Origin of the sequence: Mycobacterium sp. UM_WGJ, from assembly GCF_000455125.1 — a bacterium.
GTDB lineage: Bacteria > Actinomycetota > Actinomycetes > Mycobacteriales > Mycobacteriaceae > Mycobacterium.
On the sequence record NZ_AUWR01000088.1, the window covers coordinates 1 to 42140 of the forward strand.

40 protein-coding genes are annotated in these 42140 nt (G+C 66.7%); 24 read left to right on the top strand and 16 right to left on the bottom strand.

Translation table 11 applies throughout. The features are described 5' to 3' along the window. The 5 genes from N416_RS21975 to lmeA form a co-directional block, all read right to left on the bottom strand. Positions 1-240 (bottom strand): rhodanese-like domain-containing protein (locus N416_RS21975; protein WP_036458772.1); only part of this gene is annotated, 240 nt, incomplete at its 3' end. 44 nt (positions 241-284) lie between these two features. After that, positions 285-749: a DUF4395 domain-containing protein gene (locus N416_RS0120130; RefSeq protein WP_024443895.1), complete on the bottom strand. Its 465-nt coding sequence runs from the start codon at positions 747-749 to the stop codon at positions 285-287. A gap of 93 nt (positions 750-842) precedes the next feature. After that, positions 843-932 carry an Ms5788A family Cys-rich leader peptide gene (locus N416_RS24370; protein WP_369797625.1) on the bottom strand — a complete coding sequence of 30 codons (90 nt, stop codon included), beginning with the start codon at positions 930-932 and terminating at the stop codon, positions 843-845. Between the two features lie 29 nt (positions 933-961). Beyond that, positions 962-1396, bottom strand: a complete 435-nt coding sequence (locus N416_RS0120135; RefSeq protein WP_024443896.1) for a co-chaperone YbbN — start codon at positions 1394-1396, stop codon at positions 962-964. Further along, on the bottom strand, positions 1393-2184 hold the full coding sequence (gene lmeA, locus N416_RS0120140) for a mannan chain length control protein LmeA (protein WP_024443897.1): 792 nt from the start codon (positions 2182-2184) through the stop codon (positions 1393-1395). The genes N416_RS0120135 and lmeA overlap by 4 nt, the downstream gene beginning before the upstream one ends. A 61-nt stretch (positions 2185-2245) precedes the next feature. Between lmeA and N416_RS0120145 the strand changes: the two genes are divergently transcribed. The 8 genes from N416_RS0120145 to N416_RS0120180 all read left to right on the top strand — a co-directional run bounded on the left by N416_RS0120145 (position 2246) and on the right by N416_RS0120180 (position 11212). Beyond that, positions 2246-3016 (top strand): response regulator transcription factor, encoded by a 771-nt coding sequence (locus tag N416_RS0120145; RefSeq protein WP_024443898.1) that lies wholly within the window; start codon positions 2246-2248, stop codon positions 3014-3016. Beyond that, on the top strand, positions 3013-3921 hold the full coding sequence (gene mshD / locus N416_RS0120150) for a mycothiol synthase (protein WP_024443899.1): 909 nt from the start codon (positions 3013-3015) through the stop codon (positions 3919-3921). The genes N416_RS0120145 and mshD overlap by 4 nt, the downstream gene beginning before the upstream one ends. 112 nt (positions 3922-4033) lie before the next feature. Further along, complete coding sequence (pstS, locus tag N416_RS0120155; RefSeq protein ID WP_024443900.1) at positions 4034-5152, top strand: phosphate ABC transporter substrate-binding protein PstS; 1119 nt, start codon at positions 4034-4036, stop codon at positions 5150-5152. 47 nt (positions 5153-5199) lie between these two features. Further along, on the top strand, positions 5200-6180 hold the full coding sequence (gene pstC / locus N416_RS0120160; protein WP_369797626.1) for a phosphate ABC transporter permease subunit PstC: 981 nt from the start codon (positions 5200-5202) through the stop codon (positions 6178-6180). Further along, entirely contained in the window at positions 6177-7091 is a 915-nt protein-coding gene (gene pstA / locus N416_RS0120165; protein WP_024443902.1) for a phosphate ABC transporter permease PstA, read from the top strand. The genes pstC (N416_RS0120160) and pstA (N416_RS0120165) overlap by 4 nt, the downstream gene beginning before the upstream one ends. 52 nt (positions 7092-7143) lie before the next feature. Beyond that, on the top strand, positions 7144-7920 hold the full coding sequence (gene pstB, locus N416_RS0120170; RefSeq protein WP_024443903.1) for a phosphate ABC transporter ATP-binding protein PstB: 777 nt from the start codon (positions 7144-7146) through the stop codon (positions 7918-7920). A gap of 57 nt (positions 7921-7977) precedes the next feature. Further along, positions 7978-9084: a phosphate ABC transporter substrate-binding protein PstS gene (pstS, locus tag N416_RS0120175; RefSeq protein WP_024443904.1), complete on the top strand. Its 1107-nt coding sequence runs from the start codon at positions 7978-7980 to the stop codon at positions 9082-9084. Between the two features lie 109 nt (positions 9085-9193). After that, positions 9194-11212, top strand: a complete 2019-nt coding sequence (locus N416_RS0120180; protein WP_024443905.1) for a serine/threonine-protein kinase PknD — start codon at positions 9194-9196, stop codon at positions 11210-11212. 134 nt (positions 11213-11346) lie between these two features. On the opposite strand, the gene pstA (N416_RS0120185) is transcribed toward N416_RS0120180, so the two are convergent. From pstA (N416_RS0120185) to pstS (N416_RS0120195), 3 genes are read right to left on the bottom strand one after another with little or no spacing between them, the layout of a single operon-like run. Beyond that, on the bottom strand, positions 11347-12258 hold the full coding sequence (gene pstA, locus N416_RS0120185; RefSeq protein WP_024443906.1) for a phosphate ABC transporter permease PstA: 912 nt from the start codon (positions 12256-12258) through the stop codon (positions 11347-11349). Then, the gene (gene pstC / locus N416_RS0120190) at positions 12255-13217 is read right to left on the bottom strand and encodes a phosphate ABC transporter permease subunit PstC (protein ID WP_024443907.1); all 963 of its coding nucleotides are present in this window, start codon (positions 13215-13217) and stop codon (positions 12255-12257) included. The genes pstA (N416_RS0120185) and pstC (N416_RS0120190) overlap by 4 nt, the downstream gene beginning before the upstream one ends. Then, positions 13214-14329, bottom strand: a complete 1116-nt coding sequence (pstS, locus tag N416_RS0120195) for a phosphate ABC transporter substrate-binding protein PstS (protein WP_024443908.1) — start codon at positions 14327-14329, stop codon at positions 13214-13216. The genes pstC (N416_RS0120190) and pstS (N416_RS0120195) overlap by 4 nt, the downstream gene beginning before the upstream one ends. 247 nt (positions 14330-14576) lie before the next feature. Between pstS (N416_RS0120195) and hrpA the strand changes: the two genes are divergently transcribed. After that, positions 14577-18503 (top strand): ATP-dependent RNA helicase HrpA, encoded by a 3927-nt coding sequence (hrpA, locus tag N416_RS0120200; RefSeq protein WP_024443909.1) that lies wholly within the window; start codon positions 14577-14579, stop codon positions 18501-18503. On the opposite strand, the gene phoU is transcribed toward hrpA, so the two are convergent. The 5 genes from phoU to N416_RS0120225 all read right to left on the bottom strand — a co-directional run bounded on the left by phoU (position 18492) and on the right by N416_RS0120225 (position 24503). Then, a complete protein-coding gene (gene phoU, locus N416_RS0120205; RefSeq protein WP_024443910.1) occupies positions 18492-19160 on the bottom strand; it encodes a phosphate signaling complex protein PhoU in 669 nt (222 codons plus the stop codon). The genes hrpA and phoU overlap by 12 nt on opposite strands. A 54-nt stretch (positions 19161-19214) precedes the next feature. Continuing rightward, positions 19215-21455, bottom strand: a complete 2241-nt coding sequence (locus N416_RS0120210; RefSeq protein WP_024443911.1) for an LCP family protein — start codon at positions 21453-21455, stop codon at positions 19215-19217. A 183-nt stretch (positions 21456-21638) separates the two neighbouring features. Then, complete coding sequence (gene dusB, locus N416_RS0120215) at positions 21639-22793, bottom strand: tRNA dihydrouridine synthase DusB (RefSeq protein ID WP_255341895.1); 1155 nt, start codon at positions 22791-22793, stop codon at positions 21639-21641. Between the two features lie 14 nt (positions 22794-22807). Then, the gene (locus tag N416_RS0120220; protein ID WP_024443913.1) at positions 22808-23809 is read right to left on the bottom strand and encodes an acyl-ACP desaturase; all 1002 of its coding nucleotides are present in this window, start codon (positions 23807-23809) and stop codon (positions 22808-22810) included. A gap of 109 nt (positions 23810-23918) precedes the next feature. Next, entirely contained in the window at positions 23919-24503 is a 585-nt protein-coding gene (locus tag N416_RS0120225) for a TetR/AcrR family transcriptional regulator (protein WP_024443914.1), read from the bottom strand. 332 nt (positions 24504-24835) lie between these two features. Between N416_RS0120225 and N416_RS0120230 the strand changes: the two genes are divergently transcribed. The 5 genes from N416_RS0120230 (at position 24836) to N416_RS0120250 (ending at position 31433) form a co-directional block, all read left to right on the top strand. After that, the gene (locus tag N416_RS0120230; protein ID WP_024443915.1) at positions 24836-25717 is read left to right on the top strand and encodes an SDR family NAD(P)-dependent oxidoreductase; all 882 of its coding nucleotides are present in this window, start codon (positions 24836-24838) and stop codon (positions 25715-25717) included. Next, positions 25717-27099 (top strand): SRPBCC family protein, encoded by a 1383-nt coding sequence (locus tag N416_RS0120235; protein ID WP_024443916.1) that lies wholly within the window; start codon positions 25717-25719, stop codon positions 27097-27099. The genes N416_RS0120230 and N416_RS0120235 overlap by 1 nt, the downstream gene beginning before the upstream one ends. Further along, entirely contained in the window at positions 27096-28940 is a 1845-nt protein-coding gene (locus N416_RS0120240; protein ID WP_024443917.1) for an NAD(P)/FAD-dependent oxidoreductase, read from the top strand. The genes N416_RS0120235 and N416_RS0120240 overlap by 4 nt, the downstream gene beginning before the upstream one ends. A 106-nt stretch (positions 28941-29046) precedes the next feature. Continuing rightward, a complete protein-coding gene (locus tag N416_RS0120245; RefSeq protein WP_024443918.1) occupies positions 29047-30000 on the top strand; it encodes an SDR family NAD(P)-dependent oxidoreductase in 954 nt (317 codons plus the stop codon). Continuing rightward, complete coding sequence (locus tag N416_RS0120250) at positions 30000-31433, top strand: aldehyde dehydrogenase family protein (RefSeq protein ID WP_024443919.1); 1434 nt, start codon at positions 30000-30002, stop codon at positions 31431-31433. Before N416_RS0120245 ends, N416_RS0120250 begins: the two co-directional genes overlap by 1 nt. 13 nt (positions 31434-31446) lie before the next feature. Here N416_RS0120250 and N416_RS0120255 read toward each other — a convergent pair whose 3' ends face one another. Beyond that, positions 31447-32460 carry a ferredoxin--NADP reductase gene (locus N416_RS0120255; protein ID WP_024443920.1) on the bottom strand — a complete coding sequence of 338 codons (1014 nt, stop codon included), beginning with the start codon at positions 32458-32460 and terminating at the stop codon, positions 31447-31449. A 71-nt stretch (positions 32461-32531) separates the two neighbouring features. On the opposite strand from N416_RS0120255, the gene N416_RS21980 reads away from it, so the two are divergent. The 10 genes from N416_RS21980 to N416_RS0120305 all read left to right on the top strand — a co-directional run bounded on the left by N416_RS21980 (position 32532) and on the right by N416_RS0120305 (position 40765). Further along, complete coding sequence (locus tag N416_RS21980) at positions 32532-33974, top strand: class I adenylate-forming enzyme family protein (protein WP_036458777.1); 1443 nt, start codon at positions 32532-32534, stop codon at positions 33972-33974. Next, positions 33959-34864 carry an acyl-CoA dehydrogenase family protein gene (locus N416_RS0120265; RefSeq protein ID WP_024443921.1) on the top strand — a complete coding sequence of 302 codons (906 nt, stop codon included), beginning with the start codon at positions 33959-33961 and terminating at the stop codon, positions 34862-34864. Before N416_RS21980 ends, N416_RS0120265 begins: the two co-directional genes overlap by 16 nt. Beyond that, on the top strand, positions 34851-35936 hold the full coding sequence (locus tag N416_RS0120270; protein WP_024443922.1) for an acyl-CoA dehydrogenase family protein: 1086 nt from the start codon (positions 34851-34853) through the stop codon (positions 35934-35936). Before N416_RS0120265 ends, N416_RS0120270 begins: the two co-directional genes overlap by 14 nt. 19 nt (positions 35937-35955) lie before the next feature. Then, positions 35956-36723, top strand: coding sequence for an enoyl-CoA hydratase/isomerase family protein (locus N416_RS0120275; protein ID WP_024443923.1), 768 nt, complete (start codon positions 35956-35958; stop codon positions 36721-36723). 8 nt (positions 36724-36731) lie between these two features. Beyond that, a complete protein-coding gene (gene meaB, locus N416_RS21985; RefSeq protein ID WP_036458779.1) occupies positions 36732-37601 on the top strand; it encodes a methylmalonyl Co-A mutase-associated GTPase MeaB in 870 nt (289 codons plus the stop codon). 21 nt (positions 37602-37622) lie between these two features. Next, positions 37623-38216, top strand: a complete 594-nt coding sequence (locus N416_RS21990; RefSeq protein ID WP_036458782.1) for a TetR/AcrR family transcriptional regulator — start codon at positions 37623-37625, stop codon at positions 38214-38216. A 119-nt stretch (positions 38217-38335) separates the two neighbouring features. After that, positions 38336-39079 carry a hypothetical protein gene (locus N416_RS0120290; protein WP_024443924.1) on the top strand — a complete coding sequence of 248 codons (744 nt, stop codon included), beginning with the start codon at positions 38336-38338 and terminating at the stop codon, positions 39077-39079. Then, positions 39076-39834: a hypothetical protein gene (locus N416_RS0120295; RefSeq protein ID WP_024443925.1), complete on the top strand. Its 759-nt coding sequence runs from the start codon at positions 39076-39078 to the stop codon at positions 39832-39834. The genes N416_RS0120290 and N416_RS0120295 overlap by 4 nt, the downstream gene beginning before the upstream one ends. A gap of 22 nt (positions 39835-39856) precedes the next feature. Beyond that, positions 39857-40459, top strand: a complete 603-nt coding sequence (locus N416_RS0120300) for a cytochrome c oxidase subunit 3 (protein ID WP_081654645.1) — start codon at positions 39857-39859, stop codon at positions 40457-40459. Between the two features lie 6 nt (positions 40460-40465). Beyond that, positions 40466-40765 (top strand): cytochrome C oxidase subunit IV family protein, encoded by a 300-nt coding sequence (locus tag N416_RS0120305; protein ID WP_024443927.1) that lies wholly within the window; start codon positions 40466-40468, stop codon positions 40763-40765. On the opposite strand, the gene N416_RS0120310 is transcribed toward N416_RS0120305, so the two are convergent. Together N416_RS0120310 and N416_RS0120315 are read right to left on the bottom strand one after the other, a co-directional pair. Continuing rightward, positions 40753-41829, bottom strand: coding sequence for a dihydrodipicolinate reductase (locus N416_RS0120310; protein ID WP_024443928.1), 1077 nt, complete (start codon positions 41827-41829; stop codon positions 40753-40755). The genes N416_RS0120305 and N416_RS0120310 overlap by 13 nt on opposite strands. 20 nt (positions 41830-41849) lie before the next feature. Beyond that, positions 41850-42140: aldehyde dehydrogenase family protein (locus N416_RS0120315; protein ID WP_024443929.1), on the bottom strand; the 291-nt coding region annotated here is incomplete at its 5' end.

A 42140-nucleotide genomic window follows, 5' to 3' on the forward strand; every position in this document is an offset into this window, starting at 1 on the left:
CACGGTGTCGTCGTTGGCGATACCGCGCTCGGAGAGCAGCTTGGAAAACGCGGACTCGTCGATGACGTCGCGCCGTACCGGGTCCTGCAAGTCCTTGCGCCAGTCCAGCCGGATCGCGCCCGGGATGTGGTTGATGTCATAGACGCTGGTGTCTTCGTCGACTTCGACGAACACGGTGTTGGGCGCGTCGAGATTGCTCTCAGCCCAGTCGGTGGAGACCAGGACGTCAGAGCGTGCCATGGTGGGAATCCTTTCTGGCTATTCCAGGGGAGATGCTGTGGTGGTTACGCCGTATCCGGCCGCAGCCGTACGACGAGTGGGTAGAGCTGGCAGCCCAGACAGATCCCGAAGGCGGCATTGAGAAAAGCGGCCGCCAGCGCAAACGCGGTGGCGATCAGGCCGAGCCCCGGCGCGAACGCGAACCCGGCGACCCCGACCACGGCAAACACCAGGCCGACGAGCTGGGCGAAGCGCAACGGCGCCGTCGGCTCACGCTCGGTGACCGGCCCCAGCCGCGGCGCCACCAGCCGGGCGAACAGCAGGCCGTAAGGGTGGCGGCGGGGGCCCGAGATGGCGCCGATCGCGAAGACGACGGCTTGGGCGGCCAGCAGGCCGGCCGCGACCGCCGGGCGAAATTCGGCGATCAGCAAGACGGCCACCAGTACGGCGGTGGTGATCCAGGCGGCGAACCGGGGACCCCGGACGTCTACCTGTTGTATCTGGGCGGTGTCGGTGTCGATGTCCCGCATGAAATGCTCCCTGCTGCTGTCGTGGCGAGTGGCTGGTGGAGACATGCCACGGCTTTCCCGGGCGGCTCCGCTAGCGACGCGAAAACGCGCGTCTCAGCGGCAACGACAACAACAGCAGCCCGCGGTGCGGCACAGGTCGACTGCGCGGCGCTTGGTGAGCACAAGCTCAAGGCGGGCGAACACGGCATACAGCCTACCCAACCCAGGGGCGGTCAAGCCAACAGAGGTTCCAGCGCAGAACGCAGGTCCGCGGTCGTCGGGACGCCCGCGGCGCGGTACCGTCGGCGTCCCTCGCCGTCGAAAATCACAGTGGTCGGCAGTGACAGCACCGAAAACCTGCGCGCGGCTTCGGGATTGGCGTCGATGTCGATCTCGTGATGGGCCACCTTCGCCGGGCCCCCGAGGTCATCACAGACTTTCTCCACCACCCGGCGCACGCCGGCGCACGGTCCGCACCACGGCGCCGAGAAATGCACCACCGCGGGGCGTCCCGGTTCCAGCCCCAAGAAGGCGGCCTCGGAAGCGGCGGCGTCGTCGCCTTGAGTCCCGGAGTCGGGCAGCTGGCGCAACACCCCGGCCCGCCGGTTCAGCCACCATCCGGTCGCGGCGGCGAACACCAGGGCGGCGACGATCGCGACGATGCTCATCTTGGGCGGAACTCCGGCAGGGTGACCGTCATTCCGTCGGCGATGCCCTCGATGATCACATCGGAGCCGCGCGCACCCTGACTGGTCGGTACCAACCCGAACGGCAGCCGCTGCTGCGGCAAACTGCCGCGGAACGCGGTGAGCACTGCGGCGCGCTGCTCATCCGGCACACTCTGGTCGGCGGTGTCCGGGCCGGTGAGGATGCCGGTCGGGGTGATCACCAACGTGCTGTGATCTTCCCCACCGATGGACAGGTCCACGGCCACGCTCACCCGCTTGCCGAATCCCTCCGGCGTGCCGGTGAAGACCAGCCCGTGGCTGCTCGAGATTCCGGACTCCGTGGTGCCGCCGGTGTTGTCGTTGGTCTCGGCCGGCGGCGCCTCCACCATCAGGTCGCGGATGCCCAGGTAGCGGCCCAAATGCACAGAGCCGATGATAATTCGGCTCTCCAGTCTGGCCACCGGGATCGGGGCGTCCGGCCGAAACCGCCAGGTGGCCTGGGTCAGGTCGACCGAGTGCATCGTGGCCTCCAGCATCGACTTGCCGATAATCGGCTGCTCGACGGCCGGGGCCTTTATCTCCACCTCGGTGTAGTGATCGCGGCGCGCCTGCGGCAGAAACGGGAAACCCAGGATCGCCACGAACGGGTCTGCGCGCAGGGCCGTGGCCTGCCGTACTGCCCGTGACAACTGGTACTCGGCGTAGACGCTCGCGCCGAAATCGACCCCGGCGGTCACCAAGACCAGTGCCGCGATCGCGGCCGACATACCGATAAGCACCCTGCGCACTAGGTCATTCTGGCAGGTCGCACGCTATCGTTAGATCACCTGGGACGCTGGAGGGCCTCTATTGGAGCTACTGCTGTTGACCGCTGACCTGCACCCCGACGGGGTGTTGCCGTCGCTGTCGCTGCTTGCACACACTGTGCGGACCGCCGCGCCCGAGGTTTCTGCGCTGCTTGAGGCCGGTTCGGCCGAGGTGGTTGTGGTCGACGCGCGCACCGATCTGGCCGCGGCACGCGGGCTGTGCCGGCTGCTGAGCGCCACCGCGGGATCGGTCCCGGTGGTCGCGATCGTGACCGAGGGCGGACTGGTGGCGGTCAACGCCGAGTGGGGTATCGACGAGATCCTGCTTCCGGGTACCGGACCAGCCGAGACCGACGCCCGGTTGCGGCTGCTGACCGGGCGCCGCGGCGCGCCTGCCGCCGAGCAGGCCTCCGGTCAGACCAAGCTCGGCGAGCTGGTGATCGACGAGGGCACCTACACCGCGAGGCTGCGGGGCCGTCCGCTGGACCTGACCTATAAAGAGTTCGAGCTGCTCAAGTACCTCACTCAACACGTCGGCCGGGTCTTCACCCGGGCGCAGTTGTTGCAGGAGGTCTGGGGCTACGACTTCTTCGGCGGTACGCGCACGGTCGACGTGCACGTTCGGCGGTTGCGCGCCAAGCTCGGGCCGGAATACGAGTCGCTGATCGGCACGGTCCGCAACGTCGGCTACAAAGCGGTTCGGCCGGTGCGGGGCCACTCCTCGACCGCCTCCGACGAAGAGGACGACAACGACATGGTCGAGGACCTCGATGGCGCCGACGGCGGTGCGCCCGAGCCGCTGACCAGTCAGTGACCGCCCCGCAATGGCATGTCGCACTGACCGATGACCAGCAGCGGCAGATTCGCGAGCTGATCACCGCTGCCGGCCGTCAGGACGGCGTCGCGCCGGTGGGGGAGCAGGTACTGCGGGAGCTCACCGCTTCCCGCACCGAACATCTGGTCGCCGGTGACGGCGCAACGGTGCTGGGCTATCTGAATCTGACCGCGGGCTCGCAGGACGCCGCGCCGATGGCGGAACTGGTGGTGGCGCCGCACGCCCGGCGGCGCGGTATCGGGGCGGCGATGGTCCGCGCCGCGCTGGCCCACCGTGATGGCGGCAGCCGGTTCTGGGCGCACGGCACTCTGCCCGCCGCCCGAGCCACCGCCGAGGCGCTAGGACTGACCGCGGTGCGTGAACTGCTGCAGATGCGCCGGTCGCTGCGGGGCGTGCCGGAGCCGAAGGTTCCTTCCGGGGTGACGATTCGCACCTATGCGGGCCCCGACGACGACGCCGAACTGCTGCGGGTCAACAACGCCGCGTTCTCCTGGCACCCCGAGCAGGGCGGCTGGACGGCGGGGGACCTGGCCCAGCGCCGCGCCGAGGCATGGTTCGATCCGGCCGGACTGTTTTTGGCGTTCGACGGACCGGTGCTGCTGGGGTTTCACTGGACCAAGATCCACTCCGGCAAACCGGGCGCCGAACGTGCCGGGGAGGTCTACGTGGTGGGCGTCGATCCGGCCGCCCAGGGCCGCGGTCTGGGCCGGGTGCTGACCGAAATCGGCCTGGTCTACCTGGCGGACCGGCTGGCCGACGTCGAGGAGCCGATCGTGCTGCTCTACGTCGAGGCGGACAACACCGCGGCGTTGCGCACCTACGAGCAGCTGGGCTTTGTCGTGCACAGTGTCGATACCGCTTACGCCGCGGTGGACCAGTTCTGAGGCGGCTCCGGAATCTATTCACCGCCCGTTCATCTGGCAGGTGGTTGCCATCCATAAGTGCCGCATACGTTCCCGGAGAGATTGGAACGCCGAAGCGAGAAAGCGAGAACTGATGAAACGCACAAAGGCGGGTCTTGCGCTGGTAGCGGCCGCAATGACCGGTCTGGCGCTCAGTGGCTGCGGCAGCGACGACAACGCCGCAAGTCCGGCGGGAACCGGCACCACCTCCGGCAAAGCCGACTCCGCCGAGTGCGCCGGTAAGGACACGCTGACCGCTGAGGGATCGACTGCTCAGCAGAACGCGATCGCTGTGTTCAACCAGGTGTGGGGCAAACAGTGCTCGGGCAAGAACCTGTCGTACAACCCGACCGGGTCGGGCGCGGGCCGCGAGCAGTTCATCGCCGGGCACGTCGACTTCGCCGGGTCGGACTCGCCGCTGAGCGAGGCGCAGGTCGCCGAGGCGGCCGACCGCTGCGGCCAGAACCCGGCATGGCACCTGCCGCTGGTGTTCGGACCGGTCAGCATCGCCTACCACCTCGACGGGGTGGAGAACCTGGTCCTCAACGGCGACGTGCTGGCCCGGATCTTCAGCGGCGCCATCACCAGCTGGAACGACCCCGCGTTGGTGGCCCTCAACCCGGGCGAGGAACTGCCGGCGATCGCCATCACGCCGATCTACCGCTCGGACTCGTCGGGCACCACCGACAACTTCCAGAAGTACCTCAGCGCGGCAGCGCCGCATACCTGGACCAAGGGCGAGGGCAGCGAATTCCAGGGCGGCGTCGGCGAGGGCGCGCAGAAGTCGGCCGGCGTCGTGCAGGCGGTCCAGAGCACGCCCGGTGCCGTCGGCTATGTCGAGAAGGGCTTCGCCGACCAGGCCAACCTGCGGTCGGCGATGATCGACTCGGGCTCTGGAGTGGTCGCCGCAACCGATGAATCGGCTGGTGTCGCGATTCAGTCCGCTGGGTTCGTGTCCGAGGACAGCAACGACATGCGGCTGGACCTCAGGTCGCTTTACGGCACCAAGCAGGCCGCGGCCTACCCGCTAGTCTTGGTTACCTATGAGATCGTCTGCTCCAAGGGCTACGACCCCGACACGTCGGCGGCCGTGAAGTCCTTCCTGAGGACGGCCTCCACCAGCGGCCAGGACGAATTGTCGTCCGCTGGTTACGTCCGGCTGCCGGACCAGTTGAAACGGCGCTTGAGTGCCGCCATCGACGCGATCCAGTAGCCGCCGTGCGCAAGCGATGAGGGGGTGTAGGCATCGCTGACTCGTCTGTGTCCGCGCCTGCATCGACGCCGTCGGTGACCCCGACGGCGTTGCGGTCCACCGGAAGCCGACTGCAAGATCGGCTGTTCCGCCTGGTCGCAGAAGGCTCCGGGGTGCTGATCATCGTCTTGATCAGCGCCGTCGGAGGCTTCCTGCTGCTGCGGGCGATACCCGCGCTGCAGCGCAACCGGGAGAACTTCTTCACCTACGGCGGCAGTTGGGTCACCACCAACACCTCCGCCATGCACTTCGGCATCGCGGAGATGCTGCAGGTGACGGTGTTCGTCTCGGTGTTCGCCCTGTTGCTGGCCATGCCGGTTGCTCTGGGCGTCGCGGTCTATCTCGCCGAATACGCACCGCGACGGCTCGTCGGGATCCTGGGCTACCTGGTCGAACTGCTGGCCGCCGTGCCGTCGATCATCTACGGAGCCTGGGGCCTGTACGTGCTGGCCCCACAGTTGCGCGGCGTCGCGCTATGGCTCAACGAGCATCTCTCCGGATTCTTCCTGTTCGCCGACGGCAACGCCTCGGTGGCGGGCGGGGGCACCATCTTCACCGGCGGAATCGTGCTGGCGGTGATGATCCTGCCGATCATCACCGCGGTCACCCGCGAGGTGCTGGCTCAGACGCCCCGCGGTCAGGTCGAGGCCGCCCTGGCGCTGGGGGCGACCCGCTGGGAGGTGGTCAAGATGGTGATGCTGCCGTTCGGCCGCTCTGGCTACATCAGTGCCGCGATGCTGGGCTTGGGCCGAGCGCTCGGTGAGACGGTCGCGTTGCTGATCATCCTGCGCTCCACACAGAAGGCGTTCAACTGGTCGCTGTTCGACGGCGGTTCCACCTTCGCCACCAAGATCGCCGCCACCGCATCGGAATTCAACGATCAGTACAAGGCGGGCGCCTACATCGCAGCCGGCCTGGTGCTGTTCGTGCTGACACTTATCGTCAACGCGATGGCGCGCGTCGCGATCACCCAGAAGGTTCATTCATGACCGCGTTGCTGGACCGGCCCGTCAAGCTGCGCACTTTCGCGGGGGTGGGCCTGCGCCGACGGGTGGCCGATTCGATTGCGACGGTGCTGGTCACCGCCGCGATGGCCTTGGCGTTGGTGCCCTTGGTATGGGTGATGTACTCGGTGTTCGACTTCGGTTTCGGTGCCGTCAGCACCAGTACCTGGTGGACCCATTCGCAGGCCGGCATGACGGCGTTCGTGGCCGGCGGCGGTGCCTACCATGCGATCATCGGGACCCTGCTGCAAGGACTGCTGTGCGCGGCCATCTCGATCCCGATTGGGATCTTCGTCGCGATCTATCTGGTCGAATACGGTGCCGGTACCCGACTGGGCAAGCTCGCGACCTTCATGGTCGACATCCTCACCGGGGTGCCGTCGATCGTTGCAGCGCTGTTCGTCTACGCGTTGTGGGTGGCCACCTTGGGATTTCACCGGTCCGGCTTCGCGGTGTCGCTGTCGTTGGTGCTGCTGATGGTGCCGGTGATCGTGCGAGCCACCGAGGAGATGCTGCGGATCATTCCGATGGACCTGCGCGAGGCCAGCTACGCGCTGGGCGCCCCGAAGTGGAAGACCATCACCAGCATCGTGATTCCGACCGCGCTGTCGGGCATCGTCACCGGAATTCTGTTGGCGCTGGCCCGGGTGATGGGCGAGACCGCGCCGCTGTTGATCCTGGTGGGCTATTCGCAGGCGATCAACTTCGATATGTTCCACGGCTTCATGGGGTCGCTGCCGGGCATGATGTATGACCAGACGTCGGCCGGTGCGGGCGCGAGCGCGGTTCCCACAGATCGGCTCTGGGGCGCTGCGCTGACTCTCATCCTGCTGATCGCGATACTCAACGTCGCGGCCAGGTTCGGGGCGCGCATCTTCGCTCCCAAGAAGTTCTAGATCTGTCTGGACAACCAGCGCGTAGCGGTGGGCGAACAAGGAGAGCTGCACGGTGGCTAAAAGGTTGGATCTCACCGACCTCAACATCTATTACGGGTCGTTTCACGCGGTGGCCGACGTGTCGCTGTCGGTTGCGCCGCGAAGTGTCACCGCGTTCATCGGTCCGTCCGGATGTGGCAAGTCGACCGTGCTGCGCACCCTCAACCGGATGCACGAGACCACGCCGGGGGCCCGGATCGAGGGCTCGGTGCTGCTCGACGGCGAGAACATCTACCGTCCCGGAATCGACCCGGTGGGCGTTCGTCAAGCCGTCGGAATGGTATTTCAGCGCCCGAATCCCTTCCCCACCATGTCCATTCGCGACAACGTCGTGGCCGGCCTCAAACTGCAGGGAATCCGCAACCGCCGCATGCTCGACGAAACCGCGGAGTTCTCCTTGCGTGGGGCGAACTTGTGGAACGAGGTCAAAGACCGGCTGGACAAGCCGGGCGGCGGGCTCTCCGGTGGGCAACAGCAGCGGTTGTGCATCGCGCGGGCCATCGCGGTGCAACCCGATGTGCTGTTGATGGATGAGCCTTGCTCGGCGCTGGATCCGATCTCGACGATGGCCATCGAAGAGCTGATCTCCCAGCTCAAGCAGGACTACACCATCGTCATCGTCACCCACAACATGCAGCAGGCGGCGCGGGTGAGTGATCAGACGGCGTTCTTCAACCTGGAGGCCGTCGGGAAGCCCGGCCGGTTGGTCGAGATCGACGGCACCGAGAAGATCTTCTCTAATCCGAGACTTAAGGAAACCGAGGACTACATCTCGGGTCGCTTTGGCTGACTTATTACCGGATTCGGCTACCGTGTGGTTGCCACGCCGACTGCCGAAGGAGCGCCGTTGAGGATCAACCGATTCGGTATCGTCTCGAGCCTACTGGCGGCCGTACTGCTGACGGTCGTGGCTTGCGGTGGTGGCGGATCGTCATCGGTCTCGGGCGCGGGCTCGTCAGCGGTGCAGTGCGGCGGCAAGCAGAGGCTGACCGCGAGCGGGTCGACGGCCCAGGCGCACGCCATCGAACAGTTCGTTTACGCCTACATCCGGGCTTGCCCCGACTACACCCTGAACTACCGGGCCAACGGCTCTGGCACCGGCATCGCCGAATTCTCCAGTGGGCAAACGGAATTAGCCGGTTCCGACTCTCCTCTCGATCCGTCGAACGGTGAGCCGCAGCGGGTGGCCGCGCGGTGCGGCTCAACGCCTTGGCACCTGCCTACGGTCTTCGGTCCGATTGCCGTGACCTACAACATCGGCGGCGTCAATGAACTCGACCTCGATGGGCCCACGTTGGCCAAGATCTTCAACGGCACCATCACCAAGTGGGATGACCCCGCGGTGAAAGCTCTCAACAAGGACGCGGCATTGCCTGCCGAGCCCATCCACGTGGTGTACCGCAGCGACGACTCCGGAACCACCGACAACTTCCAGAAGTACCTCGACGTCGCCTCCGACGGCTCCTGGGGCCGCGGCGTGGGCAAGACCTTCAACGGAGGTACCGGGGTCGGAGCCGCCGGCAACGACGGCACCTCGGCGATGCTGCGCACCACCGAGGGGGCGATCACCTACAACGAGTGGTCCTACGCGGTGGGTCGCGAGCTCAACATGGCCCAGATCATCACGTCGGCGGGTCCGCAACCGGTGAACATCTCCGTCGACTCGGTGGATAAGACCATCGCCGGCGCCAAGTTCAGCGGTGCCGGCAACGACCTGGTGGTGGATACCTCGTCGTTCTACAAGCCGACTGTGGCGGGCGCCTACCCGATCGTGCTGGTGACCTACGAGATCGTCTGCTCCAAATACCCCGACCCCTCGACGGCGCAAGCGGTCAAGGCGTTTATGCAAGCGGCGATCGGCGACGGACAGCAGGATCTGGACCAGTACGGCTATATTCCGCTGCCGCCGGAATTCACGTCGAAATTGAAGACGGCGGTCGACGCTATTTCCTGATCGTCGAGGTCTGCGGCGATCCATTTTGACTGGTAACCTTTGGTTAATCTTCTGTTCACCGCAACAGTTGATCGCGTGATGCCAAACCTGACCGGGTGAATGGAGCGTCGTGAACAATAACGGACCGGCTTCCCAGGTGGGTTCCCAATTCGGTCCTTACCGGTTGCTTCGGCTGCTGGGGCGAGGTGGCATGGGTGAGGTCTATGAGGCCGAGGACACCCGCAAGCACCGATCGGTCGCACTGAAGCTGATCGCCCCCGTACTGTCGGGCAATCCGGCATTCCGAATCCGGATGCAACGCGAGGCCGACGCCGCGGGCCGGCTGACCGAGCCGCACGTGGTGCCCATCCACGACTACGGCGAGATCGACGGCCAGATGTTCGTCGAGATGCGGCTGATCGACGGCAACGACCTCGGCATGGAGTTGCAGCGCTCCGGCTCGCTGGCCCCGGCGCGCGCCGTGGCGGTGATCGAACAGGTGGCCGCCGCTCTGGATGCCGCGCACGCCAGCGGAATCACCCATCGCGACATCAAGCCGGCGAACATCCTGCTCACCCGCGATGATTTCGCCTACCTGGTCGATTTCGGCATCGCCCGGGCCGCGGCAGATCCCGGCCTGACCCAGACCGGGATGGCGCTGGGCACCTACAACTACATGGCGCCCGAGCGGTTCAGTGGGGGCGAGGTCGACTACCGTGCCGACATCTATTCGTTGGCCTGCGTGCTGAGCGAGTGTCTGAGCGGTCAGCCGCCGTACCGGAGCGAGACCATTGAACGACTGATCGCCTCCCATCTGATGGAGCCCGCCCCGCGGCCCAGCCAGCTGCGGCCGGGCCAGGTACCGATCGGATTGGACCAGGTGATCGCCAGGGGGATGGCGAAGAATCCGCGGGAGCGATACAGCAGCGCCGGCGACCTGGCCCGCGCCGCACATGATGCGCTCACCACCGCGGAGCAGCATCAGGCCGCGATGATCGTCCAGCAGGGCGGTGTGGCCACCCGAATGGCCAGCGCCGTCAGTGCCTCCACCAACGGCGGCGCGAGCTCTCCGGCCAACGGCAACCGCCAACAGCCGGCCGGCTACGCACACCGTGCCTATGAAGCGAACTCCTACGACCAGCCACACGAGCAGACTCAGATGCGGCCCGTCCCGAGCGGGTGGCGGGACCGGCCGGCGGCGCAGCCCCCGGCCGCCGCACCGGCGTTTGCCGCCGAGGCAAAGAACCGTGGGAATCGCCGATGGTTGGTGCCGGCCGCGGCCGCCGCGGCGCTGCTGTTAGCCGCCGGTGTGGGGGGCTACGCGGTCACCCACCGTTCGGAGACATCGCCCGGGACGACGGTGTCGGCGAACGGGCAGAGTGTGCTGCCCTTGGAGGGGCTGAGCTTCCGGCTCTCCCCGGGTGGATTGGCGCTGGACAGCAGCGGAAACGTCTACGTCACCAACCAGAGCATGTACGGCCGCGTGGTGAAGTTGGAACCGGGATCGAACACCCCGGTGATGCTGCCGTTCACCGGGCTCTACGAACCGCAGGGCGTAGCCGTCGATCGGGCCGGCGCGGTGTACGTCACCGACTTCAACAATCGGGTGGTGAAGCTGGACCCGGATTCCCACGTCCAGTCCGAGCTGCCCTTCACCGGGCTGAACTACCCGGAAGGCCTGGTGGTGGACAACGACGGCAGCGTCTATGTCGCCGACCGGGGTAACAATCGGGTGGTCAAGTTGCCGGCCGGGGCCGCCGCCCAGGTGGTGCTGCCGTTCGCCGGGCTGCACAATCCCGACGACGTGGCTGTCGACTCCTCCGGCAATGTCTACGTCACCGATACCGACAACGATCGGGTGGTGCGGCTCGCCGCGGGATCCAATACCCAGAGCGTGCTTCCGTTCACCGGTCTCGATGCCCCGTGGGGCGTCGCCGTCGACGGGGCCGGCAGCGTCTTCGTCACCAACCACGACAGCCACACGGTGGTGAAGCTGACCGCCGGGGCCAACACCCAGACGAAGCTGCCGTTCACCGGCCTGAACACCCCACTACAGGTCGTGGTCGGTGCGGACGGCACCCTCTACGTCGCCGACCGGGGTAACAACCGGGTGGTGAAACTGGTCGGCGGCACCGAACCGCGGGGCTGATGCGGCGGTTCCAGCGTCGGCTCTCCTTCGTCGAGCCTCGCTAAACCGCGGGGCTGATGCGGCGGTTCCAGCGTCGGCTCTCCTTCGTCGAGCCTCGCTAAACCGCCGGGTTGATGCGGCGGTTCCAGCGCCGGTCAGCGGTCGTGGACGGAGGTGAGCCGCGTCGCCACCGCTGCCACGATCGCGCTCACTGCGACCAGGATGATCAGCGTCAGCGCGGCACCCCAGACTCGGGCGGCCCCGGCGGCCTCCGGGTTCCCCAGCTCGGAGTAGATCAGCAGCGGCAGCGAAGACATGTTGTCGCGAAAGACGTCATAGTTGATCGAGCGGCTGTAGCCCACCAGCACCAGTACGGGGGCGGTCTCGCCGATGATCCGGGCGATCGACAAGAAGATCCCCGACAGGATGCCGGAGAGCGCGGTGGGAATGACGATGCGCAGGATCGTCTTCCATCGCGGCACCCCTAGGGCGTAGCTGGCCTCCCGCAGCTCGTCGGGGACCAGGCGCAGCATCTCCTCGGTGGAACGCACCACGATCGGCAACATCAGCAGTGCCAGCGCCAGCGACACCGCGAAGGCGCTCTGCTCGAAGTTGAGGGTGGCGATCCACAGGCTGAAGACGAACAGCGACGCCACGATCGAAGGCACTCCGGCAAGCACGTCGACCATGAAGGTGGTCAAACGCGCCCAGCGGCCGCCGCCGTACTCGATCAGGTAGATCGCCGTCATCAGCCCCAGCGGTACCGCCAGTACGGTGGCCATCCCGGCTTGCACCAAAGTGCCGTACAGCGCGTGGTACACCCCGCCGGCGAGCTCTTCGGGCAGTACGCCGCGCAGTGAGTGCGTCCACCAGCTGAGATTGGTGATCGCGTGCCAACCGCGAGACACCACGACCCAGAGCAGCCAGACCAATGGGACCGCCGCGACGGCGAACGAGGACACGAACGCCGCCGTGGCGAGCTTGTCCGTCAGCCGACGCCGAAGGCTGAGGTGATCGCGACGCGGCACCGATGGTTTGACCGGCGTGTCGAGCAGTTGGGCGGTCATCCGTTGACCTTGCCGCCGGCCACCGCGCGCGCGGCGGCATTGACGAAGAATGTGAGTGCGAACAATGCGAACCCCGCGGCGATGTAGGCGCCGGTCGGCAGTGGAGCGCTGAACTCCGATGCCGCCGACGCGATTTTGGAGGCGAACGTGTACCCGCCATCGAACAGCGACCAGTTCCCGGGCTTGGCCGCGGCCCGCAGGATGATCAGCATCGCGACCGTCTCGCCCAGCGCCCGTCCCAGGCCCAGCATCGCCGCGGCGATCACGCCGCTGCGGCCATAGGGCAGCACGGCCATGCGGACCACCTCCCACCGAGTGGCGCCCAGGGCTTGGGCGGCTTCGATGTGAGCGAATGGGGTCTGCCGGAATACCTCCCGCGAGACCGAGGTGATGATCGGCAGGATCATCACCGCCAGCACGATGCCCGCGGTGAAGATCGTGCCACCGCCGGCCAGCGACACGTTGCCCTTATGGAACAGGAACAGCCAGCCGAAGTGACTTCGGAGGAATCGCATCATCGGCACCAGCATCGGCGCCAGCACAAAGATCCCCCAGAGGCCGAAGATGATGGACGGCACCGCTGCCAGCAGGTCGATCACCACGGCAAACGGTCGGGTCAACCGCCGGGGTGCGTACTGGGTGAGGAAGATCGCGATGCCCACCGAGATCGGTACCGCCAATATCAACGCGAACACCGAACTCAACACCGTGACCATCAGCAGGTCCCGGATGCCGAACGACAGGTGATCGGGATCGTTGGTGCGGAAGTCCGGGCTGGTGAAGAAATTCGCCTCGTTGGCCAGCAACGACGGGACGGCGCGCACCAGCAGGAAGATCGCGATCAGCGCGATCGCCACCACCACCGTCGATCCGGCCGAGACCGCGGCCGCCCGGAACAGCCGCTCACCGCGCGGCGAGCGGCTGTTCGCCAAGGGCGTCGAGGGAAGCCCGGGGGTCACGAGATGGCGTCGACCGCGGACGCCAGGCGAGCCTTGAAAGGCTCGGGGATCGGCACATAGCCGTTGTCGGCCAGACCGCTCTGGCCCGCGCCGATGGTGGACTTCAGGAACAACCGCACCGCGGTACCGACGTCAGCCTCCGGGTACTTCGAGCACACTACCTCGTAGGTGGCGAGCACGATCGGGTAAGAGCCCGTCTGAGTCGGCTGGTAGAACGACGCCGTGTCGAGCACCAGGTCGTTACCTTGCCCCTTGATCGTGGCACCGGCGATGGTCTTACCGACCGACTCGGTGCTGATCGCGACCGGATCGGGCCCGGCGGAGGTGACGATCTGGGCAGTCGCCAGATTCTTGGCCTGGGCGAATGACCACTCGTTGTAGGTGATCGCCCCCTCGGTGGAGGCGATGGCTCCGGCCGTGCCGTCGTTGCCCTTGGCGCCTTCACCGACGCCACCATTGAACGACTTGCCGACGCCCTTGCCCCAGGCCCCGCCGGAGGCGGCATCCAGGTACTGCTGGAAGTTGTCGGTGGTCCCGGACTCGTCGCTGCGGAACACCACGTGGATCGGCTGGGCGGGCAGCGTGGCCGTCGGGTTGAGCGCCTTGATTGCTGCGTCATCCCAGCTGGTGATGGCTCCGTTGAAGATCTTCGCGGCGGTCGGGCCGTCGAGAATCAGCGTGTCGACGCCCGGGATGTTGTAGGTGATCGCGATGGGGCCGAACACCACCGGCAGGTTCCATGCCGGGGATTCGCAGCGCTGCTGCGCCTCGGCGTAGTCGTCGCCGCTCAGCGGAACGTCGGAGCCGGCGAAGTCGGTCTGGCCGCCCACGAACTCCCGGATACCGGCGCCCGATCCGTTGGCCGTGTAGTTGACGTTGTGGTCGGGACACTCGTCGATGAACGCCTTGACGAACCGGGCCATCGCGTTCTGCTGGGCGGTCGATCCGCTGGCTTTCAGCGTGTCCGTGCCGCCGCAGTTGCCGCCCGCGGCCGCCGAGCTCGAGGTCGTCTTCTCACCGGTGTCGGCGTTCTTATCGCTGCCGCACCCGGATAACACCAATGCGCCGGTCGCCACAATGCCCAGCGTCGTGCCAATTCCGTTCAGTTTCACTTTGCCCTTTCGCAGACAAATTAGGGTGATGATCACTGGCGCGCCATCACGGATCAACCCGGCCGGTAATTCGCAACATCGCGTGCTATCCGGGTCACTTCTCTATTTAATGCGGTGCACGAAGGTTACGGTAGGGTGAACAGCCATGATCTAACGGTGGAATTCTGGTGGAATTGGGATGACGCTGATAATGACTGGCTAAATGCCAGATGACAGGTGGGTCGCCCCGGCCCGTAAGCTTCGCGAAGTGGTGGAACCGTCCGTCGCGCAGTTGCGCACGCTCCTCGATGAGCTGACCCTGCGGGACGCGGTCTACTTCGGACGGCGCCTGAAGGACCTGCGGGGCGCAAAGCCCGAGCAGGTGCGAAAACTGGCCGAGCGGATGGGCGAGGCCCAAGCGCTGGTTGCCGCGCGCCGGGCCGCAGTGCCGGATGTCCGCTATCCCGACCTGCCGGTCAGCGCCCGCCGCGACGAGATCGCCGCGGCGATTCGGGATCACCAGGTCGTGGTGGTGGCCGGCGAGACCGGTTCCGGTAAAACCACTCAGCTGCCCAAGATATGCCTGGAGCTCGGTCGCGGAATTCGCGGCACCATCGGCCACACCCAGCCGCGGCGGCTGGCCGCCCGCACCGTTGCTCAGCGCATCGCCGACGAATTGGCCAGCCCGCTAGGCGATGTCGTCGGGTACGCGGTCCGGTTCACCGACCGGGTGTCCGATCGGACCCTGATCAAGCTGATGACCGACGGCATCCTGCTCGCCGAGCTCGAACGCGACCGGCGGTTGCTGCGCTACGACACGCTGATCATCGACGAGGCGCATGAACGCAGCCTCAACATCGACTTTCTGCTCGGCTATCTGCGGGAGTTGTTGCCGCGCCGGCCAGATCTGAAGGTGATCATCACCTCGGCCACCATCGAACCTCAGCGCTTCGCAGCGCACTTCGCCCACGGCGGTGGCCCTGCGCCGATCGTCGAGGTGTCCGGCCGCAGCTACCCGGTGGAAATCCGGTATCGCCCACTGGAGCTCCCGGTCAGCCCGGAGGTCGCAGACGATTCCACCGACCCCAACGACCCGGATCGAGAGATCATCCGGACCGAGACGCGCGACGAGATCGAGGCGATCGTCGACGCGGTGCACGAACTGTCCGCCGAACCGCCCGGCGACATTCTGGTGTTCCTGTCCGGCGAACGCGAGATCCGCGACACCGCCGAGGCTCTCGGCGGGCTGCCCAACACCGAGATTCTTCCGTTGTACGCGCGGCTGTCCACCGCAGAGCAGCAGAAGGTGTTCGCCCGGCCCCGATCGGGGCCGCAGAAGAACCGCATTGTGCTGGCCACCAACGTGGCTGAGACATCGCTGACGGTACCGGGCATCCGCTACGTGATCGATCCGGGCAACGCACGTATCTCCCGCTACAGTCGCCGGCTGAAGGTGCAGCGGCTCCCGATCGAACCCATCTCGCAGGCCTCCGCCGCCCAGCGCAGCGGCCGGTGCGGCCGCACGGCGCCCGGGATCTGCATCCGGCTCTACAGCGAAGTCGACTTCGACACGCGACCGCGCTACACCGACCCCGAGGTGTTGCGCACGAACCTGGCGGCTGTGTTGCTGCGGATGGCGTCGCTGCGGCTGGGTGCGGTGGAAGACTTCGGCTTCCTCGACCCTCCCGATTCGCGCAGCATCCGCGACGGGGTCGCGTTGCTGGTCGAACTCGGGGCGTTCACCGCGCAGGGGGCGATCACCGATGTGGGCCGTCGGCTGGCACGGCTGCCGGTGGACCCGCGCTTGGGCCGGATGATCCTGGCTGCTGAGACCGAGGGCTGTGTGCGCGAGATGCTGGTGCTCGCCGCCGCCCTGACCATCCCCGACCCCAGGGAGCGGCCGGTCGATCGGGAGGAGGCGGCCCGGGCCAAACATGCCCGGTTCGTCGACGACGATTCCGACTTCACCGCCTACCTCAACTTGTGGTCGTACCTATCAGAGCAGCGGAAGGCTTTGAGCGGCAGTGCGTTTCGCCGCATGTGCCGTAATGAGTTCCTGCACTACCTGCGGATTCGGGAATGGCAGGACCTGGTCGGTCAGCTGCGCAGCATCGCCGCCGATATCGGCATCCGTGAATCTGGTGAGCCCGCTCAACCGGCTGCTGTGCACGCTGCGTTGTTGGCCGGGTTGTTGTCGCATGTCGGGATGCGGCGCGAGGACGGCCGGGAGTTCGCCGGTGCACGCAACTCGAAATTCGTGTTGGCGCCCGGATCGGTGCTGGCCAAACGACCGCCGCGCTGGACGATGGTCGCTGAACTGGTGGAGACCAGCCGGCTGTTCGGGCGGACCGCCGCGCGCATCCAGCCGGAAACCGTCGAGCGGGTGGCGGGCGATCTGGTGCAGCGCAGCTACAGCGAGCCGCATTGGGATGCCAAGCGCGGCGAGGTGATGGCCTTCGAAAAGGTGACGCTCTACGGGTTGCCGCTGGTGGCGCGCCGCCGGGTGGGCTACGCCCGGGTGGAGCCCGTGGTGGCCCGCGCGCTGTTCATCCGGCATGCGCTGGTCGACGGCGACTGGGTGGCCCGGCACCGATTCCTCGCCGACAACGCAGCGCTGCGCACCCAGCTGCAGGAGCTGGAGGACAGGGTCCGTCGTCGCGACCTGATCGTCGACGACGACACCGTGTATGACCTCTACGACACAAGGATTCCCGCCGAGGTGGTCTCGGCACGGCACTTCGACGGCTGGTGGAAGAAGCAGCAGAAGATTACCCCTGACCTGCTGACCTTCACTCGCGATGAGCTGCTGCGGGCCGACGAGACACTCGGCGCCGACCGGCCGGACAGTTGGGCGACCGCCGATCTCGCGTTGCCGCTGAGCTATCGCTTCGAGCCGGGCGCCGCCGACGACGGGGTCACCGTCCATGTCCCGATCGATGTGCTGGCACGCCTCGGCGGCGACGAGTTCGCCTGGCAGGTACCGGCGCTGCGCGAAGAGCTGATCACCGCGCTGATCCGCTCCCTGCCCAAAGACCTGCGTCGTAACTTTGTCCCGGCGCCCGACACCGCGCGCGCGGTGCTGTCGTCGATCGGGCCGTCAGGCGAGCCGCTGCTGGAGACGCTGGTCCACGAGCTGCGTCGCCGCACCGGTGTGCTGGTCGGAATCGATGCCTTCGACCTGGACAAGCTTCCCGCGCACTTGAGGGTCACCTTCGCGGTGGAGGCCGCCGACGGCACAGAGGTGGCTCGCGGCAAAGACCTTGGCGTCTTGCAGGATCGGCTGGCGGCGTCCGCCCGCGCGGCGGTCGCCGATGCGGTCGGCGCGGAGCTGGAACGCAGCGGGCTGCGCAGCTGGCCGGACGACGTGGACACGCTGCCGCGGGTCGTGCAGCGGGTGGTAGCTGGGCGCGCCGTTCGTGGCTTCCCGGCTTTTGTCGATGCCGGTGCCACCGCGCAGCTGCGGGTGTTCTCCACCCAGGCGCAGCAGGGCTCCGCGCTCGGCCCCGGTATCCGCCGGTTGCTGCGCTGCGACATTCCTTCGCCGGTCAAAACTGTGGAGCGTCAGCTGGATTCGTCGACCCGGCTGATGCTCAAGGCGAACCCGGATGGGACGTTGGCCGCGCTCATCGACGACTGTGCCGACGCTGCGACCGATGCGTTGGCACCAATACCGGTGTGGACCCGCGACGAGTACACAGTGCTGCGGAATAGGGTGGCCGCCGAGCTGGTGCCGACCACGGTTGACGTGATTACCCGAGTTGCGCAGGTGCTGGCCGCGGCCCGTGACACCCAAGTGGCGCTGCCGGCGCAGCCGCCGCCCACCCAGGCCGAGGCGTTCGCCGATATCGTCGGCCAGCTGGATGCGCTGCTGGCGCCCGGTTTTGTCACCGCCACCGGTCGCGCGCATCTTGGGGATCTCATCCGCTACCTCACCGCGGTCCGTCGCCGGGTGGAGCAGCTGCCCCGCGCGTTGCAGGCTGACCGGGAACGGATGGCTCGGGTACACGCGGTGCAGCATGCCTACCAGGACCTCTTGGCGACCCTGCCCACCGCTCGCCATCGCGACAACGATGTGCGCGACATCGCGCGCCAGATCCAAGAGCTACGGGTGAGTCTGTGGGCTCAGCAGCTCGGTACCCCGCGCCCAGTCAGCGAACAGCGCATCTACCGGGCGATCGACGCGCTACTCGCTTGACGGCAGGGTGTGCTCGTCGGGAAACTTGCCAGTCGCCTGGAAGATCACCCGACGAGCGACCTCGACGGCGTGGTCGGCGAACCGCTCGTAGAACCGCCCGAGCAGCGTCACGTCCACGGCTGCGGCCACTCCGTGCCGCCACTCCTTGTCCATCAGCACCGAGAACAGGTGCCGGTGCAGGTCGTCCATCGCGTCGTCTTCTTCGCGGATCCGGGCGGCCTTTTCCGGGTCGCGCGACAACAGCACCTCTTGCGCACTGTTGCCCAACTCGACTGCAAGCCTGCCCATTTCGGCGAAGTACCCGTTGACCTCTTCGGGCAGTGCGTGCTGCGGGTGGCGACGGCGGGTGATCTTGGCGACGTGCAGGGCCAATGCGCCCATCCGGTCGATGTCGGCCACCATCTGAATGGAGCTGACGATCGCGCGCAGGTCCCCGGCAACCGGGGCCTGCAACGCCAACAGCACAAAGGAGCTTTCCTCGGCGCGGGTACTCATCGCGGCGATCTGCTCGTGATCGGTGATCACCTGCTCGGCCAGCATCAAGTCGGCTTGCAACAGGGCCTGGGTGGCGCGTTCCATTGCTGCCCCGGCCAAGCCGCACATCTTGCCGAGCTGTTCGGCCAGATCCGAGAGTTGCTCGTGGTACGCGGTTCGCATGCCCTCAAGACTAACCGTGGACCGCGATCCGCGCGGGTTGGGCGGGAGTGGGCGCTACTCGCAGGTGGTGTCGGCGGCGTTGGTGACGGTCAGGTCATCGGGTAGTTCGGTCGGCTCGACGCTGGCACCGCGGTTGAGTTGCACACTGACCTGCGAGCCGCTGGCGACGGGCTTGGTCACGGCACGGAAGTCTGACCCGAGCACGACGCGGACGATGCCGCCCAGTCCGCTGACCCGCTCGATCGGCGCGCCCGACAATGCCGAGGACACCGTGGCGGCGGCCTGCTCGTTTCCGGGGGAGTACAACACTTTGGTGGCCTTGACGGTGCCGGGGTAGTCGTCGGCGTTGTCGACGTTGAAGCCCCACCGTTGCAGGCTTTCGGAGGTGGCGCCGGCCAGGCCGGATTGCTCGGTGGCGTTGGACACCCGGACCATGACATCGGCGGGTGAGGTCGTGACTGCGTGCACCTGTTCGCTGAGCGGTTTGACCACCGGGTCGGTCGGGGCGCCGGGCACAACGGTGGACGGGGTCGTGGGGCTGGCTGCCGCCGTGGTCGGAACCGCGGTGGCGTTGTGGTCGTTCTCGCCGGGCAGTGGGTCATCGTTGATGATGGCGTCGAACAGTGCCCGCATGTCATCCATCCGGGGGACCTCGTCGCCGTTCTCATCGGTCTCACTTGTCGGCACCGTGACGAAGGTGATGTGGCCGGCGGCGACCTTCTGCAAAGACTGGCCGAGGTTCACCAGGTCTTTGGTCGTGACGTTGTCCACCGAGCTGTCGCCGATGAACATGTTGACCACGTTGTTGAGCTTGGTCGGCGAGAAGAAGGTGTTGGTGGAGATCAACGAACGCAGCAGCGACGACAGGAACAGCTGCTGACGCTTGATGCGACCGTAGTCCCCGTTGTCCTCGGTGGTGACGTGCCGGGCTCGTACGTAGTTCAGCGCGGTGCCGCCGTTGACTCGCTGGCGTCCGGTGTCTTCGAGGACGCTGCCCAGCACCAGGTCGTATAGCGGGCTGGGGGTGCACACCTCGACTCCGCCCAGCGCGTCGACCATCTTGCCGAATCCGACGAAGTCGACGGCCATGAACCGGTTGATCGCCAGTCCGGACAGTTTCTGAATCTCCTTGACCAGGCACTTGGGTCCGCCGAAGGCGTACGTCGAGTTCAGCTTCGTCTCGGTGTAGACGATGTCGTCGCCGTAGGTTCCGGATTCCTCGTCATAGATCGGCCCGTAGGCACCGGTCGCGGAATTCCAGGCCTCGCACTGGATCGGGGTGATCGCCAGGTCGCGGGGGAACGACACCACCACCACGCGTTTCCGGTTCGCCGGGATGTTGACCAGCATGATCGTGTCGGAGCGAGCTCCGTCGGCGTCTTCGGTGCTGCCGGCGCCGATGGCGCTGTTGGCGCCGGCGCGGGTGTCGGCGCCGACGATCAGGAAGTTCTCGTCGCCGTACTGGCCGGCCGCATCGAGAATGTCGTGCGAGTTGGGGTCCAATGCGCTGACGTGGTTGAGGCTGCGGTTTTTCGAAGAGCTCCACTGCCAGGCCGACCCGGTCAGCACCAGGGCGAGGATCGCCATCATGGCCGCGACCGCCCGTCCGGCGAGCCGCGCCCGGTGATGGGGCCCGTGCGGGGCCGGTTCGGCGACCGCCGGCGGCGTGCGGCGAGGCGGGTCGATTCGCGCCGGCGGTTCAGCGAGGTTCGACGGAGGAGAGGCGAAGCTGGGACCGCCGTATAAACCCCGCAGCATGTCGGGTCCGAATGAACCCGGCAACTCGGTGGTGGCTGGCAACTCGTCCCAGTCGGGGGCACCGGCCGGCTCGAGTGATGTGCCGTGAATACGGTCGAGGTCGGGCACTTCCGACGGGTAGGCCACTTCGGCGATGTCGGGCATGGGGTCCGCTACATCGGCGAGTTCGAGCGCCGCATACTCGGACTCGGGCTCGAAAACGGCGGCGGCCTCGGCCGGCTCGACGGGTTCCACGGGTTCGACGAACTCGGCTACTTCGCGACGTTCGGGTGGCACTGCGGCGGCCCGGCGCTGACTGCGTCCACCGGATGGCGGAGGCTCGGCATTGACCCTGGCGATCAGGTCGGCGACGCTCACCGACCCGTTGCGACGCCGGGACGCGTTTCGCCGGTGCGGGACGGGGGCGTCCGCAGGCGAGTTCTGCCAGCGCTCCCAAGGTGCGGGTCCGGGCGGTGTCATTGTCATCAGCTGACGGTCGCCGTCATCGGGGCCCTCCGGAGCCCAGCGGCCAGGAGTGGCGCTATCGCCGTCACTCATGTCCTCAGGAGCCTCCGAGTCTTCGGTACCAGCGCGCGTCGCTCGCACGCCGATGCGGTACGGATGATCGGCATTGATCTCCGCACCTGGATCTGCCTCCGCAGAGACGATCCCTGCCTGGGGCAATAAGGTACTTAGTCTACTGAGAACTTTCCAGACACGCGATGTCGACAAAGTCTCATTTCAGCCACCAGAGTGCATAATGTCCGCGCCGGCCGGCACCGCACAGTCATCCGGGTCGTCCAACCAGCCTTCGGGCAGGGTGACCTTGGCCGGTGAGCCCTGACGTCCGCGAGGGCCGGTGGCGGCCGCGGGGAAAGGGACGGAGCCGTCCAGCTGCGTGAGCAGCCCGTCGAGTTCGGACAGCGTGGTCACCATCGCCAGCTCGCGCCGCAGCTCGGAACCGGCGGGGAATCCGTGCAGGTACCAGGCGACATGCTTGCGGATCTCGCGCATGCCCTTGTCCTCGCCGAAGTGTTGGGCCAGCAGGTCGCCGTGGCGGCGGATGATGTCGGCGACTTCGCCCAGCGTGGGCGGAGTGGGGGCGGGCCGGCCTGCGAAAGCCGCCGAGAGCTCGGCGAACAACCACGGGCGCCCCAGGCAGCCACGGCCGATCACTACCCCGTCACAGCCGGTGGCCGCCATCATGGCCAGCGCATCGCCGGCTTCGAAGATGTCTCCGTTGCCCAATACCGGAATCGACCGGACCTGCGCTTTGAGCGCCGCGATCTGCTCCCAGTCGGCGGTGCCGGAATAGCGCTGCGATGCGGTCCGGGCGTGCAGGGCCACCGCTGCGGCCCCTTCGGTCTCGGCGATGCGCCCGGCGTCCAGATGGGTGTGGTGGGCGTCATCGATGCCGATCCGGAATTTCACGGTCACCGGAATATCGGTGCCGGCAGTGCCGCGCACCGCCGCGGCGACGATATTGCCGAAGAGCCGGCGCTTGTAGGGCAGCGCCGACCCGCCGCCGAGGCGGGTCACCTTGGGCACCGGGCAGCCGAAATTCATGTCGATGTGGTCGGCGAGTCCTTCATCGGCGATCATCTTCGCCGCGGCGTAAGTGGTGTCGGGGTCGACGGTGTAAAGCTGCAGCGAGCGCGGTGACTCCTCCGGCCCGAACGTTGTCATGTGCAAGGTGGCGGGGTGTCGTTCGACGAGCGCGCGTGCGGTCACCATCTCGCAGACATAGAGCCCGCTCACCGTTCCGACCCGGGACTGTTCCAACTCGCGGCACAGAGTGCGGAAGGCGACGTTGGTGACGCCGGCCATCGGTGCCAGCACCACGGGACTGGCGAGCTGGAGCGATCCGATCCGCAGTGCAGGCTGCGTCTCGACCAGGCCGCCACCATTGACTACGGCGCTGATGGCTCCAACACCTTCTTGGCGGCGCGCTTCTCGGCCATCTTGGCCTCGCGCTCGAGCCGGCGTTGCTTGGCCAGCTCGAACTTCTCGCACGTGTCGTCCAACTCGGCGACGATCTTGCCGATCTCCTCTTGGTAGCGGGCTGCCTCGCCGCTGAACTCTCGCTCCAGGATGCCCCACTTCTTCAGCACCGGCATCACCACGTCGTCGCGGTGGATGATGGGGTCATAGACGCCGCCGACTGCGATGATCACGGCCTTGCGGCGAAACTCCGGGACGACGAATCCGGGCATCTGGAAGTTGGCCAGCACCCGGTGCAGCGAGCGCATCGCCTGTTCCGGCGCGATGTCGAAGCCGACGGCACTGACATCGCGGTAGAAGATCATGTGCAGGTTCTCGTCGTGCGAGATCCGGGCCAGCAGCTGGTCGGCAATCGGGTCGTTGCAGGCCTGGCCGGTGTTGCGATGCGAGATCCGGGTGGCCAGTTCCTGGAAGCTGACATAGATGACCGAGTCGAACAGGCTCTCGGCGAACAGGTCGCCGGAGACCTGGTGGTTCTGGCCCGGGCTGAAACCGCGGTTGACGGTCTCCATCCGCAGCGTTTCCAGTTCGATGGGGTCGCAGTTGCGGGTGACCACCAGGTAGTCGCGCAGGGCGATACCGTGCCGGTTCTCCTCAGCGGTCCAGCGGTTGACCCAGGTGCCCCAGGGGGCGTCCATGGTGAAGTTCATCGCGATCTCGCGGTGATACGAAGGCAGGTTGTCCTCGGTGAGCAGGTTCTGCACCATTGCGGTCCGAGCGACCTCGGACAGTTTCGACTGCTCAGGATGCCAATCTTGCCCACCGAGCGCGTAGTAGTTCTTGCCCTCCGACCAGGGGATGTAGTCGTGGGGGTTCCAGTCCTTGGCCATCGAGAAGTGTCGGTTGATGAGCTTCTCCACGACAGGCTCGAGCTCGTGCAGCAACTCTACGTCGGTCCATTCCCGCGTCATGCCAGCTCCCCAGATATCTGTGTCGACTAGTTGCAGGCAATATATCTGTACCTGTCGGTAGCATCAAGTTTTCCCGATGCGTGTTTGGCTGTGAACTTGCGGCCCCGGCTTAGCGCGAGATCTGAGCGCTGAGCAGCATGCCGACGCAGAAGTCGATGAACTGGCCGCGGCTGGCCTGGAGTCGGCCGTCCAGGTAGGCCGCGAACAGGGTGGTCAGCGCGCCGATCAGGCCGGTCGCCACCATCTGCTGGACTGCCGCATCATCGATACGAGTCAGGGTGCGCTGCAGCATCACGATAAAGTCCGGCATCCATTTGGCGCCCGCGCTGGCCAGCGCAGGCTCGCGCTCCGGGGCCAGTAGCAACGCCCGGCCACGCGCTGGGTCATCGACCATGAGGGTGATGAAGCCTTCCACGGCTTCTCGGGGGCTGCGGACCGACAGCATCGCCGCCAGCGCCCGTGTGCACACGTCGTCATATACCTCGCGCACAAACTCGTCGCGGTCGGCGAAGCTCTCGTAGAAATAGCGCTCGGTCAGTGCGGCCGCGCGACATACCGATCGGATAGTCAGCGTGGGTCCACGTGCATCACCGAGCAGCTGCACCCCGACGGCGAGAAACTCGTCTCGGCGTAAGGCCTGACGCTCTGCCAGTGGGACCCCGGACCAGCGGTCCCGGCGTTGACTGGAAGACAATTCGCATCTCCCCTCGGCTCGATTTGACAACGTGCGTAGTCAAATTCGGCGACGCTCGATGTGGGTTCCATCATGACGTAAGGCGTTCGGGCCAAGTGAACGCCCCGCCGGGGCGTGTCGGCCGGTGACGCCGGGCCGTGGCGGCCACACGACGCCCCATTGGTCCAGACAATAAGGCCGACAGGCCCGGAGTCCTCGCTCTTGACTCTGCGCTCGCCGCTGCGGAATAGTGTTCTTCTGAAAGAAGAATGACGTATGTTGTCCGGACAAATCCGCGATCTCGGTGCCCGGCGGGCATCCGAATCGCGGGCTGTGCCAGGTGAAAGCGGGTCATGGCGGATCATTGCACTCCTCCCAGCCTGTCGAGCGATTTCAACCTCCTGGACCTTCGCGGCCGGATCGTGGTGGTGTCGGGCGCCGGCGGCGGCGGGATCGGCACGACGATCACCGCGATGGCCGCCCAGGCGGGAGCCACCGTGATCGCGGTGAGCCGCTCGCAGGAAAACCTCCGCGAGCACATCACGCCGCTGGCCGAGCGGGGCCTGGCGGTGATACCCGTGGCCGCCGACGCCTCCACCGACGAGGGTGTCGCCACGGTGCTCGAAGTGGCGCAACGTGCCGACGGCCAGCTCTACGGACTGGTCAACGTCGCCGGTGGTGCAGAGCCGGCGACCTGGATGCCGTCGACCCGGGTGGCGCGCGCCGATTGGCGAAAGATCTTCACCCACAACTTGGAGACCGCCTTTTTCATGAGCCGTGCAGTGGCTGCCGCGCTGGTGGCCCAGCACCGGCCGGGCTCGATCGTGTCGATCTCCTCGATCAGCGGGATGAACACCGCGCCGTTCCATATCGCCTACGGCACCGCGAAGGCCGCGATCGTCGCGATGACCCGCACCATGGCCGTCGAGCTGGCCGCGGCCGGCATTCGGGTCAACGCGGTGGCTCCGGGAGTCACCAACACCGCAGCCTCGGCCACCTACACCGACGATGACCCCGATCGCGACCTGCAGGCGATCGCCATGGGGCGCCGCGGGCGGCCCGAGGAGCAGGCCGGGCCGATCCTGTTTCTGCTCTCGGACCTGGCCGGTTACATCACCGGGCAGACCTTGCTGGTCGACGGCGGGCTCAACCTCAAGTGGAGTCACCTCGACTCCGACAACACCTCGCTGTTCCTCAAGGACGACACCTTCCGCGCCGCGATAAGGAGGATGTGATGACCGATCCGGTTCAGGGTTCCGACGAAGAACTCGCACGTCCGGTCACGATCGGTGTTGAGGCCTACACGTGTCCGAACTACGCGCGTGCCGAGCGAGACAAGTTGTGGCGCAAGGTATGGCAGCAGGTCGGACGGGTCGAAGATCTACCGGAGGTGGGCAGTTACCTCACCTACGACATCCTCGACGACTCGGTAATCGTCGTCCGAAGCGGGCCGGACGCCTTTCAGGCTCACCACAACGTCTGCATGCATCGTGGCCGCCGACTGGTCGACACCCCCGCCGGGGCGAAGAACGCCTGCGCGCGCACCCGCAAGTCGTTCGTGTGCGGTTTCCATGGCTGGACCTACGGACTCGACGGCGCCTGCACCCATATTCGCGAACAGGATGACTGGCAGGGGACTCTGACGCCTGCGAACACTCATCTGCGCTCGGTGCGAGTCGCCACCTGGGGCGGCTGGCTCTGGATCAACATGGATCCCGACTGCGAATCGTTGGCCGACTACCTGTTCCCGGCCGCGAAGATCCTCGAACCGTTCGGCCTGGAGAACATGCGCTACAAGTGGCGAAAATGGCTGGAGTTCGACTGCAACTGGAAGGTCGCCATGGAGGCCTTCAACGAGACCTACCACGTCTACACCACCCATCCGGAGTTCAACAGGTTCGGCGAGTTCAAGGGCTGGGCGCGGGTGCAGGGCAAGCACAGCAACCTCGGTTACGACGCTCCCGACGATCTGGAGGCGACCAAGTCGAAGATTCGGCTGGGGACCGGCGCCGATCCGCGGGTGTCGACCGCGGAGATGCAGGTTTACACCATGGAGGAGACCAACGCCACCACCACCGCCACTCTGGTGAACGCCGCCAAGCGACTGGTCGACGAGCTACCCGAGGGCACCCCGGCCGAGAAGGTCCTCGAACACTGGCTCGCCTCGGCGCGGCGCGACGATGCCGCCCGCGGCGTCATCTGGCCGACGATTCCCGCCGACGTGCTCGGGCAGGCCGGCACCGCATGGCAGATCTTCCCGAACTTCCAGATCGGCCAGGGGCTGACCAGTGCCCTGTGCTACAGCGCTCGGCCGCACCCCAGCTACAACCCCGACAAGTGCATCTTCGAGGTCTCGGTGTTCGAACTCTTTCCCAAAGGTGAAGAGCCGCGGACGGAATGGGAGTACACCCCGGTGGGCGACCCGGGCTGGCGTTCGGTTCTCCCGCAGGACTTCTCCAACATGGCGGCGGTGCAGCAGGGAATGAAATCCCTCGGCTATCCCGGCGCGAAGCCCAATCCCTACCGGGAGCGCGCCATCGTCAACCTGCACCACCAGTTATCGAAGTACATGGGCGCCGGTGCACCCCAAGAAATCCCGACAGGAAACGATCGATGACGGACTGCGCGCCGACCCGGACCCCGGACGACTTCGACATCGAGGCGCTGCGGCGCAAGTACGCCGCCGAGCGTGCCAAGCGCGTTCGCTCCGACGGCTCGCAGCAGTACCTCGAACTCAAGGATGACTTCGTGGAGTTCGCCGAGGTCGATCCGCACACCGCGGTGACTCCGCGGGAACCCCTCGACGCCGACATCGAGGTGGTAGTCCTCGGTGGTGGCATTGCCGGACTGCTCGCCGGCGCCTATCTGAAGAAGGCCGGCGTGGCCGACGTGCGGGTTATCGAGATGGGCGGCGACTTCGGCGGTGTCTGGTACTGGAATCGGTTCCCCGGAATCCAATGCGACAACGACGCGTACTGCTACGTTCCGCTGCTCGAAGAACTCGACTTCATCCCGTCCAAGAAGTTCGCCGACGGCGCCGAGATCTTCCAGCATTGTCAGAACATCGGAAAGCACTTCGGCCTCTATGACGGGGCGATCTTCTCGACCCAGGTGCGCACCGCCCGCTGGGACGAGGAGATCAAGCGCTGGCGGCTGACGACGAACCGGGGCGACGACTTGCGGGCGCGTTTCGTGGTGATGGCGCAGGGGTCCTACAACCGGCCCAAGTTGCCCGGCATCGCCGGCATCAAGGACTTCATGGACGCGGGCGGCCACGTCTTCCACTCGGCCCGCTGGGATTACGACTACACCGGCGGTGACGCGAACGGTGGCCTGGACAAGCTGGCGGACAAGCGGGTAGCTCTGGTGGGCACCGGCGCGACCGGGGTGCAGCTGGTTCCGCACCTGGGCCGAGACGCCAAACAGCTCTATGTTTTTCAGCGCACGCCGTCGTCGGTCGACTTCCGTCGCAACGAGCCCACCGACCCGCAGTGGGCCGCGTCGCTGCAACCGGGTTGGCAGGCCGAACGCAAGCGCAACTTTCACCGCTGGTCGCCGTTCGAAGGCGTGGTGTTCGACGCCCCCGATATGGTGTGCGACTTCTGGACCGAGTTGGGGCGCAACCTGACCGCTCGTATCGGCGCCAGCCCCGACCCGACGGCTCTGAGCGTCGAGGAGATCATGGCGATGCGGGAGGAGGAGGACTACAAGATCATGGAGCGGCTGCGTCGCCGCATCGACGGTATCGTCGAGGATCCGCAGACCGCTGAGGCGCTCAAGCCGTACTACCGCTTCATGTGCAAACGCCCGACCTCTAGCGACACTTACCTGCCCGCGTTCAATCGGCCCAACGTCACGCTGGTCGACGTGGCCGAATCCAAGGGTGTCGAAAAACTCACGGAGAAAGGCATTGTCGCCGGCGGCGTCGAGTACCACGTCGACTGCGTCATCTTCGCCAGCGGTTTCGAGATATCCACGGAGATCAGCCGTCGGTACGCGATCGACGTGATCGAGGGCCGCGACGGGGTATCGCTGTTCGACCACTGGCGCGACGGGTACCAGACCCTGCATGGGATGACCAGCCGCGGGTTCCCCAATCAGTTCCACACCGGCTTCATTCAGGGCGGTGTGTCGGCCAACACCACCGCGATGTTCGAGCAACAGGCCGAGCACATCGCCTACATCATTGCCGAGGCTGTCAAACGGGAGGCGACGGTCGTCGAGCCCAGTGCGGAGGGACAGAACGCCTGGGTCAACACCATCCGTGAGTTGGCATTCGACAACTCGGCCTTCGACTTATCCTGCACACCAGGCTATTACAACAACGAGGGCCGCGGATTCGGCGACGCCAGCCGCTCGTTCTTGGGTGAGGTCTACTCGCCGGGCTTCTACGCCTTCGATGATCTGTTGAGGCAGTGGCGCGACGCCGGCGACCTGAAAGGCCTGGATCTGCAGTGACATCGACGTCGAGGGCTACGACACTGCCGATACGAGAACGCAGCGAGCGGATCGAAACTTCCGTACTGGCAGACCGGATGCTGCACCGAACCGAGGAACCGTTCGCTTGAGCCGACACCGGACTGCGGGTCTGAACTTCGATGGCCGTGTTGCCGTCGTGACCGGTGCCGGGCGGGGACTGGGTCGCGCCTATGCGCAGCTGCTGGCGCAGCGAGGTGCCGCTGTCGTCGTCAATGACACCGGTGGTGACCTCACCGGCGACGGCCTGCACGCAGGCCTCGCCGAGCAGGTGGCCGCCGAGATCCGTGATGCGGGCGGCGCCGCGGTGGGCTGCACCGCGTCGGTCGCCACACCCGAGGGCGGGGCGGCCATCGTCGACGCAGCGCTGAAGCGCTACGGGAGGGTCGACATCCTGATCCACAATGCCGGAAACGTCCGCCGGGCGCCGTTACGTCAGATGAGTTCGCACGACTTCGAGGCGGTCCTGGACGTGCACCTGCGTGGCGCGTTCCATGTGGTGCGGGCGGCCTTCGGCGCCATGTGTGACGCAGGCTACGGTCGCATAGTGCTGACCTCGTCGATCGGCGGAATCTACGGCAACGCCGATGTGGCCAACTATGCGGCCGCGAAGGCGGGCGTGATCGGGCTGAGCAACGTCGCGGCGCTGGAGGGCGCGGCTCACGGAGTCCGCTGCAACGTGGTGGTCCCGGCGGCGGTGACCCGGATGGCCGAGGGGATCGACACGTCGGCGTACCCGCCGATGGAACCCGAGCTGGTGGCGCCCGTGGTGGGGTGGCTGGCACACGAGTCCTGTTCGGTCACCGGTGAAGTGTTGATCGCGCTGGCCGGGCGGGTGGCGCGCGCCGCATTGGTTGAGAGTCCCGGTGTTTACCAACCGTCCTGGACGATCGAGGACATCGACGCGCGGATCGAGGCGATCCGCGACGTCACCGAGCCGGTGAGCTTCCCGGTGGTGCCCGACGGGCACGCCGCGCATATCCGCTACAGCTTCGGGATGGCCCAATCAGACGGAACCCAAGTAGTCGAAGGAGAGTTGTGATGCGCGATTACACCCAGTTCTACATCGACGGCCGGTGGGTGGACCCGGCCGAAGCGAAGACGCTCGACGTCGACAATCCGGCCACTGAAAAGGTCTGCGGGAAGATCGCACTGGGCTCGGCGGCCGACGTCGACCTCGCGGTCGCGGCGGCCCGGCGGGCCTTTGACAGCTGGTCGCAGAGCAGCCGCGCGGAGCGGCTGGAGCTGCTGCAGGCGATCCTGGCCGAGTATCAACGTCGCAGCGGCGATCTTGCCGACGCGGTGAGCGAAGAGATGGGGGCACCACCCAGCCTGGCCGCCGGAGTCCAGGTCAATCTCGGGGCGGGTCACCTCGTCACCGCGATCGATGCCCTGAAGAACTTCTCGTTCAGCGAGCAGCGCGGTGACACCTTGGTGGAACGCGACCCGATCGGGGTGTGCGGTCTCATCACACCCTGGAACTGGCCGCTGAACCAGATCGCGGTGAAGGTGTACCCGGCGTTGTCCACCGGCTGCACCATGGTGCTCAAGCCGTCGGAGGTCGCGCCGTTCTCGGCCTACGTCTTCACCGAGATCATGCATGCCGCGGGTGTCCCGGCCGGCGTGTACAACATGGTCAACGGCGACGGCCCCGGGGTGGGGGTGGCGTTGTCGCGGCACCCGGACGTCGACATGGTGTCGTTCACCGGCTCCACCCGCGCCGGCGTGGCGGTGGCGGAGAACGCCGCACCGACCGTGAAGCGGGTGACCCAGGAGCTGGGCGGCAAGAGCGCCAACATCGTGCTCGACGACGACGCGTTCGTCGACAGTGTCACCGCCGGGGTTTCGACCATGATGGTCAACTCCGGGCAGAGCTGTAATGCCCCGTCGCGGATGCTGGTGCCGAACTCGCGCATGGACGAGGCCATCGCGATCGCCCATGCGGTCGCCGAACAGGTCAAGGTCGGCGACCCCGTCGATCCGAAAGCGATCGGTCCGGTGGCGTCAGCGGCGCAGTTCGCCAAGGTGCAGCGCCTGATCGAGCAGGGTATCGCCGAGGGCGCTACGGTCGCCGCCGGCGGCGTGGGCCGGCCGGACGGGATTGAGACCGGCTACTTCGTCCGGCCGACTGTCTTCGCACGGGTGACGAACCAGATGACGATCGCGCGCGAAGAGATCTTCGGCCCGGTGCTGTGCATCCTCGGCTATGACGACCTCGACGAGGCCGTCGAGATCGCCAACGACACCGAGTACGGCCTGGCCGGCTACGTCTCGGGCGCCGATCTCGACGCCGCGCGGGGCATCGCCCGCCGGATCCGGGCCGGCTGGGTGGCGATCAACCACGCTTTCGACCTGAACGCACCGTTCGGCGGCTACAAGCGCAGCGGCAACGGCCGGGAGTGGGGCGACGCCGGATTCCACGAATACCTGGAGACCAAGAGCACTTTGGGCTACGGGGTGGGTGCCGCCGGCTGAGATGGCGCCCGCGCTATTCGTAGTGCACGGTGATCGAGCCGCCTTCGGGAAGGGCCTGGCAGGTCAGGATGTAACCGTCGGCCACTTCGTCGTCGTCGAGCACGGTGTTGTTGAGCATGGTCGCGCTGCCCTCGGTGATCTGGGCGATGCAGGTGCCGCAGTTGCCCGCCTCGCAGGAGAACGGCGGAGCCAGTCCGGCGCGGCGGGCGCTCTCCAGCAGGGTCTCGCGAGGGACCCGCGGCACCGATTCCTTCTGGCGCCCCAGGTGGATCGTGACGGTCCCCGACACCTCGGTGTCGGGCGCCGGGGCCGCCGACGACGGGGCCGGCGCCGGGACGGTCGCCACATCGAAGTCCTCGATGAACAGCCGGCCCGGACCGGGCCAGGCCGCGCGCACCACATCCATGAATCCGGCCGGCCCGCACACGTAGCAGTCCGCGCCGGTGTCGGCGCCGACGAATTCCGTGACCGCCGTGGCGTCCAGGAGTCCGTCGTCGGCGTCGCGGTGGCGGTGCACGGACAGTCGCCCGGGGTAGCGGGCGGCGAGTTCGTCCAGCGCGCGTTCGAAGATCGCCGCGGTAGCGTCCCGATCGGCGCAGAGCAGTCGCACGGCGCGGTCGGTGGTCGCCAGTGCGCTCTTGGCCAGCGAAAGGATGGGAGTGATCCCGCTGCCGCCGGAGAACGCCAGCAGCGGAGCCGCCGACTCTTGCAGGCAGAAGGTCCCCGCCGCGCGGGTCATGACCAGCTCGTCGCCTTCGGCGACGTTGTCCAGCAACCAGTTCGACACCTTGCCGCCGGGAACACGCTTGACCGTGGTCGTCAGCTCGGTGTCGGTCTCTGGCGCGCTCGACATCGAGTAGGACCGGTACAACTCCTCGCCGTCGACCCGTACCTGGAACGTCGAATACTGGCCGGCCCGGTAGGGAAACGGTGTCTCGTGGGGCGCCAGCACGAAGGTGTAGGCGTCGGCGGTCTCTTTGACGATGCGCGTCACGGTCGCTCGCTGGAAAACATGAGTGACCGCCATGCCCACCCCTTCTGGTTTGCGTTCTTCACTTGAGAGAATACTATTCTCTCAAACCGATAGGATCTTCTCAAATGTCGCCAGGATCGTCCACAGCAGTGCTTGCGTTCGAGGATCGGCAGTGGCGGCTGCCCGAACTCGACGCGCTGGCCGGCGACCTGGCCGCCGTGCTGGCGACCGACGGCGTGCGCACCGGAGACCGGGTGGCGCTGATGTCATCGAATCGCCCGGAGTTCGTCATCGCGGTGCGCGCCATCTGGCGCCTGGGTGCGGTCGCCGCCCTGATCAGCCCGGCCTGGAAGCGCGACGAGGTGGCGCACGCGCTCGCGCTGGTGCAACCCCGGTGCGCCCTCGGCGACCACCCGGTACTGGCCGAGCTGATGCCGATGCGGCACCTCGATGAAGTGATGGCCGAGATTCCGGCCGCCACCTGGGAGGGTGATCCACCGCAGGCCGGCTCCGACGCGCTGCTGGTGTTCAGTTCCGGCACCACCGGGTTGCCCAAAGCCGTCCGGCACACCCACGCCTCGCTGGCCGCGGCGGTGGGGCACTGGCGGGATGCCTTGGGGCTGAGCGCCGCCGACCGGATCCAAGTGGCGACACCGCCGTCGCACATCCTGGGGCTGCTCAACATCCTGACCGCGCTGCAGGTCGGGGCGTGGGTGCGGTTGCACCGCCGGTTCGACATCGACGCGATGCTCACATCGATCGGTACCGACAAGATCACCGTGGAGATGGCCGTGGCACCGATCGCCCTGGCCATCGCCGCGCATCCGGACCTGGAATCATTCGACCTGTCCTCCCTGCGTTTCATCATGTGGGGTGCCACCCCGGTGACCGCGGTCGTCGCGGACACCGTCACCCGGCGCACCGGCGTGCCGTTTGTGCCGGCCTACGGCACCAGCGAACTGCCGGTGATCGCCTGCAATCCCGTCGATGGGGCGCGACGCAACCTGGCGGTTCCGGACACCGTGGGCCGGCCCGTGCCCGGGGTCGAGCTGAAGGTGGTGGACCTGGATGCCGACGATGCCGACCCCGAGCCGTTGCCGCCCGGAGCTCTCGGCGAGATCCTGGTCCGGTCCGAATCCCTGATGGCCGGCTACCTTCCCGCCTCGGCGACCGCAGAGGTGGTGCGCGACGGATGGTTTCATACCGGCGACGTGGGCTACCTCGACGCCGGCGGCCGGTTGCGGATCACCGATCGCTGCAAGGAGATGATCAAGGTCCGCGGCTTTCAGGTCGCCCCCGCCGAGATCGAGGCGGTGTTGCACGAGCACCCGGCGGTCGCTGACTGCGGCGTGTTCGGGGTGCCCGACGAGCGTGACGGTGAGGCCGTCGTCGCCGCGGTCGCACTGCACGCCCCGGTCAGCGCCGAGGAACTGTGCGCGCTGGTCGGCGACCGCCTCGCGTCCTACAAGCGGCTGCGCCGGGTGGTGTTCGTACCTGAGATCCCTCGGTTGCCTTCCGGAAAGCTGTTGCGCCGACTACTGAAGGAGCGCCTATGGATGTCCGGCTGAATGCCGAGCAGCGTCAACTGCGAGACGCCTCGGCCAAGCTCGCCGACGATCTGGGGCCGGGCTCGGTGGCCGACCTCGACGATGCGAGCCGGATAGCCCGCCTGGAACGCGCCGTCGAGCAGACCGGCTGGCGCGCTTTACGTTCCGACGGCGCCTCGGGAGTCGAGGTGGCGATCGTCGCCGAGGAGTTCGGGCGCGGCCTCATCGATGTGCCGTTCCTCGGACCGGTACTCGCCGACGACCTGCACCGCCGGGTTGCCCTGGGCGAGGACCCGACCACCGTTGCGGTCGGTGACACCGCCATCGACGCCCGCGGTGCCGCGAAGGCGGTGACGGTACGCGGTCGCACGGTGCTGACCGCCCCCGTCGGCGCGCTGCGCACCAGCGCCGACCTGACCCGGCCCGTCGCGGGTCTTGCCGGTGCGCCGCAGCGGGTCGGTGAGCTCGGCGCCGAGGACGCATTGCGGTGGCAGGCGCTGGCGCTGGTGACGACGTGCGCCGATCTGGTCGGCACCGCGCGTGGTGCGCACGGTCTGGCATGCGATTACGCCAAGCTCCGTGAGCAGTACGGCAAACCCATCGGGTCCTATCAGGCCATCGCACACCTGCTCGCCGAGGGACTGGCGCTGATCGAGGGCTCGGTGAGCGTGCTGCGGCACGCGGCCTGGGCGGTTGACGAGGCGCCCGCGGCCGACGCGGTGCGTGCCGCCCGGATCGCCAAGATCTACTCGGCACGCACCGCGCGGACGGTCTGCGAGACCGCGATCCAGGTGCACGGCGGCATCGGCAACACCTGGGAGTGCGCGGCGCACGTCTACCTGCGGCGGGCGCTGACTTCGACCGGCCTGTGGCCCGTGACGATAAGGGAGATCGCAGATGGACTTTCGTGATTCGCCCGCCGAAGCCGACTTCCGCAGCAGGCTTCGGGCCTGGCTGACGGAGCGCGCCGGTACCTTCCCCGCCGCCGGCGACGACGAATACTGGGCGCGCCAGGGTGAGTGGCATCAGGCACTGTATGCGGGCGGATTCTTCGGGGTGTCCTGGCCGCGGGAGTACGGCGGCCAGGATCTGCCGCCGGTCTATGACGTGATCGTCGACGAGGAGCTGGCGGTCGCGGGCGCCCCGCCGCGGCCGAGTCTGGGGTATCTGGTGGTCGGGCTGGGCCGGCACGCCAGTGACGAACTGCAGCAACGGTTCCTGCCCGGCATGATCGACGGCACCCAGCGCTGGTGCCAGGGCTTCTCCGAACCCGGGGCGGGTTCGGATCTGGCATCGCTGACCACCACGGCGACCCGGGAAGGCGACGACTACGTCATTCACGGGCACAAGATCTGGACCAGTTACTCCGATGTCGCCGACTGGTGTCTGCTGCTGGCCCGCACCGACAAGGACGCTCCCCGGCATCGCGGTATCTCGGCGTTCGTCATCTCGATGCACCAGCCCGGAATCGAGCAGCGGCCGTTGCAGATGATCAACGGGGTCACCACGGAATTCGGCCAGGTGCTGTTCGACGGTGCGCGGGTGCCGGCGAGTCAGATGATCGGGGCTCCAGGGGAGGGCTGGGCGCTGGCGATGACGGTCGTTGGTCATGAGCGCGAACCGTCGACCCTGGGATACTCGGCGCGCTACGGCAAGTTGGTGCGCCAGATGGCGAACCGTGTACCGGGGGACGTGCCGGAGGAATTGGCCTGGGCAGCAGTCGAAACCGAGATGCTGCGGTTGCATGTGCGCCGGCGGCTCTCCGAACAGCTCGACGGCCTCTCGCACGGGCCGGAGGGTTCGTTGGACAAGCTGCTGATGACCTGGGTGGAGCAGTCCGTCGGCCACGCCGCGCTGGCGGTCGGCGGGGTCGACGACCCGGACCTGCTCAGCGCCTACCTGTACAGCCGTGCCCAGAGCGTGATGGGCGGGACTTCGCAGATTCAGAAGAACATCATTGCCGGCCGAATACTGGGGTTGTAGACCCGCGAAGGAGTCTGACATGTACGACATGCCCGCCGAGATCGACGTGCGCGCCGAGGGACCGCTGCGGATCATCACGCTGAATCGCCCCGACGCGCTCAATGCGGTCAACGATGCGCTGCACACCGGTCTGGCGAAACTGTGGCCCCGGTTGGAGGAAGACGACGAGGCGCGGGCGGCGGTGCTGACCGGCAGCGGGCGGACGTTCTCCGCCGGAGGCGATTTCGCCTACCTCGACGAACTCCGCCGCGATGAGAAGCTGCGTGCCAAGACGATCGCGCACGGCCGCGATATCGTGCTGGGCATGGCACGCTGCCGTACCCCGGTCATCGCGGCGGTGAACGGCCCCGCTATCGGCCTGGGTTGCAGTCTCGTGGCGCTGAGCGACATCGTCTACATCTCGGAATCGGCCTACCTGGCCGACCCGCACGTGCAGGTGGGTCTGGTCGCCGCCGACGGCGGCCCGCTGACCTGGCCGTTGCAGATGAGTCTGTTGCTGGCCAAGGAATACGCCCTGACCGGAGCACGTATTCCGGCGGCCCGGGCAGTGGAGCTGGGTCTGGCCAATCACGTAGCCGAAGATCCGCTGGCGGAAGCGATTTCGTGTGCCAAGCGAATCGCTGAGTTGCCTCGCCAGGCGGTGGAGAGCACCAAACGGCTGCTCAACATCCACCTGGAGCGTGCGGTACTGGCCACGCTGGATTTCGCCAATATGGCCGAAGATCAGTCCTTCAAGACCGACGACTTCGCGGCTATCGTCGATCGGCTCACCGCGAACAAGAACTGACGGTACCGATGACCATTGCCGAGTTGCTGGCCGCGGCGCGCGGGGGCTCCGTCCGCGCCACCGGCCGGTTGCTCAGCTTGGTCGAAAGCGGCCGGCGGGCCGAAGTCCTGGCCGCCGTGGGGCCGGCGGCCGCGCGCGTCATCGGGGTGACCGGGCCGCCGGGGGCGGGCAAGTCCACCACGATCGCTGCCCTGGTGGGGGCTTACCGACAGCGCGGCCTGCGGGTGGCGGTGCTGGCCGTCGACCCGTCCTCGCCGTTCAGCGGCGGGGCACTGCTGGGTGATCGCATCCGGATGGCTGCCCACATCAACGACCCGGAGGTGCTCATCCGGTCGGTGGCGGCCCGCGGCCACCTGGGCGGACTGGCCGAGGGGGTGCCCGCAGCCCTGCAGCTGCTCGCCGCGCTCGGCTTCGACGTGCTGCTGCTGGAAACGGTCGGGGTGGGCCAATCCGAGATCGAGATCGCCGCGATCGCCGATCCGACAATCGTGGTGCTCAATCCTGGCGCCGGTGACGCGGTCCAGGCCGCCAAGGCCGGATTGCTGGAAGTCGGCGACATCGTGGTGGTCAACAAGGCCGACCGCGAGGGTGCCGAGCAGACCGTGCGCGACCTTCGGGTCGAGCTGATGCACACCGGCGCACCGATTCTCACCCTGATCGCTGCGCGCGGCGACGGTCTCGACGAGTTGGTGGACACCATCGAAGCCCATCACCGCACCGACAGCCGGGAGCGTCGGCTGGCCCGGGCCCGGGCGCAGATCCTGTCCTTGGCTCAGACCCGGTTGCGCACCCATCCCGCGCTGGACCGGCTCACCGAACAGGTTGTCGACGGTGCCGATGATCCCTACTCCGCGGCGGAGCGGCTGTTGTCTGACTAGCCGACTGGCTACTCTCATCGCATGGCTTCCACTCCGGCCGCTGCCCAGTTCCGCTTCATTCCCCGCAGCGCGGCGCAGACGCGCATTCTCGACGCTGCGCTGCAGTTGATCGGCGAACACGGCGTCGGCGGAACGTCGTTGCAGATGATCGCCGACGTGATCGGGGTGACCAAGGCGGCGGTCTATCACCAGTTCAAAACCAAGGATGAGATCGTCGTCGCGCTCACCGAGCGGGAATTGGGGGCGTTGGAGGACGCGCTGGAGGCCGCCGAGGCCGAGCAGAGTCGGCCGCGGGCTCGAGAAGTGTTGCTCGACGGGGTCATCGACATGGCGGTGCGTAGGCGGGGTGCGGCCAGCACCCTGCAGTTCGATCCGGTGATCGTCCGGCTGCTGGCCGAGCATCAGCCTTTTCAAGAGTTCATCGCGCGGTTGTACGGGGTGCTCGTCGGCGAAGCCGGCGACGACGCCGTGGTGTCGGCGGCGATGTTGTCCGGTGCCATCGCTGTTGGGGTGATGCATCCACTGGTGGGCCACGTCGACGACGACACGCTGCGTGCCCAATTGCTGCGACTTACCAAGCGCTTCATCGAGGCGCCGGACGGCGCCGGAGGGTGAAGGCCATTGACCGTGAGATAGCCGATCGGCTATCTTTCGGGTAGTCGATCGGCTAGGGCGGTTCGGTCCCGACGGCCGCCCGGCTGGTGTCGCCGGGCGAGCAGCGGAGGAATCACGCCATGCAGATGATCGCTGAGGCGGAGGAGACTCCGCAGGCCACCGCATTCCGGGCGCAGTTGGTGCTGCTGTGGTCGGGTCCCGCGGTCGGCGCGGTGTTGCTCGTGCTGTTCGCGACCTTCCCGGGGTTCTTCCCGCCGATGTCACCGACCATGTCCGCGGCGCAGGTTGCCGAGTTCTATGACCAACACCGATCGTGGATCCGTCTCAGCATGGTCGGATTCAACCTGTGCGGGATCATGATCGTGCCGTTCCTGGTGCTGATCGTGGGCCAGATGAAACGGATGTCCACCCAGAGTCACGTGTTCGCCTACGGGTATCTGGCCGCGGTGGTCAGCGGGGCGACGCTTTTCGCGCTGTCCAACATCTTCTTCGGGGTGGCGGCCTTTCGGTCCGATCGCAGCCCCGAGGTGATCGAGGCGCTCAACGACCTGGCGTGGATGTCGTTCATCGCACCTGTCGGGATGATCGTCGGCCAGTTCGCGATGTTGGCTTGCGCCGTCTACGCCGACCGCGGTCCCGATCCGGTGTTCCCGCGCTGGGTGGCCCACCTGTCCGTGATCACCGCGTTGGCCATGCTGCCGTCGGTCGCCGCCACGGTGTTCAAGACCGGGCCGTTGGCCTGGGACGGTCTCATCTCGTTCTGGGTGCGTAACGGGGCCTTCGCGGTGTTCGTGTTCGCGATGTTCTTCGCGCTACGAGATGCCCTGTATCGGCAGGGCGTTGCCGAGGGTGTGCTGCGGTGAACGTCGCCACCCTGCTCTACGGCGACAGCAATATCGAAGCCACCCCGCCGCCCGGTGCGGGCAAACCCGATGTGCGCGTGGTGTGGTGGATCTTCGTGGTGTTCTACGGCCTGATGGGCCTGGGGGTGTGTCTGCTCGGCCGGGTGACACCGCCACCAAGACCCGACGTGGGCCCGGAGGCGATGCAGGCCTGGTTCGCCCAGCACGCGATGACCATGCACTTCGGCTTCGTGTTGTTGCTTGCCATCACCGGTGGGGCTGCGATCTCCAACGGCCTGGTCGGCTACCACATGATGCGGATGACATCGGGCAAAGTGTTGGCCTACGCCTACGTCGGCGGCATGGCGGTGGGAGCCGTCCCCGGCTTCCAGATGGTGATTCTGTGCTACTCGCTCGGGGCGTTCCGTCCGGACCGTGACCCGGAGATGGTGCGGTTCTTCTACGACCTGGGAATGTTGTCCTACAACGGCTCGCTGGGTTGCTTCACCGCCGCGTACTTCAGCCTGGCCATCGCGATCTTCTATGACAAGAACAACATCTTCCCCAAATGGTTTGCTTACGTGAGTATCTGGCAGATCGTTACCGAGGTGATCGCCAGCCAGATGTGGCTCTTCGACTCCGGTGCGTTCGCTTGGAACGGGGTCATCACGTTCTACATCGCCGTCGTGGTGTTCTGTGTCTGGCTGGCGGCGTTGATCGTATTCCTACAGGTGACGGGCGCCCGCGAACCCGTCGATTCACCACCGATCGTCTGACTCTCCGGCTGGAGGCGCATTGATGACTGACCAGAAAGCACCGACCGTGCGTCGGCTGGGGGCCGCCGGACGGCGCCCAGCGACTCATCTGCCCGGTGACGGGCACATGTGGTTCATGGTGCTGGGTGATCTGTTCATCTTCGGTAGTTACTTCGTGGCGTACATAGTGTTCCGGGCAACGGCTCCCGAGGAGTTCCTGGCCGATCAGCAACACCTCAACGTCACCCTCGGCGTCGTCAACACCATCGTGTTGATCACCAGCTCGTGGCTGATCGTCGAGAGCGTGCACGCGGCTCGGGACGGCAATCGGGCCGGCGCCATCGACCTGGTCCGCGGGGGAATGTTCTGCGGTGTGGTGTTCGCGGTCATCAAGGTCTATGAATGGACCGCTGAAATCCAAGCGGGATACACCAATTCGAGTACATTCTTCAGCTTCTACTACGTCCTGACCGGGGTGCACCTGTTCCATGTGGGTCTGGGCCTGATCATTCTCGGCGTGGTGATCCGCGACCTGCGCAATCCGCACCGGGCCCGGATCAGCATGGTCGAACAGGGCGCAACCTATTGGCACATGGTCGATCTGCTCTGGGTCGTGATATTCGCACTGCTCTACGTGATGAGGTGAATCGGCGTGACCGCACAGCCAGAATCGATACTCGAGCACCGGCCGGAGCGCCTGACCGCCGCCACCTGGCTTGTCCTGGTGGCCATCACCGTGCTGGCCTGGTGGCTGGCTCCGGGGCACAGTGCCGGCCCTGTCGAGCCCAGCATCCCGATCACCGTCACGGTGATCGCACTGTCGGCCGTCAAGGCCCGGTTGATCATCCGCAACTTCATGGAGGTGCGCAGCGCACCGATCTGGTTGCGCCGCACCACCGACACCTGGCTGGCGGTGCTGTGCGCGGCCGTGCTGGTGATCTACCTGTGCTGAGCGGGAAACCGGGGCAGGTTCAACGGCAGATCGTTGTAGGTGGCTATCCCGGGTTCGGCGGCGACGACGGCCGGGATGGCGTTGATCGGCGGCATCGCGGTCATGATGTGGCCGAGCTCGAAGAAGTCGTCCAGGGACTTGGCCGAGGCGATCAGGTCGGGTGGCGGAGTGAAGCCGACCTGCATGTTGACCGTTGGCCGGCCGTCGACGGTGATCTTCCAGCCGTCGCCGCCGAGCTGCCAGTCCGGCTCCAGCGTTTGACCTTTGCGCCACCGCACGTTGATGTCGATGACGCATCTGCCATTGACGATTCCCTGCCAGCTGGCGAACACCCCGGCCACCTGACCGGCCCGGATCGTCCATGAGGCCATCGGGAGATCCGCGGTGGTCTGGGCGTATTCGCAGGAGCAGGTGATCTCGTCGAGTTCGACGCCCATCGCGTCGGCGAGCAGCCGGACCGCCTCGGCGAAGACCGCCGTGCCGCGCGCGGCCATGGGTTCCAGCTCCGGGTCATCGATCGCGGTTCCGAAACCCACCGGCCGTTCGGTGTCGGGGGAGTCGTAGAGGGTGGTGTCGGCCGTCTCGGTGATGGTGATCTTGTCGACCCGGTCGCATGCCGTCGCCGCCACGATCGCCAGCAGTTCGGCGAAGCCCGGGCTGACGCCGGAGCCGAACAGGGTGGACCCGCCCTTGCGGCACGCCTCGTCGAGCCGGGCACGGTCGTCGCCGAGGTTATGCCCAGTGATGAAAGACGCTGACGTCACGACGTTTACGCCCGCCGACAGGATCTGCACCAGCTCATCGACGTTGATCCACATCGGGTTGTAGACCACGCAGTCGGGCTTGAGTGCCAGCAGCGCCGCGGCGTCGTTGGTCGCGGTGACGCCGAGCGGGTCGATGCCGGCCAGCTCGCCGGCGTCGCGGCCGACTTTGTTGTCCGACCAGGCGAAGAGGCCGACGAGTTCGTAATTGGGGTTGCCGGCGATCGCCCGGACGGAACTCTTGCCGACGTTGCCGGTCGTCCACTGGACGACCCGGTAGGGGGAGGCGGGTGAGTCAACCATGTCGTTATCGCGTTCCGCGGCTACATCTGCGCCCAGACGATCTTGGTCTGAAGATAGGTCTCGATGCCCGCCTTGCCGGATTCGTAACCCCAGCCGGACTGCTTGTATCCGCCGAACGGCATCGAGTGGTCGAACTGCATCTGACAGTTCAGCCCGACCGTTCCCGCCTTGAGCCGCTTGGCCAGTCGATGGGCCCGGCCCAGGTTGGACGTCCACGCGGTGGCGGCCAGTCCGTAGCTGCTGTTGTTGGCCAGGGCGATCGCCTCGTCGTCGTCGTCGAACGGCAGGATCGTGACCACCGGGCCGAAGAT

What these genes read in the sequence shown, in the direction of transcription:
- N416_RS0120130 (WP_024443895.1), bottom strand. Translation starts at nt 749, where the DNA reads ATGCGGGACATCGACACCGACACCGCCCAGATACAACAGGTAGACGTC.
- N416_RS0120135 (WP_024443896.1), bottom strand. Translation starts at nt 1,396, where the DNA reads ATGAGCATCGTCGCGATCGTCGCCGCCCTGGTGTTCGCCGCCGCGACC.
- pstS (WP_024443900.1), top strand. Translation starts at nt 4,034, where the DNA reads ATGAAACGCACAAAGGCGGGTCTTGCGCTGGTAGCGGCCGCAATGACC.
- pstA (WP_024443902.1), top strand. Translation starts at nt 6,177, where the DNA reads ATGACCGCGTTGCTGGACCGGCCCGTCAAGCTGCGCACTTTCGCGGGG.
- pstA (WP_024443906.1), bottom strand. Translation starts at nt 12,258, where the DNA reads ATGACCGCCCAACTGCTCGACACGCCGGTCAAACCATCGGTGCCGCGT.
- phoU (WP_024443910.1), bottom strand. Translation starts at nt 19,160, where the DNA reads ATGCGAACCGCGTACCACGAGCAACTCTCGGATCTGGCCGAACAGCTC.
- N416_RS0120210 (WP_024443911.1), bottom strand. Translation starts at nt 21,455, where the DNA reads ATGAGTGACGGCGATAGCGCCACTCCTGGCCGCTGGGCTCCGGAGGGC.
- N416_RS0120220 (WP_024443913.1), bottom strand. Translation starts at nt 23,809, where the DNA reads ATGACGCGGGAATGGACCGACGTAGAGTTGCTGCACGAGCTCGAGCCT.
- N416_RS0120230 (WP_024443915.1), top strand. Translation starts at nt 24,836, where the DNA reads ATGGCGGATCATTGCACTCCTCCCAGCCTGTCGAGCGATTTCAACCTC.
- N416_RS0120235 (WP_024443916.1), top strand. Translation starts at nt 25,717, where the DNA reads ATGACCGATCCGGTTCAGGGTTCCGACGAAGAACTCGCACGTCCGGTC.
- N416_RS0120240 (WP_024443917.1), top strand. Translation starts at nt 27,096, where the DNA reads ATGACGGACTGCGCGCCGACCCGGACCCCGGACGACTTCGACATCGAG.
- N416_RS0120250 (WP_024443919.1), top strand. Translation starts at nt 30,000, where the DNA reads ATGCGCGATTACACCCAGTTCTACATCGACGGCCGGTGGGTGGACCCG.
- N416_RS0120255 (WP_024443920.1), bottom strand. Translation starts at nt 32,460, where the DNA reads ATGGCGGTCACTCATGTTTTCCAGCGAGCGACCGTGACGCGCATCGTC.
- N416_RS21980 (WP_036458777.1), top strand. Translation starts at nt 32,532, where the DNA reads ATGTCGCCAGGATCGTCCACAGCAGTGCTTGCGTTCGAGGATCGGCAG.
- N416_RS0120265 (WP_024443921.1), top strand. Translation starts at nt 33,959, where the DNA reads ATGGATGTCCGGCTGAATGCCGAGCAGCGTCAACTGCGAGACGCCTCG.
- N416_RS0120270 (WP_024443922.1), top strand. Translation starts at nt 34,851, where the DNA reads ATGGACTTTCGTGATTCGCCCGCCGAAGCCGACTTCCGCAGCAGGCTT.
- N416_RS0120275 (WP_024443923.1), top strand. Translation starts at nt 35,956, where the DNA reads ATGTACGACATGCCCGCCGAGATCGACGTGCGCGCCGAGGGACCGCTG.
- meaB (WP_036458779.1), top strand. Translation starts at nt 36,732, where the DNA reads ATGACCATTGCCGAGTTGCTGGCCGCGGCGCGCGGGGGCTCCGTCCGC.
- N416_RS21990 (WP_036458782.1), top strand. Translation starts at nt 37,623, where the DNA reads ATGGCTTCCACTCCGGCCGCTGCCCAGTTCCGCTTCATTCCCCGCAGC.
- N416_RS0120290 (WP_024443924.1), top strand. Translation starts at nt 38,336, where the DNA reads ATGCAGATGATCGCTGAGGCGGAGGAGACTCCGCAGGCCACCGCATTC.
- N416_RS0120300 (WP_081654645.1), top strand. Translation starts at nt 39,857, where the DNA reads ATGACTGACCAGAAAGCACCGACCGTGCGTCGGCTGGGGGCCGCCGGA.
- N416_RS0120310 (WP_024443928.1), bottom strand. Translation starts at nt 41,829, where the DNA reads ATGGTTGACTCACCCGCCTCCCCCTACCGGGTCGTCCAGTGGACGACC.